At 64.4% G+C, this 54,538-nt stretch carries 58 protein-coding genes (1 of these 58 cut by a window edge); 20 read left to right on the top strand and 38 right to left on the bottom strand.

Going from position 1 to position 54,538, the window contains the following annotated elements:
- A protein-coding gene (locus Q0105_RS06640; RefSeq protein ID WP_298209997.1) for a carboxymuconolactone decarboxylase family protein crosses the window boundary here: on the bottom strand, nt 1-194 show its beginning. It extends 400 nt beyond the left edge of the window; the window shows 194 of its 594 coding nt (coding positions 1-194); it begins with the start codon at nt 192-194; its stop codon lies beyond the left edge, outside the window.
- Nucleotides 195-382: 188 nt separating this feature from the next.
- On the opposite strand from Q0105_RS06640, the gene Q0105_RS06635 reads away from it, so the two are divergent.
- Nucleotides 383-1,333: a peptidoglycan DD-metalloendopeptidase family protein gene (locus tag Q0105_RS06635; protein ID WP_298209995.1), complete on the top strand. Its 951-nt coding sequence runs from the start codon at nt 383-385 to the stop codon at nt 1,331-1,333.
- Between the two features lie 7 nt (nt 1,334-1,340).
- Here the strand turns inward: Q0105_RS06635 and gltS are convergent, their stop codons facing one another.
- Nucleotides 1,341-2,537 carry a sodium/glutamate symporter gene (gltS, locus tag Q0105_RS06630; protein ID WP_298209993.1) on the bottom strand — a complete coding sequence of 399 codons (1,197 nt, stop codon included), beginning with the start codon at nt 2,535-2,537 and terminating at the stop codon, nt 1,341-1,343.
- A 217-nt stretch (nt 2,538-2,754) separates the two neighbouring features.
- Between gltS and Q0105_RS06625 the strand changes: the two genes are divergently transcribed.
- Nucleotides 2,755-3,291: a pseudouridine synthase gene (locus Q0105_RS06625; protein WP_298209991.1), complete on the top strand. Its 537-nt coding sequence runs from the start codon at nt 2,755-2,757 to the stop codon at nt 3,289-3,291.
- A gap of 116 nt (nt 3,292-3,407) precedes the next feature.
- On the opposite strand, the gene Q0105_RS06620 is transcribed toward Q0105_RS06625, so the two are convergent.
- Nucleotides 3,408-3,980 carry a DUF2242 domain-containing protein gene (locus Q0105_RS06620; protein ID WP_298209989.1) on the bottom strand — a complete coding sequence of 191 codons (573 nt, stop codon included), beginning with the start codon at nt 3,978-3,980 and terminating at the stop codon, nt 3,408-3,410.
- Nucleotides 3,981-4,254: 274 nt separating this feature from the next.
- Here Q0105_RS06620 and Q0105_RS06615 point away from each other — a divergent pair, with 274 nt between their 5' ends.
- Entirely contained in the window at nt 4,255-4,692 is a 438-nt protein-coding gene (locus tag Q0105_RS06615; RefSeq protein WP_298209987.1) for a thermonuclease family protein, read from the top strand.
- A 38-nt stretch (nt 4,693-4,730) separates the two neighbouring features.
- Here Q0105_RS06615 and Q0105_RS06610 read toward each other — a convergent pair whose 3' ends face one another.
- The gene (locus Q0105_RS06610) at nt 4,731-6,434 is read right to left on the bottom strand and encodes a flagellinolysin (RefSeq protein WP_298209985.1); all 1,704 of its coding nucleotides are present in this window, start codon (nt 6,432-6,434) and stop codon (nt 4,731-4,733) included.
- A 231-nt stretch (nt 6,435-6,665) separates the two neighbouring features.
- On the opposite strand from Q0105_RS06610, the gene Q0105_RS06605 reads away from it, so the two are divergent.
- The gene (locus tag Q0105_RS06605) at nt 6,666-7,934 is read left to right on the top strand and encodes an MFS transporter (RefSeq protein WP_298209983.1); all 1,269 of its coding nucleotides are present in this window, start codon (nt 6,666-6,668) and stop codon (nt 7,932-7,934) included.
- 19 nt (nt 7,935-7,953) lie between these two features.
- Here Q0105_RS06605 and Q0105_RS06600 read toward each other — a convergent pair whose 3' ends face one another.
- A complete protein-coding gene (locus tag Q0105_RS06600) occupies nt 7,954-8,889 on the bottom strand; it encodes a DHHA1 domain-containing protein (RefSeq protein WP_298209981.1) in 936 nt (311 codons plus the stop codon).
- A gap of 146 nt (nt 8,890-9,035) precedes the next feature.
- On the opposite strand from Q0105_RS06600, the gene Q0105_RS06595 reads away from it, so the two are divergent.
- The 3 genes from Q0105_RS06595 to Q0105_RS06585 all read left to right on the top strand — a co-directional run bounded on the left by Q0105_RS06595 (nt 9,036) and on the right by Q0105_RS06585 (nt 11,421).
- Nucleotides 9,036-9,500, top strand: a complete 465-nt coding sequence (locus Q0105_RS06595) for a TerB family tellurite resistance protein (protein ID WP_298209979.1) — start codon at nt 9,036-9,038, stop codon at nt 9,498-9,500.
- Nucleotides 9,501-9,646: 146 nt separating this feature from the next.
- Entirely contained in the window at nt 9,647-10,468 is an 822-nt protein-coding gene (locus tag Q0105_RS06590) for a pseudouridine synthase (protein WP_298209977.1), read from the top strand.
- A gap of 50 nt (nt 10,469-10,518) precedes the next feature.
- A complete protein-coding gene (locus tag Q0105_RS06585; protein ID WP_298209975.1) occupies nt 10,519-11,421 on the top strand; it encodes a DMT family transporter in 903 nt (300 codons plus the stop codon).
- Nucleotides 11,422-11,478: 57 nt separating this feature from the next.
- Here Q0105_RS06585 and Q0105_RS06580 read toward each other — a convergent pair whose 3' ends face one another.
- Nucleotides 11,479-12,414, bottom strand: a complete 936-nt coding sequence (locus tag Q0105_RS06580; protein ID WP_298209973.1) for a succinylglutamate desuccinylase/aspartoacylase family protein — start codon at nt 12,412-12,414, stop codon at nt 11,479-11,481.
- Between the two features lie 119 nt (nt 12,415-12,533).
- Here Q0105_RS06580 and Q0105_RS06575 point away from each other — a divergent pair, with 119 nt between their 5' ends.
- Both Q0105_RS06575 and Q0105_RS06570 read left to right on the top strand, forming a co-directional pair.
- The gene (locus Q0105_RS06575; protein ID WP_298209972.1) at nt 12,534-13,457 is read left to right on the top strand and encodes a hypothetical protein; all 924 of its coding nucleotides are present in this window, start codon (nt 12,534-12,536) and stop codon (nt 13,455-13,457) included.
- Between the two features lie 330 nt (nt 13,458-13,787).
- Entirely contained in the window at nt 13,788-14,237 is a 450-nt protein-coding gene (locus Q0105_RS06570) for a hypothetical protein (RefSeq protein ID WP_298209971.1), read from the top strand.
- A gap of 179 nt (nt 14,238-14,416) precedes the next feature.
- Here the strand turns inward: Q0105_RS06570 and Q0105_RS06565 are convergent, their stop codons facing one another.
- Nucleotides 14,417-15,439 carry an OmpA family protein gene (locus Q0105_RS06565; RefSeq protein WP_298209970.1) on the bottom strand — a complete coding sequence of 341 codons (1,023 nt, stop codon included), beginning with the start codon at nt 15,437-15,439 and terminating at the stop codon, nt 14,417-14,419.
- A gap of 220 nt (nt 15,440-15,659) precedes the next feature.
- Between Q0105_RS06565 and Q0105_RS06560 the strand changes: the two genes are divergently transcribed.
- Nucleotides 15,660-15,803: a hypothetical protein gene (locus Q0105_RS06560; protein WP_298209969.1), complete on the top strand. Its 144-nt coding sequence runs from the start codon at nt 15,660-15,662 to the stop codon at nt 15,801-15,803.
- 110 nt (nt 15,804-15,913) lie between these two features.
- On the opposite strand, the gene Q0105_RS06555 is transcribed toward Q0105_RS06560, so the two are convergent.
- Both Q0105_RS06555 and ylqF read right to left on the bottom strand, forming a co-directional pair.
- Entirely contained in the window at nt 15,914-18,217 is a 2,304-nt protein-coding gene (locus tag Q0105_RS06555; RefSeq protein ID WP_298209968.1) for an EAL domain-containing protein, read from the bottom strand.
- Between the two features lie 201 nt (nt 18,218-18,418).
- Nucleotides 18,419-19,393: a ribosome biogenesis GTPase YlqF gene (ylqF, locus tag Q0105_RS06550; RefSeq protein ID WP_298209967.1), complete on the bottom strand. Its 975-nt coding sequence runs from the start codon at nt 19,391-19,393 to the stop codon at nt 18,419-18,421.
- A 93-nt stretch (nt 19,394-19,486) separates the two neighbouring features.
- Between ylqF and Q0105_RS06545 the strand changes: the two genes are divergently transcribed.
- A complete protein-coding gene (locus Q0105_RS06545) occupies nt 19,487-19,738 on the top strand; it encodes a hypothetical protein (RefSeq protein ID WP_298209966.1) in 252 nt (83 codons plus the stop codon).
- 47 nt (nt 19,739-19,785) lie between these two features.
- Entirely contained in the window at nt 19,786-19,956 is a 171-nt protein-coding gene (locus tag Q0105_RS06540; RefSeq protein ID WP_298210096.1) for an oxidoreductase-like domain-containing protein, read from the top strand.
- 570 nt (nt 19,957-20,526) lie between these two features.
- Here Q0105_RS06540 and gshA read toward each other — a convergent pair.
- From gshA to Q0105_RS06525, 3 genes are all read right to left on the bottom strand, one after another.
- Complete coding sequence (gene gshA / locus Q0105_RS06535) at nt 20,527-22,056, bottom strand: glutamate--cysteine ligase (RefSeq protein ID WP_298209965.1); 1,530 nt, start codon at nt 22,054-22,056, stop codon at nt 20,527-20,529.
- Nucleotides 22,057-22,131: 75 nt separating this feature from the next.
- Nucleotides 22,132-23,040, bottom strand: a complete 909-nt coding sequence (locus Q0105_RS06530; RefSeq protein WP_298209964.1) for an SDR family NAD(P)-dependent oxidoreductase — start codon at nt 23,038-23,040, stop codon at nt 22,132-22,134.
- Between the two features lie 152 nt (nt 23,041-23,192).
- Nucleotides 23,193-24,098, bottom strand: a complete 906-nt coding sequence (locus Q0105_RS06525; protein ID WP_298209963.1) for an aminotransferase class IV — start codon at nt 24,096-24,098, stop codon at nt 23,193-23,195.
- 316 nt (nt 24,099-24,414) lie between these two features.
- On the opposite strand from Q0105_RS06525, the gene lysS reads away from it, so the two are divergent.
- The 3 genes from lysS to Q0105_RS06510 all read left to right on the top strand — a co-directional run bounded on the left by lysS (nt 24,415) and on the right by Q0105_RS06510 (nt 27,843).
- On the top strand, nt 24,415-25,965 hold the full coding sequence (gene lysS / locus Q0105_RS06520) for a lysine--tRNA ligase (protein ID WP_298209962.1): 1,551 nt from the start codon (nt 24,415-24,417) through the stop codon (nt 25,963-25,965).
- A gap of 82 nt (nt 25,966-26,047) precedes the next feature.
- A complete protein-coding gene (locus Q0105_RS06515; RefSeq protein ID WP_298209961.1) occupies nt 26,048-27,082 on the top strand; it encodes a diguanylate cyclase in 1,035 nt (344 codons plus the stop codon).
- Between the two features lie 62 nt (nt 27,083-27,144).
- Nucleotides 27,145-27,843: a mechanosensitive ion channel family protein gene (locus Q0105_RS06510; RefSeq protein ID WP_298210094.1), complete on the top strand. Its 699-nt coding sequence runs from the start codon at nt 27,145-27,147 to the stop codon at nt 27,841-27,843.
- Between the two features lie 34 nt (nt 27,844-27,877).
- On the opposite strand, the gene nagZ is transcribed toward Q0105_RS06510, so the two are convergent.
- From nagZ to lepA, 9 genes are all read right to left on the bottom strand, one after another.
- The gene (nagZ, locus tag Q0105_RS06505) at nt 27,878-28,969 is read right to left on the bottom strand and encodes a beta-N-acetylhexosaminidase (RefSeq protein ID WP_298209960.1); all 1,092 of its coding nucleotides are present in this window, start codon (nt 28,967-28,969) and stop codon (nt 27,878-27,880) included.
- Between the two features lie 52 nt (nt 28,970-29,021).
- Entirely contained in the window at nt 29,022-29,438 is a 417-nt protein-coding gene (acpS, locus tag Q0105_RS06500; protein WP_298209959.1) for a holo-ACP synthase, read from the bottom strand.
- A 61-nt stretch (nt 29,439-29,499) separates the two neighbouring features.
- Entirely contained in the window at nt 29,500-30,273 is a 774-nt protein-coding gene (locus Q0105_RS06495) for a pyridoxine 5'-phosphate synthase (protein WP_298209958.1), read from the bottom strand.
- On the bottom strand, nt 30,270-31,037 hold the full coding sequence (gene recO / locus Q0105_RS06490) for a DNA repair protein RecO (RefSeq protein WP_298209957.1): 768 nt from the start codon (nt 31,035-31,037) through the stop codon (nt 30,270-30,272). The genes Q0105_RS06495 and recO overlap by 4 nt, the downstream gene beginning before the upstream one ends.
- Nucleotides 31,038-31,049: 12 nt before the next feature.
- The gene (gene era, locus Q0105_RS06485) at nt 31,050-32,054 is read right to left on the bottom strand and encodes a GTPase Era (RefSeq protein WP_298209956.1); all 1,005 of its coding nucleotides are present in this window, start codon (nt 32,052-32,054) and stop codon (nt 31,050-31,052) included.
- The gene (rnc, locus tag Q0105_RS06480) at nt 32,051-32,734 is read right to left on the bottom strand and encodes a ribonuclease III (protein WP_298209955.1); all 684 of its coding nucleotides are present in this window, start codon (nt 32,732-32,734) and stop codon (nt 32,051-32,053) included. The genes era and rnc overlap by 4 nt, the downstream gene beginning before the upstream one ends.
- A complete protein-coding gene (locus tag Q0105_RS06475) occupies nt 32,735-33,097 on the bottom strand; it encodes a DUF4845 domain-containing protein (protein WP_298209954.1) in 363 nt (120 codons plus the stop codon).
- Nucleotides 33,098-33,133: 36 nt separating this feature from the next.
- Nucleotides 33,134-34,108 carry a signal peptidase I gene (gene lepB / locus Q0105_RS06470; RefSeq protein WP_298209953.1) on the bottom strand — a complete coding sequence of 325 codons (975 nt, stop codon included), beginning with the start codon at nt 34,106-34,108 and terminating at the stop codon, nt 33,134-33,136.
- Complete coding sequence (gene lepA / locus Q0105_RS06465) at nt 34,108-35,916, bottom strand: translation elongation factor 4 (protein ID WP_298209952.1); 1,809 nt, start codon at nt 35,914-35,916, stop codon at nt 34,108-34,110. Before lepA ends, lepB begins: the two co-directional genes overlap by 1 nt.
- Between lepA and Q0105_RS06460 the strand changes: the two genes are divergently transcribed.
- On the top strand, nt 35,906-36,271 hold the full coding sequence (locus Q0105_RS06460) for a hypothetical protein (RefSeq protein WP_298209951.1): 366 nt from the start codon (nt 35,906-35,908) through the stop codon (nt 36,269-36,271). The two genes, lepA and Q0105_RS06460, sit on opposite strands and share 11 nt — an antisense overlap.
- A gap of 159 nt (nt 36,272-36,430) precedes the next feature.
- Here the strand turns inward: Q0105_RS06460 and Q0105_RS06455 are convergent, their stop codons facing one another.
- From Q0105_RS06455 to Q0105_RS06395, 13 genes are all read right to left on the bottom strand, one after another.
- The gene (locus Q0105_RS06455) at nt 36,431-37,900 is read right to left on the bottom strand and encodes a Do family serine endopeptidase (protein WP_298209949.1); all 1,470 of its coding nucleotides are present in this window, start codon (nt 37,898-37,900) and stop codon (nt 36,431-36,433) included.
- 117 nt (nt 37,901-38,017) lie between these two features.
- Entirely contained in the window at nt 38,018-39,100 is a 1,083-nt protein-coding gene (locus tag Q0105_RS06450) for a MucB/RseB C-terminal domain-containing protein (protein WP_298209947.1), read from the bottom strand.
- Between the two features lie 45 nt (nt 39,101-39,145).
- Nucleotides 39,146-39,814 carry a sigma-E factor negative regulatory protein gene (locus Q0105_RS06445; protein WP_298209945.1) on the bottom strand — a complete coding sequence of 223 codons (669 nt, stop codon included), beginning with the start codon at nt 39,812-39,814 and terminating at the stop codon, nt 39,146-39,148.
- Between the two features lie 9 nt (nt 39,815-39,823).
- On the bottom strand, nt 39,824-40,450 hold the full coding sequence (gene rpoE / locus Q0105_RS06440; protein WP_298209943.1) for an RNA polymerase sigma factor RpoE: 627 nt from the start codon (nt 40,448-40,450) through the stop codon (nt 39,824-39,826).
- 13 nt (nt 40,451-40,463) lie between these two features.
- On the bottom strand, nt 40,464-40,964 hold the full coding sequence (locus Q0105_RS06435) for a hypothetical protein (RefSeq protein WP_298209941.1): 501 nt from the start codon (nt 40,962-40,964) through the stop codon (nt 40,464-40,466).
- A 69-nt stretch (nt 40,965-41,033) separates the two neighbouring features.
- Entirely contained in the window at nt 41,034-42,278 is a 1,245-nt protein-coding gene (fabF, locus tag Q0105_RS06430; protein ID WP_298209939.1) for a beta-ketoacyl-ACP synthase II, read from the bottom strand.
- 52 nt (nt 42,279-42,330) lie between these two features.
- Nucleotides 42,331-42,570 carry an acyl carrier protein gene (acpP, locus tag Q0105_RS06425; RefSeq protein WP_003058049.1) on the bottom strand — a complete coding sequence of 80 codons (240 nt, stop codon included), beginning with the start codon at nt 42,568-42,570 and terminating at the stop codon, nt 42,331-42,333.
- A gap of 103 nt (nt 42,571-42,673) precedes the next feature.
- The gene (gene fabG, locus Q0105_RS06420) at nt 42,674-43,429 is read right to left on the bottom strand and encodes a 3-oxoacyl-ACP reductase FabG (RefSeq protein ID WP_298209937.1); all 756 of its coding nucleotides are present in this window, start codon (nt 43,427-43,429) and stop codon (nt 42,674-42,676) included.
- A complete protein-coding gene (fabD, locus tag Q0105_RS06415) occupies nt 43,426-44,376 on the bottom strand; it encodes an ACP S-malonyltransferase (RefSeq protein ID WP_298209935.1) in 951 nt (316 codons plus the stop codon). Before fabD ends, fabG begins: the two co-directional genes overlap by 4 nt.
- A gap of 64 nt (nt 44,377-44,440) precedes the next feature.
- Nucleotides 44,441-45,418, bottom strand: a complete 978-nt coding sequence (locus Q0105_RS06410) for a beta-ketoacyl-ACP synthase III (RefSeq protein ID WP_298209933.1) — start codon at nt 45,416-45,418, stop codon at nt 44,441-44,443.
- A complete protein-coding gene (gene plsX / locus Q0105_RS06405; protein ID WP_298209931.1) occupies nt 45,418-46,479 on the bottom strand; it encodes a phosphate acyltransferase PlsX in 1,062 nt (353 codons plus the stop codon). The genes Q0105_RS06410 and plsX overlap by 1 nt, the downstream gene beginning before the upstream one ends.
- Nucleotides 46,480-46,586: 107 nt before the next feature.
- On the bottom strand, nt 46,587-46,769 hold the full coding sequence (gene rpmF / locus Q0105_RS06400) for a 50S ribosomal protein L32 (protein ID WP_005794249.1): 183 nt from the start codon (nt 46,767-46,769) through the stop codon (nt 46,587-46,589).
- A 110-nt stretch (nt 46,770-46,879) separates the two neighbouring features.
- On the bottom strand, nt 46,880-47,431 hold the full coding sequence (locus Q0105_RS06395; RefSeq protein WP_298209929.1) for a YceD family protein: 552 nt from the start codon (nt 47,429-47,431) through the stop codon (nt 46,880-46,882).
- A 25-nt stretch (nt 47,432-47,456) separates the two neighbouring features.
- Here Q0105_RS06395 and Q0105_RS06390 point away from each other — a divergent pair, with 25 nt between their 5' ends.
- From Q0105_RS06390 to Q0105_RS06380, 3 genes are all read left to right on the top strand, one after another.
- A complete protein-coding gene (locus Q0105_RS06390; protein WP_298209927.1) occupies nt 47,457-48,056 on the top strand; it encodes a Maf family nucleotide pyrophosphatase in 600 nt (199 codons plus the stop codon).
- Nucleotides 48,053-48,832: an SAM-dependent methyltransferase gene (locus Q0105_RS06385; RefSeq protein WP_298209925.1), complete on the top strand. Its 780-nt coding sequence runs from the start codon at nt 48,053-48,055 to the stop codon at nt 48,830-48,832. The genes Q0105_RS06390 and Q0105_RS06385 overlap by 4 nt, the downstream gene beginning before the upstream one ends.
- Nucleotides 48,833-48,912: 80 nt before the next feature.
- Nucleotides 48,913-50,019: a hypothetical protein gene (locus Q0105_RS06380; protein ID WP_298209923.1), complete on the top strand. Its 1,107-nt coding sequence runs from the start codon at nt 48,913-48,915 to the stop codon at nt 50,017-50,019.
- 149 nt (nt 50,020-50,168) lie between these two features.
- On the opposite strand, the gene Q0105_RS06375 is transcribed toward Q0105_RS06380, so the two are convergent.
- From Q0105_RS06375 to Q0105_RS06360, 4 genes are read right to left on the bottom strand one after another with little or no spacing between them, the layout of a single operon-like run.
- Nucleotides 50,169-51,215: a S49 family peptidase gene (locus Q0105_RS06375; RefSeq protein ID WP_298209921.1), complete on the bottom strand. Its 1,047-nt coding sequence runs from the start codon at nt 51,213-51,215 to the stop codon at nt 50,169-50,171.
- A 60-nt stretch (nt 51,216-51,275) separates the two neighbouring features.
- Entirely contained in the window at nt 51,276-51,653 is a 378-nt protein-coding gene (locus Q0105_RS06370) for a Rieske 2Fe-2S domain-containing protein (protein ID WP_298209919.1), read from the bottom strand.
- Nucleotides 51,654-51,683: 30 nt separating this feature from the next.
- The gene (locus Q0105_RS06365) at nt 51,684-52,355 is read right to left on the bottom strand and encodes an HAD-IA family hydrolase (RefSeq protein WP_298209917.1); all 672 of its coding nucleotides are present in this window, start codon (nt 52,353-52,355) and stop codon (nt 51,684-51,686) included.
- Nucleotides 52,356-52,368: 13 nt separating this feature from the next.
- Nucleotides 52,369-53,379, bottom strand: coding sequence for an RluA family pseudouridine synthase (locus tag Q0105_RS06360; protein WP_298209915.1), 1,011 nt, complete (start codon nt 53,377-53,379; stop codon nt 52,369-52,371).
- A 599-nt stretch (nt 53,380-53,978) separates the two neighbouring features.
- On the opposite strand from Q0105_RS06360, the gene Q0105_RS06355 reads away from it, so the two are divergent.
- Nucleotides 53,979-54,538 (top strand): ribonuclease E/G (locus tag Q0105_RS06355; protein WP_298209912.1); only part of this gene is annotated, 560 nt, incomplete at its 3' end.

Here is a 54,538-nt window from a genome sequence, read left to right as displayed (position 1 = left end):
CGAAAGCCGAGATCCACCTCGCCATCAGGGTCCATCACCGCACCGTTCAGTTGGGCAAACGCCTGCACCAGTTTGGGCTTGCGCTGCATCGTCAGCACGCTGTTGGGGGTAAAACCCAGCGTGCCGAGGAAGAAGTCGAAGTGTTCCTTCAGCGCAGGTGTGGTTTCAGGGGGCAGTGGCGACAGACGGGGCATGAACAGAATCTCCAAGACAACAACAATCGAATCGGCCGAAGGATGGAAGAAGAGAACTCCTCCATCAACAAGAAGGCAAGCATAGCGATGAAACCGCTGACGCTGCGGGGGCGCAAAATCGAGGGGTACATTCGTTGGCCTCATCACCCGCCACGTTTCGCCGTTGTTGTTGCTGTTACCGTTCTGCCGTGCCTGAATCCTCTCTCCCCCTCGTTCCCGCCCCTTCTGCGCTCCCTCTTTCCCGCCGCCGCGCCTTGATGATGGTGATGGGCGCGGGCAGTTGGTTGGCGCTGCCGCCCCTGGGGTTGTTGCACGCAAAGCCTTTGCCCCCGGCGCCTGCCGTATGGCCGCAAGCCCTGCAAGTGCCTGGCGGCGTGGCGCGTTTGTCGCTGGGCCCGGCAGCCGCGCGGCCACGGGCCAAGTTGCGCCAGGGCGATGCGGATGTGCCTGTGCTGGTGGTGGGCGACGCGATTGAATGGACGGCGGTGGTGGGCATAACGCTGGCGGCAACGCCGGGCGATGCGCACATCAGCGTGGCGCAGCATGCCGATGGCGGCGGCCTGCGACAGGTGAAATACGCGGTGGCGCCCAAGCAGTACAAGGAGCAGCACCTCAAGGTGTCGCCGCGCACGGTGGACTTGTCGCCCGAGGACCAGGCCCGCTACGAGCGCGAGCGCGACCACCAGGCGCTGGTGATGGCGACCTTCAGCGACCAACCCGCAGGCCACGCGCTGCCCTCGCTGCGCATGCAAGTGCCGGTGCCGGGGCGGCGGTCCAGCTCGTTCGGGCTGCGGCGCGTGTTCAACGGCCAGCCGCGCAACCCGCACAGCGGCATGGACATCGCCGCGCCCACGGGCACGCCCGTCGTGGCGCCGCTGGCGGGCAAGGTGATCGATGTGGGCGACTACTTCTTCAACGGCGGCACGGTGTGGCTGGACCACGGACAGGGCCTGCTCACGATGTACTGCCACCTGAGCAGCATGGATGTGCGTGTGGGCGACGTGGTGCAGGCAGGCGAGGCCTTCTGCAAGGTGGGTGCCACGGGCCGCGTGACGGGGCCGCACCTGCACTGGGGTGTGATGCTCAACCGCGCCATGGTGGACCCGGCGCTGTTTCTGCCCGGCAACGTGGCGGCCTAAAACCCGCTTACTTCAGGTAATTCATGAACGCGGTGATGATCACCGCGTTGAAGAAGTCGATGAACAGCGAGCCCACCAGCGGGATCACGAAAAACGCCTTCACCGACGGGCCGTTGGTGGCCGTGAAGGCCTGCATATTGGCCATGGCGTTAGGCGTAGCCCCCATGCCAAAGCCGCAATGGCCGGCGGCAATGACAGCCGCGTCGTAGTCGCCGCCCATGACGCGGAAGGTGACCCAGTAGGCATAGGCGAACATCACCGCCGTCTGCGCCAGCAAGATAACCAGCAGCGGACCGGCCACCTGGGCCAGCTCCCACAGCTTCATCGACATCAGCGCCATGGTCAGGAAAAAAGCCAGCGAGACATTGCCCACCACCTCGAACTGGCGCATCGGCAGATGCCAGTTGCGCCAGTCGATCACGTTGCGCACCAGCGCCGCCACCAGCATGGGCCCCAGGTAGGCCGGCAGGGTCAGGCCCATGCCCTTGAGCCAATTCACCAGCAAGGTGCCAGCGCCAATGGCCACGGTGATCAGAATGGTGGCGTACATCACGGTGTCGCTCGTCGTGTCGCCAGCGTCGGGTGCACTTTGGGGCAGCGGCGCCGCGCCGACAGCCTCGCCGGTCGGGCCGTGCAGGCCATTGCGCCGCATCAGCAGCGTGCCCACCGGCCCGCCGATCAGGCAGCCCGCCACCAGCCCATAGGTGGCGGCGGCAATGGCGGCAGGCAGCGCGCCCACGGCACCGGCCTGCTCCAGCAGCGGGCCGAACGCGGCCGAGGTGCCATGCCCGCCGGTGAGCGAGACCGAGCCCGCCGCCACGCCGATCAGCGGGTGCACGCCCAAAACGCTGGCCAGCGCCGCGCCCATCGTGTTCTGGATCAGCACCAGGCCCACAGCCGCCGCCAGGAACAGCGCCACGCCCAAGCCGCCTTTTTTGAGCAGCTCGAAGCTGGCCGAAAACCCGATGGTGGTGAAGAACACCAGCAGCAGAAAGGCACGCATGTTGTCGTAGAACACAAAGCTGAAGCTGCCGGTCTGGTGGCCAACCAGCGCCACCAGCGAGAACAGCACGCCGCCGATGATCGGTCCAGGGATGAAATAGCGCGAAAGCAGGCTGACGCGCTTTTTGATGAATTCGCCCAGCACCAGCAACACGGCGGCAATACCAACGGTTTGGGCGATATCGAGTTCGACGGTGAGCATGGCGGTGTCTCCTAAAGGGGGGCAGGCAACACGGCCCAGTTTCAAGTGCTATCGAATAAATAGCTGCTTACTCAATGGCGAGTAGCGGTAGGTGCTGATTTTACCTCTACAGGGAAAACCCCAACTCTGCAAAAACCCGTGCAACCCCTTCCCGGCCGCCAGCCTCTGGCTGCGGCTATGCTCTGCAGCCCGCCCCCAAGATGCCGCCGCCCCGCCCATGACCTCGCGCCTGATCCGCTTCAACAAACCCTATGGTGTGCTCAGCCAGTTCACCGCCGAGGGCAAGTGGCAGGGCCTTGCGGACTACATCGATCTGCCCGGCGTGTACGTGGCCGGGCGGCTGGACGCCGACAGCGAGGGGCTGCTGCTGCTCACCAACGACGGCAAGCTGCAGGCCCGCATCGCCGACCCGCGCTTCAAGATGGAAAAAACCTACTGGGTGCAGGTGGAGGGCATCCCGAATGACGCCGCGCTGGCCGCGCTGCGCCAGGGCGTGGTGCTGAACGACGGCCCCACCCTGCCCGCCCGCGCACGCCTGATGGAACCCGCCCCCGAGGTGTGGCCGCGCAACCCGCCCATCCGCGAGCGCAAGGCCATCCCCACGGCCTGGGTTGAACTCATCATCCGCGAGGGCCGCAACCGGCAGGTGCGCCGCATGACGGCGGCCGTGGGCCACCCCACGCTGCGGCTGATCCGCGCAGCGATCGGGCCGCACACGCTGGAAGGACTGGCGCCAGGCACCTGGCAGGGGTGATGCCAGGGTTGGCGCCCGCTCTCGGCCCACCAGATCGATAGGCATTCAAAAAAACAGACACCAAACCGTTCACGCTGAGCGCGAACGGTTGGGATGAGGCGCCGAGCGAACCCGAATCAATCCACCGCCTGGTCCATCATCAGATAGCGTTTGACCAGGTCGAAATAGCTTTCGTAGAACGCGTCCGTAGAGATGGTTTCGCTGCCCACCTTGACCAGCGACTCGCTGCTGGACGAAAACGGCAGCGACACCGAACCGATGGCACCCACGCCCACACTGGCCGAGTTGTTGGTCTTGCGCAGGGCGTAGGTGTCCTGCGTGGCGGTCACGAAGCCCAGGCTCACTTTGCCGCCATTGGCCTCGGGCACACACACCACGCGCACCACCATCTGCAGGTGCGATTCGGGTTCAGGCTGAAAACTCTTGTTGCCCTCCACCATGTCGGCGGCGTTGGACGAGATGACATAGCCCTGGCTCAGCAACGCGCGGCGCGACGCCTCGCAGGTCTGTGCGGGCGTGGCGTCGAACAGGCGCGAGTAGGTGGTGACGGACCCAAAGTTCTCCTGCACCCCGAAGGTCTTGACCGTGGTGCCCACACACCCCGCCAGCAGCAGTGCCGATGCGCACAACAGGGCGGCCAGGGACGGCGCTGGCGCGGTCTGCGCAGGGTTTGGCAATGGGTTCTCCATTTTTTTCTCGGTCGGGGTCATGTTTTTTTCTCAACGCTGCGGGCCTGGGTGCTCTGACGGCGCAGGCTGCGCGCGGTTCCGTGGATTCTATGAATCTATGCCATGGCAACACCACGCAAAGCCCTCGCCCACGGCCGCTGACGATGCCCAGCGGCGCCATACATGCGCACCGCGAATGCTACACTATTGATAGCTTTTAGCGCTTATCCATCAAGCGCTAGGGGCAAAAAACGCTGATTAAACGCCCCCTCACCGCCTCTTTGCCTGCCCGCCCGTGCCCCTTGCCTCCCTGCTCTGCCTGGTCGTCGCCATCAGCGACGGCGACACCCTCACCGTGCGCTGCGGCACGCCCGGCGCCTACCAGCAGGTCAAGGTGCGCGTGGCCGCCATCGATGCGCCCGAGTCTCGCCAGGCCTTCGGCCAGAAGTCGCGGCAGAACCTGGCGCGGCTGTGCTTCAGGCAGCAGACCACCTTGCAGCCGGTGGACAAGGACAGCTATGGCCGCACCGTGGCCAATGTGCGCTGCGGCGGCACCGATGTGGCCACGGCCCAGGTGCGCGCCGGGCTCGCCTGGGTGTACACACCCTACGCCAGCGCACACCCGCACTTGGCGCCGCTACAGCAGCAGGCGCGCAACAACGGCACAGGCCTGTGGTCGCAGCGGCGCCCGCTGGCGCCGTGGGATTACCGGCACCGGCGCAGCAAGCAATAGGCGCGCAACGCTGGTTGTTCGTGTGGGGAGGGTATCGATCAGGTGCGCAACAAGGCCAGCACGCCCTGGGGCATCTGGTTGGCCTGCACCACCATCGCATTGCCCGCCTGTTGCAGGATCTGCTGGCGGGCAAGGGATGCGGTTTCCACCGCAAAGTCGGCATCGGTGATGCGCGAGCGGCTGGCCGAGAGGTTCTCGCTGCCGACCTGCAGGTTGGCGATGGCGGATTCCAGGCGCGAGGACTGGGCGCCGATGACGGCGCGCTGGCTGTTCACGTAGTCGAGCGCACGGTCCACCGACACGATGGCCTGCGCGGCTGACACCGTCACATCCAGCGTGTTGCGCAGCCCCATGGCGCCGATGCCGATGGCACCTACGCGGGTCTCCAGCGTCTGGTTGGCGTTGGCGCCCACCTGGAACACCTTGGTGCTGAGCGCGCCGCCCGAGGACGCAATGGTCTCGTACGTCTCGGTGAAGCCCTGCAGCACGTCCTTGCCCGAGCGGCTGCCCTGGTTGGGGATGGCGGCCTTGGCATCGCGCACCATGCCGCTGTCCACGTCGGCGCCGCCAATGGCGCCGGTGTCGGCATTGTTGAAGTCGAACGTGCCGATAAAGGCCGCGCCGTTGGCCGCGAACTGTGTCTGCACGTCGGCTGCGCTGGTAAAGGCCCCTGCCGATGCTGCGCCGATGGCGGCATCGAGCGTGGCGCCGGGGTTGTTGCTCATGTACGTGAGCACGTCCTTGATGCCCGTGCCGCCCGCGGCCTTGATGCGGTCGTGCATGTAGCGCACCGCCGAATAGCTGGCCGAGTAGAACTCGCTGGTATTGCTGGGCCCGCCGATGGCCGCCACCACACCTGCCGCGCCCAGGTTGGCCACGTCGGCGCGCACCCGCTCGTCTGCGCCCTGGATAAATTCGGCCGTGCCCTCGGCAAACCACAGGTGGTTGCTGGTGATGTCCTGCCAGTTCGTGGATCGCGCCATCACCGCGTGCACCATCTCGTGGCCGATGATGCGGTCGTTGTAGTACGGCGCGGTGCCGCCGTTGGGCATGTTGGGCGGCACAAAGTCGGCCATGTCCACCTGCAGCGTGAGGTTGGTGCCCCGCCCCTGCCCATCAAAACCCGTGGCCTGCACATAGGCGGCCACGCCGCCCGCGCCATCGGTGTAGCCGGTGTAGCGAATGTTCAACGCCGCCCCGTCGGCCTGCAGGCCATAGTAGGTGCGGATGAGGTTTTCGCTGCTCTCCAGCCAACTGCCTGCGCTGGTCAGGCCGTCAAACACGCCCAGCAGGTTTTCGTCGCCCACCACGCTGGCATTGGAGCGGTCGAACACGTCCATGCCGTTGAACTGCGTGGCCATCCCGGTGCGGTCGATCTCTTGCGCCAGGCGCGAAACTTCAGCCTGAATCGCCTGCCGGTCGGTCGCGCTGTTGGTGTCGTTGGCGGCCTGCACGGCCAGCTCGCGGATGCGCTGCAGGCTGGCGGTGACGCTCTGCAACGCACCCTCGGCCGTCTGCATGAGCGACAGGCCGTCGTTGGCATTGCGTACCGCCTGGTTCAGCCCGCGTATCTGGGCGGTGAAGCGTTCGGAAATGGCCAGACCCGCCGCGTCGTCCTTGGCGCTGTTGATGCGCAGGCCCGACGACAGGCGCTGCACGGTCGTGAGCATGTCGTTCTGCGCCCCGCCAAGCCGGCGTTGCGCATTCAGCGACATCACGTTGGTGTTGATCGTCAACCCCATAACAGCCCCGTGCACTCCTGGCGAGAGATGAATGAACAAACAGCTTCCGGAGCCCCCACGCCATGGCATAGAGACCAGGAAAACCCGCTTCTTGTCTTCATATCGGCAGGTCACCGCAAAACCTGATGCTCCATTTCTGCGGGTTTTTGCCCAGGCGTCCAGCGCAAAAGCGGGGTAACCGCTAGCATCCTGGGGGCTTTTCCCGGCTCCCCAGCCCTGCGCCTCGTTGTCATGACCACCCCCCATTCCTCTCCTGCGGCGCCTGGCGCCGAATCGGCCAGCGTCTATCGCCATGCCGGCTTTCTCTCCTTTCTGATCGCCCGCGTGGTGGCCGTGGTCGCCACCCAAGTGCAGGCCGTGGTGGTGGCCTGGCAGGTGTATGACCTCACGCGCGAGCCGATGGCGCTGGCCTATGTGGGCCTGGCGCAGTTTTTGCCCATGCTGTGCCTGCTGCTCCCGGCGGGTGATTTGATCGACCGGTTTGACCGCAGGCGCATCCTGGCGCTCGCCTGGTCGGTGGGCGCCGTGTGCAGCGCGCTGCTGTGGTGGCTGGCGGGCCATGGGGCCAGCGGCGTGGCGGGCATCTACGCGGTGCTGGTGCTGTATGGCTGCGCACGCGCGTTTTCAGGCCCGGCCATGCAAAGCCTGTTGCCCCAGATCGTGCCGCGCAGCCAGTTGGCGCAGGCCATTGCCGCCAACAGCATGCTCATGCGGGCAGCGAGCATTGGCGGGCCTTTACTGGGCGGGCTGCTGTATGCGCTAGGCGGCGGCGAGCTGACCTATGCCGTGTGCTGCGCGTGTTTTGTGCTGGGCGTGGTGCTGCTTTTGCGCGTGGTGGTGGCTTATGCCAGCGCGCCGGGGCCAACGCAGGGAACCATGTTCCAGCGTTTTGGCGCGGGCATTGCGTTCATCCGCTCGCGGCCCATCATTTTGGGCACCATTTCGCTGGACCTGTTCGCCGTGCTGCTCGGCGGCGTGGTGGCCTTGCTGCCCATCTATGCGCAAGAGGTGCTGCACGTGGGCCCGGCGGGCCTGGGCGCCCTGCGCAGCGCCATGGCGGTGGGTGAGGTGGGCGCGGGGCTGTACCTCAGCATGCGGCCCTTCAACCGCCGCGTGGGGCGCACCATGTTCATCGCGGTGGCGGTGTTTGGCGCAGCCAATCTGGTGTTCGCGCTTTCCACGTGGTTCTGGCTGTCGTTCGCAGCGCTGATGGTGGCGGGCGCGGCCGACATGGTGAGCGTGTACATCCGGGGGGCGCTGGTGCAGTTCTCCACGCCCGACACCATGCGCGGGCGGGTGAACGCGGTGAACATGTTGTTCATCGGCTCGTCCAACGAGTTGGGTGAGTTCCGCGCAGGCACCAGCGCATCGTGGCTGGGCGTGGTGCCCGCCGCCGTGGTGGGCGGCCTGTGCACGCTGGGTGTGGTGGGCGGCTGGATGCTGGCTTTTCAGTCGCTGCGCAAGGTGGACCGCTTTGAAGAGGCCGCCAACGCCCATTGAGCCTTGCGAGCCCCCCGCTTCAGCCCGGCTGTTGCTGCGCCGCGTTGAAGGTGCCGCTCAGCAATTCGGGCAGGCGCTCCACCTTCATCTTGAAGCCGCAGGCCTGTGCATGGCCGCCGCCGCCCATGCTTTCGGCCAGCGCGATGCAGTCAAAGTTGCGCTGCGCGCGCAAACCCACCTTCACGCCCTTGGCGCCCGCGCTCCACATCAATGCGAAGGTGCCGGTCTTTGCAGAGAGGATGTCGCCCACCAGGCTGTGGAACATGCCGGGCGCGTTCACCATCAGCCCCTCGATGCCGTTGAACACCAGGGGCTGCGCGCCTTCGGCGATGTCGGCGCAGAGTTTTTTGTACTTCTCGTCCATGGCCGCGCCGCGTGCCATGAACTGCGCAAGCTGCTCGGGCGCGAAGGCCGCGATCTCGCTCCAGCGCGCGAAATCCTGTGTCTCCATGTCGAGTGCAGAAAGAAACGCGCCGCTGTCGGCAAACTCCCATTTCCAGATGTCGCGGTCCTCCACATATTGGAGCAGCGCCGGGACAGGCGTGTCCGGGTGAAAAAACTCCCATGCCAGGCGCGCGCCCGACTTGCTCATGTCAAAGTGCACCACGCCGCAGCGGCAGGCAAAGCCGGTGAGCTTTTCGGCGGCGCTCTTGTGGTGGTCCAGCATCACGAGCTTGGCCGCGCGCTCGTCGATGGCGGCCATCACCTCGGTGGAAAACGAGAAGTCCAGGATATAGACCGCACGGCCTTGCAGGGGCGGCAGGTCGTCCACGGTGGTGACATCGCCGTGGTCCAGCCCCACGTACTCGGCGCTGTCGCCGTAGTACAGCCAGGCGGCCAACGCGGCGCCAAAGCCGTCGGGGCAATTGCGCCCGTGGTACAGAATCAGCGGTGCTGGGTCGTTTTCGTCGGGGGCAACCAGCAGTTGCAGGGGGAGAATGGTTTTTTTCGTCATCATCACCCCCGATTGTCGCGCGCCCCATTGCGGGCAGCGAGCGGAATATGGCCAAGCCCGGCCTGAGCCCGCCAGCGGGAACCAAGGCCGCCCGTTCTGCATCCACCCCTGCCGAGAACCTGACAACACGAAAGCACCCACCCACCATGTTCCAGACCCTCAAAGACCTGCTCGACAGCCTGATGCAGCCCGCAGCGGCCCCATCCGCCCAGGAGCGCACCCACGCCGTGCAGTTGGCCGCCGCCGTGCTGCTGGTGGAAGTGGTGCGGTTCGATGTCTCCATGGACCCCGCCGAGCGCACCACCATGGTCACTGCGCTGCGCAGCAAGTTCGCGCTGAGCGACGACGAGCTGGACCGCCTGCTGGAGCTGGCCGTCACCACGTCGAAAACCGCCTACGACTACCAGCGCTTTACCAGCAGCCTCAACGAGCACTTCACGCAAGAGCAGAAGGTGCTGCTGGTGGAAGCCATGTGGCAGGTGGCCTATGCCGATGCCCGCGTCGACGCGAACGAGAACCACACCATCAGCAAGGTGGCCGGGCTGCTGCACGTGACGCATGGCGAGTACATCGCCGCCAAGATGCGCGCGAAGGAAATAAGCCCCCCCTGAGTCGCCTTCGGCGCCTTCCCCCCGAGGGGGGACGCCGCCCCTGCGGCGGGGCGGCCCTTGCACGGCGGCCGCTGGCCTGGGCAGTGTAGACCGCACAGCCTGCGGCACAATGCGCGCCTTCCCTACCCAGACCTGCTCGCCCCTCCATGCACCCACTGCACATCCTCTGGCGCGACGAGCACCTGGTGGCCGTCTACAAGCCCGCAGGCTGGCTGGTGCACCGCACGGGCCTGGACGCAGGCGAGACACGCTTCGTGATGCAGACCCTGCGCGACCAGTTGGGCCAGCATGTGTACCCCGTGCACCGGCTCGACAAGGGCACCTGCGGCGTGCTGGTGATGGCGCTGCACAGCGACGCAGCACGTGCGCTGTCGCAAGCCTTTGAGCACGGCGCCGCACACAAACGCTACCTGGCCATGGTGCGTGGCTGGGCGCCCGGCGCCATCGAGGTGGACCATGCGCTCAAGCCTGACGACGCCCCGGCCGACGCCGCCGTGCAAGACGCCCACACCCGCTTTCGGCGCCTGGCGCAGCTCACGCTGCCCGAGGCCAGCGATGCGCGTTTTGCCACCACCCGCGCCTCGCTGGTTGAGGCCGTGCCCACCACCGGGCGGCGCCACCAGATCCGCCGCCACCTGAAGCACCTGGCCCACCCCATCATTGGCGACGCCACACACGGCAAGGGCCCCCTCAACCGCTGGTGGGCCGAGCGCCTGGGGCAACAAAGGCTGTGGCTGCACGCCTGGCAGCTCACGGTGCCACACCCGGTGACGGGCGCTGCCATGGTGTTCGACAGCGGACTGGCCTGGCCACAGGTGCTGGGCAGCGAACCGAACGGGCCCATGGAAGATGCAATGGATGCCAGCCCCGCAGCGGACTGGCAGCGGCTGCTGGCACGGCTGCCGTGGGAGGCCGCCGAATGCAGCAACGGCGCCCAACAATCAAGCCCCTTGCGCTACACTTTTTGACCCCGCGCACGTGCTGCGCCTCCCTTTGCGCAGTCTCTTTTTTCCCCCTCATGCAGCAGCCATCTTCTTCTCTGGGCTCGCCATCGTCCGGCAACCTGCGCGGCATCGTGGCCATGGTGGCGGCCGTGGGGTTTTTCTCGCTGATGGACGCCCTGCTCAAAACCCTCACAGCGCATTACCCGGCCATGCAGGTGGCGGCCTTGCGCGGCTGGGCCGCGCTGCCGCTGGTGGCACTGTATGTGCTGTGGCGCGGCGAGGCGACCCGGCTGCTCAAGGTGCGCTGGCCGCTGCACCTGCTGCGCGGCGGGCTCAACGTGGCCATGTTGTCGCTGTTTGCTTTTGCCATCCGCGAGCTGGCTCTGGCCGAGGCCTACACGCTGTTCTTCATTGCGCCCTTGCTCATCACGGCACTCTCTACCGTGGTGCTGCGCGAGCGGGTGCGCGCCGCCCACTGGGTGGCGATTGCGCTGGGCATGGTGGGCGTGCTGGTGGCGCTGCGCCCCAACCAGGAGGCGTTCTTCACCCTCGGAGCGCTGGCGGTGCTGGCGGCGGCCGGTTGTTATGCCGTGTCAGCCGTCACGGGCCGGCTGCTCACACGCACCGACTCCAGCGCCAGCCTGGTCTTCTGGACGACCACCCTGCTGGCGCTGGGCGCGGGCACTCTGGCCTGGCCGCAGTGGGTGGGTGTGGACCAGGCGCACTGGTTGCTGGTGGCAGGGCTGGCTGTTACCGGGTTTGGCGGCCAGCTCGCGATCACCGAGGCTTTCCGCCACGGGCAGGCTTCGGTGGTGGCCCCGTTCGAATACACCGCCCTCGCCTGGGGCATGGGCCTGGACTGGGTGCTGTGGCAGACCGTTCCGGGCTACAGCACCTTGCTGGGCGGGGCCATCATCATCGGCAGCGGCCTGTACCTGGTGCGCCAGGAGCGCATGCAGGCCGTGGTCCCGCCCTGAACAATGCCCATTTGAAGACCGTATCAACAGCCTCTAGGGGCCGCCCGCCCGTGCGGCTCAAAGGGGGCGTGTCAGATACACCGCCTCGCGCCCCACGATGGGGTCGCGCGTGGGCATGAGCACGGTGCAGTCGTCGCACAGCGCGCGGATCTCATGCGGGCCATCGGTGGCGATGAGATCGCCCTTGGCAAACACCTCAAAGCCCCGCACGGGCTGCGCAAAGCGGAACTCCGGCGTGCGCACCATGCAGGTCTCCAGCAACTCGTAGCGGTGCTGCACACCCGGTGCGGGCCGATCAGCGGCGGGAGCAATCAGCCCAAAATGCGCCAAAAAGTCCAGCGTCGCCACCGTGGCCACGTCGGCCGCCGCCTGGCGGAAATGCTGGCCGCATTCCACCACCAGCGCCACTCCCGTGCCATCGGCCTGCCCATGGCGGCCATGCTGGATGAGCGGCGTGCCCGAACCCAGCCCGCTGGGCATCACCAGGTGCACGGGCGGGCGGCCCAGGGCCAGCGCGGCCTCGGCGTTGCGCGGGTAGCCGGGGTACACCCAGAACGGCTGCACGTCCTGGCTGGTGGAGTGGATGTCCAGGATGTGATCGGCGGCCGCCACCACCGGGCGCAGGGCGCGGGCGCGCCGCAGCTCGGGGCTGTCTTCGCTGCCGTCAAGCTCAGCGGCAGACCATACGCGGTTGAGGTTGTGCACCAGTTGGCGGCTCTCGAACGGACGGCTTTGGTCAAACGACTCGTAGGCGGCCACGTTGGCAAAGCTCACGGTCAGCGTGCCCACCAGGGGACGTACCCCCGTGTCGAGCAGGTGCGTGGCAGCCACCATGCCACAAATCTCGTTGCCGTGGGTGAGAGCATTGATGAGCACATGCGGGCCGGGTTTGCCAGACTCGAAGCGGTGCACATAGTCGATCCCGACGTTGCCCTGGCGGTAGGCCGAAAGGTCGCGGGGGAGGACTTCAAAAACGGGAGGGTTCTGGGTCATGGTGGCGAGGGCATGCCGTCATTAATAAGAGAACACATCATTGTCCGCTCAAAACCCGCCGCGTGCTGGCCGGGGTGTACGATGCCCGCGGGTTTTGCTCTACCACCCCGCTGCCGCCCATGCCCACCGCCCACCTTTGCCCGCTGGCCGACGACCTGTGCCCCGACGGCGCCATCAGCATCGAGAACATCCTGGCCGTGCTGCGCACGCCGGTGATTGCGCACAAGGAATACACCGCCGACGGCTGGTTCGATCAGACCGATTTCTCGCTGTGCCGACGGCATGTGGACGATGAAGGCGACCTGCGCGACGACAGCATATTCATCACCGTCTGGAAAGCCTGGGACTTCTACCTGGGGGTCGAACAGGTGCCCGCCCCCAGCAACTGGTGGCAGCGGCTGGCCGCCACCGTGCTGCGCAGCGCCGTACCCACCACCCCGCAGCTCGCGCTGCTGTATCGCCGCTACAGCCAAGGCAAAGCGGGTGAATGGCAGGCGCTGGTGCCCAATGCCGATCCCGAGGCCTGGCAGGCATGCCAGCAGGCTTGGCGCGGCGTGCTCGACTACGCGCGCAAGGCCGTAGGCCAGCACCGCGCCCGCTACCCGCTCTACCAGCACCTGCTGGCCACGCTGACGGCCGAACACATCGAAGCCTTCACCAGCCTGCCGGTGTTCACCGAGCGGTACAACGACTGGTGGAACAGCGACCGCAACGGTTATTGGGAAGGCGACATCTGGGTAGGCGCACGCCAACCCTGCATGCACAAGGGCGAGCCCTGGGGCCGCGCGCTCAAGTTCAGTTGGAAGAACGGCGAAGACGCGCCGGGCGACGACGAAGACAACGCCCACAGCGCCTACCTGATCCATGTGGACGAAGCCCGTGAAGGCCCCGCCGTGGTCGAGTTCACCTACACACAGCGCCAAAGCAGCAGCCGCGAGCCCCTGCCCCGCTACGCGGCCGACCACATCGTGCGCCTTTTGCAGTTCTACGCCGTGGTCGAGGCTCGCATTCGCGCCCAGGCCGAGCGGGACGTGGCCCACTAGGCCGGGGGCCGCCGTATCGGCTTGGCGCGAAGGGGGCTGTGGGGTACGCCAGTCCACCCGCTCTCCCGCGATAGTCTGCGCGATACAGATTTTTTGGGTTTTGCGGAATTTTTATACTTGGCTGTTTGAGCCGTGCAGCGACTGCACGCCCAATCTGCAAGCCGCTTTCAGGAGAAATCTGTGCCCAAAATATCTCGCATCAGCCAGTTGATCCCGCAGGTATCTGCGGGATACATTGCGCCAGGCATCAGGACTCCGGGACCACGCATAGTCGCCCGCCATCGAGCAACCGAGGTACCATGGCTGCGCTCATTCATATGCTTTGACACCATGATCAAAATCAGAAGTTTTCTCGTCATGGCTCTGACTGCCATGACCACATTGACCGCATCCGCTGGCCCAGACGCCGACTCGCTGGGACACTGCCTTACAGACAATACGTCAGGCAAGGATCGGAAAGCGCTGGCACGCTGGATGTTCGTGGGAATCTCGACACATGCCGAGATTAAGAATCTGTCTTCCGCGACACCGGAAGATCTTGATCAGTCCTCGAAAGTTGTTGGTGTTCTTGTCACAAAACTACTTAGCGAGAGTTGCCCCTCGGAAGCGCGGAGAGCAATACAAACTGAAGGAGCCCAGTCGATGCAAGCCGCTTTCGATATCCTTGGTCGGGGCGCGATGCAGGAGCTGATGGCGGATCCAAACGTCGCCCGCGCAATGTCATCTTTTGAGCGACACATTGACCGTAAAAAAGTAGAGTCAGCGCTTGCCGCAAGGTGAGGCCTAACCCCCCGTTCATTCAACCGGACACCAACGTGCTTCGCTCGTTGTCACCGCTTAACGTAGGCGCTGAGGCTCCGTTTGTCCCTGCCGCCACAAACCCCTTCGAACACAGGTAGTACCTGCCGCCCGCGCACCCACCTACGGCACGGCCATCCGGCAATCCGTCATCCTTTGGCCTACTGCGGCACCAACTCCACCCGCCGGTTTTTCGCCCGGCCCTCATCGCTGATGTTGCTCGCCACGGGCGCAAGCGACGCCACACCGTTGCCCACCAGGCGGTTGGCGGCAATGCCGTAGTCCTTGGCCAACACGGCCACCACCGCATCGGCCCGGCGCTTGGACAGCGCCATGTTGCTGTCAAAGCCGCCCACGCCGTCGGTGTGCCCAACCACATGCAGCTTCACTCCTGGCTCGGCTTTCAGAAAGGCGGCGATCTGGTCGAGCGAGGGTTTGGATTCGGGCTTGACGTCGGCCTTGCCGGTGTCAAACAGGATGCCGTAGATGGCGACTTTGCCATTGGTTGTGATGGACTTGCTGATGTCCGAGGCACTGACCACCACCATGTTCTGCTCCATGGCTTTTGTCTCCATCACGTCCACGGCCATGTAGGCGCCTTCGCGGGACTTGTAGGATTTGTCGCTCTTGGGCCAGTCGATCGCCAGCAGGCGCACCGTGGTGTTGTCTTTCTGGAACGTGCCGGTGCGAATGCTGCCGACGCTGGCCGCGTACATCACGAACTCGGTGCGGCTGTTCTTGATGTAGTCCTTCTTGCCCTTGCTGAAGGTGGCCATGAAGTTGTTCCAGCGGCGCACGGCCGTGTCGCCCGTGGAGTCGTACAGCGGCTGAAAACCGGCCGCTACCAGCTCATTCACGTAGTTGCGGTAGATCTCCAGCGAACGGGTCTCGCCGGGCGCCTCGTACCACAGGCGCGTGAGCTTGCCTTCCAGCTTCAGCGGTGGCTGTACATAACGGCGAGCGCTGGCCGCAAGGTCGTATTCCTTGAACGTGGAGGTCTGGAATTCGATCTCATCGAAGTTGCGGACTTCGTAGCCCACGATGGAACTGCCCCCGAAGCGCTTGACGGCCGGATGGTCCTTGCTGCCCGCCATGTCCTGCGCCCATGCAGCCCCCCCGAACGCCAGGGCCACGAAGCCCGCACAGAAAACGCTCCCCCACCGACGAAAGCTCAGCATTGCCATGGTGTTTGTCCCTTGAATCAGAAAATGAAGAATCGCTGCGGCACAAATGCGTGCACTGGCTTTTGGGCGCAGGCCATCATAGGCGGGGGGTCAAAAGTTACGGCGCCAAGAAAATCACGAAATGGCCGCAAAAGGCAGACACCGCCCCGCTGAAAAACACCCGATTTGTGACGTACCATCCGGCACGCGGTCCCATCCCGAGACCTTTTAAGGAGGCCCTATGGCCAAAGGCGAACAACGCAGCAACAAGATGGCAAAGAAACCCAAGAAGGACACTTCGCCCCCCAAGGAACACAGTGGCTCCGACCGCCCCATGGCGCCAATCACCGCCGTGATCCCCAGGGGCAAAGACAAGAACAAGTAAGTAGCCTGCGTGGCACGTGCCCCGGTCGCACGGCATAGCGCATTCGCTATCAAATACATAGCTGCTAGCGCTTACAAATAAAGCGCCAGCAGCCAATTTCTTTCAAAAAATTAGCCGCCAGCTGCGTGTTGCTGTGGACGCACCGTGGACGCCAGGCGGTCCAGCCACTGCACATCGGGTTCGGGCCTGCCGAACAGATAGCCCTGGTAGACGATGTCCGGGGCACGCTGGCTCAGAAAATCGGCCTGGGCCTGGGTTTCGACCCCTTCGGCCACCACGCGCAGGCCAAAGTGGCGGGCCACCGACAGGATGCCCTCCACCAGCACACCATCGTCGGCATTGGTGGGCGCATCGTGCACAAAGGAGCGGTCGATCTTGAGCTCCTGAATGGGCAGGCGCTTAAGGTAGGCCAGCGACGAGTACCCGGTGCCAAAGTCGTCGAGCGAGATGTCCACGCCCAACATCGCCAGCTCTCGCATCTTGGCCACGGCGTCGTCGAAATCATCGATCACCAATCCCTCGGTCACCTCCAGCGTGAGCAGCCGGGGGTCTGCGCCCGTGGACGCGAGCAGCGCCCGCAGTTGCGGCACAAAACCCGGCTGCCTGAACTGCCGCGCGCTGATGTTGACCGACAGCCGCAATTGCCGCTCGCCGAACACAGGCTGGGCAAGCAGGGTGCAGGCATGCGCCAGCACCCACTCACCCAGGCTCACGATAAGGTCTGACTCTTCTGCAATCGGAATAAAAACGCTGGGAGGCACCAGGCCGTCGAGCGGGTGCTGCCAGCGCACCAGCACCTCGGCCCCCGTGATCTCGCCTTGTGCGTCCACCTGCGACTGCAGGTGCAGCCGCAGCTCCCCCGCGCCAATCGCATGGCGCAACTCGCGCTCCACACGAAAACGCTGCTCCGCCGCTTCGCCCATGCCCTGCTCGAAGAACGCGGCACGCCCGCCGCCCGCCTGCTTGACCCTGTGCAGGGCCATGCCCGCGCGCCGCAGTGCGTCATGCGCGCCGTCGCCAGCACTTTGCGGGTAGAGGGTGATCCCCACACTGGCACCCAGTTGGGCATCCTGCACATCGCCCTCCAGTCGCAGGGGGCGCAGCAAGACGGTCTGCAGCTCCTCGGCAAAGGCCAGCGCATGGCGGCCGGCCAGCGAAACATCCACACCCAGCCCATGCAGCACCACGCCAAATTCGTCGCCCGCCACACGCACCAGCAGGCCCTGGGCGGGCAGCATCTCGGACAGGCGCAGCGCCACCGCGCACAGCAGGCGGTCGCCCATCTCGCTGCCCCGCGCGTCGTTGAAGGTGGTGAACCGGTCCAGGTCCAGCAGCAACAGGGCATGCTGCATGGAAGGCGCGTGGCCCGCGCGCTCGCGCAGCGCATGCAGGCGCTCCACCAGCGTGGAGCGGTTGGGCAGGCTGGTGAGGCTGTCGAAATGTGCAAGGCGATGGATTTCATCGGCCGCGCGCTTGCGTTCGGTGATGTCCTGCTTGAGCTCCACATAGTGGCTCACGCGGCCATCGGGCTGACGGATGGGCGCCACCACCACCGATTCCGTCAGCGCCTGTCCGTCCTTGCGGTAGTTGACCTGTTCGCCCGCCCAGCTCTCGCCCCGCGCCAGGGTCGCGCGCAGGCCTTCGCGCTGCGTCACCAGCAGGCCATTGCTCGAATAGCTGGCCGATGTCCCGCCGATCACCTCCTCGCGCGCGAAGCCCGTGCGGTGTACGAAGGCCTCGTTCACATACTCGATGTTTTCCTCCAGGTCGGTGATGACAATGCTCTCGGGGCTTTGCTCCACGGCCCGCAGCAGCTTGTGCAGCGCCACCTCGCTGGTGGCCAGGTGGGCGGCGGTCTGCAGCGCCTCTTGCACCCTGCCCATGTAGTTGTGGCGAGAGAGCAGCGTGGCTATCCCCGTGAGTATCAGAATTCCTCCCAGGAACACCCCCTCTGTCATGCGGCTGACAGCCCGCGGCGGCGCGATCAGACCCAGCGCATCTGCCCCGATGAACCCCAGGAACAACAGTGCCGTGAACCCCAGCAGGACCAGCGTGGCCCGCACCCCAAGCAGCCAGCCAGCGAGCACGATGATCACGGGGTAGCTGAGCATATTGGGCCCGTTGACACCGCCGTTGAGCGCCGCCACCACCGATACCACCACCCACGCACCCAACACCAGCACGTAGGCAGCCGCGGTCCAGCACTTCAGGCGCGCCAGCAGCAGCGCCGCGCCGCCAGCCAGGCCCCCTGCAAGATTGAGGGCCACCATCGTGGGCAGCAGGGGCTCCTCAAAAATCAGCAGCACACCGATGGTGCAGCCAATCAGCATCACAGCCCAGCCCGCCACCCACACCAGATGGCGCGTGGTGGCATCTTCGTGGTCAGGCAACGATACAACAGAGGTTTCGGCCATGGGATGGGTTAGCAAACGAAAAATTATCGTAACCGCAGCGCAGCCAAATACCTACTCACAAAATGCGCACTGCCGCAGGCCTACAACAGCAACGCCTATCCGCGCAGCGCCACGCGCAAACATATTTTTACAAAATGACACAACCCTTCGGCACCAGCCTGAGAAGCTTTTGCCAACTGAGCACGAATGGGTGTCAATCCATCAGTCCGCGTTGTCGCTGCCCGGCGCGGGCTCGCGCACGCCGGAGCCCTTGCCTTTGGCCTTGGCGCGTGCGTCCTTTTTGGCCTGGCGCTTGGCGTCCTCGGCCAGGCCGGCGGCGCGCCAGGCCTCGAACTCAGCGGGCGTCTCCAGCGTGATGCGGCCCAGGATGGCGGAGCGGAAGTCCGTCATCACGATTTCGGCCGTTTTTTGCAAGTTCACCCGGCCGCCGCCCAGCATGGCGCCACGCTTTCTGCCAATGGCTTCGAGCAGTTCTTCGTCGTGCATGCTGGCCATGGCACCGGCGGGCAGGCCGAGCTTGTAGCGCGCCTCCAGCAGCGGGGCGTAGTTCTGCTGAAGGCGGCGCAGCAGCTCCAGCGCCACCAGTTCTTCATCGTAGGCGTTGCGGCCCACGGCGCCGCTGGCGGCCAGGTTGTAGCCGGTTTCGGGCACCACGATGCGCGGCCACAGCATGCCGGGCGTGTCCCACAGGTAAAAATCGTCGGCCAGCGTGATGCGCTGCTCCAGCTTGGTGATGCCCGCCTCGTCGCCGGTCTTGGCCTGGCGCTTGTTGCTGAGCGTATTGATCAGCGTGGACTTGCCCACGTTGGGCACGCCGCAGATCAGCACCCGCATGGGCTTGGCCATGCCGCCCCGGTTGGGCGACAGCAGGTGGCAGGCGTCGATGAGCTTGCGCGCGGGCGCGGGGTCGGACGCATCGAGCGGCACGGCGCGCGTGTCGCTCTGGGCGTTGTACCAGTCCACCCACAGCGCCGTGCGCTCGGGATCGGCCACGTCCTGCTTGTTGAGCACCTTGAGCGTGGGCTTGTGGCCCGTGATCTCGGCCAACAGCGGGTTGGCGCTGGAGCCGGGCAGGCGCGCGTCCAGCACCTCGATCACCACGTCGATGTCCTTGATGCGTTCGGTGATCGCTTTGCGGGTCAGGTGCATGTGACCGGGGAACCACTGGATGGCCATGCGGGGGTACTTTCTTCTGTTTTCTAGACGATCTGAGGGTGGCAAGGATAATCGCGGTCTTCCCTGCTCCGCACCACAGCGTTTTTTGCCCTCATGCCCACCCCCATCGACACCCCGCGCAAAACAGCCGCCAGCAAGGCCGACAAGGAGCTGCTGTTCAAGGGCGTGACCTGCGCCCTGATCGGCCTGGTCATCCTGCTGGCGCCCTATGTGGCCCGCTCTGCCAGCGTGCGCGAACTGATGGCCCAGGCGGCGCTGGTGGGCTGGTTTGCGCTGGTGCTGGGCATTGCGTTCGGGGTGCAATACGGCGTGCGCCGCGCCAAGGCCGGGCGCAGCCAGCCGTGACAACGGCATCCGAGGTCCGCGCCGTGGACGGCGCCTCGGCCCAGTCCATGTTCCAGGCCCTGCAGCAGCGCGCGGCCGATGCGGGCATCCCCCTGCGCAAGCCGCCGCCCGAACCCACCACCTGCTGCGGACGCGGCTGCAATGGCTGCGTGTGGGAGGGGTTTCTGGACGCCGCCGAATACTGGCGGCAGGAAGCGCTGCTGCAGCTTCAGGGCTGATCTTCTAGCAATTTGGGCTGTAGCGCTTATTTATCAAGCGCTATTAATTGTGCAGCAAAACTTCTACACCTACCGTTCGGGCTGAGCTTGTCGAAACCGTGCGCTCATCAAGCCACATGCCTGGGCTGAGGACGGGAGCCGGGGTGTGCGCCCGGCGGCGCAGCGCGTGGCGCTTGCGCCAGCGAGATGGGGGCCGAGCGCAGCGATGGCCCGTGTGGTTGTTTGGATGTTCGGCTGTCCACCCCATCTGGCTGCGCCTGCGGCGGGGCGGTTGTGGGGTGAGCATGCGCGCTAGTGCGCGCATGCCTCGTCATCTGACTCGCCGTGGTTGTCCGAGCGGCGCGCGCAGCGCACAGCGAGTTCCACGGCGCACCCCGCAACCGCCCCGAACCCAGGCATACATCCAAATCAGCCAACAAACCCAGGCTTCGACGAGCTCAGCCCGAACGGGTGGGGGAATACCCAAGCTTCAACACGCTCAGCCCGAACAGTGGGCGCAGAAGTGATTCCAGATAAAAACAGCCTCTAGCGCTTGATAGACAATCGCCAATAGCTACCAATTCAATAGCATCAACCCAGCTCTTTCACCGCCATGTACTGCTCGCGCCACTCCTCGAAAGGCAGCGTATCGGCAGCTTCGATGGCTTTTTGCGCGGCAATCGACTCGTCAGCCATGGCCAGGTAACGCGCCTGCTGCTCAGCCATCCAGGGCAGTCCCAGCAGTGCATCGCGGGCGGCCATGGATTGCTGGCGGGCAAAGACCTCAAAGTTGTGGTGGTGCTCGCGCGCCATGCGGTCGAGTACACGGGCCGATGGCGTGCGCTCGGGGGCGGCCAGGAGTGCTTGAGCGTCGCGCAGCGCGGCGCTGTAGTCATCCGTGCCGTGGGTGGCGTCGAGCGCCGCCGCCAAGGGCGCGCACTCGGCCAGCACCTCGGCGCCCCATTCGGTCAGCAGCACGCTCTGGCCGTTGCGCGTCAGGTGCAGGCCCGGCTCGCGGCCCCGCTCTGCCGTGAGGTGCTGGTTGTGCTTGAGTTCGGCGATCTCCGCGGGTGTGTCGGGCGGGCTGTCAGACAACAGGCAGTGCAGCAAAAACACGTCAAGCAAACGCATAGTGGGCGCCGTGATGCCCACTGGCACGAACGGGTCCAGGTCCATCAGCCGCACTTCGACGTATTCCACCCCGCGCTCGCGCAAGGCGTGCAGCGGGCGCTCGCCCGTGCGCACGGTGCGTTTGGGGCGGATGGTGCCGTAGAACTCGTTTTCGATCTGCAGCAGGCTGGTGCCAAGCTGGTTGTAGTCACCGCCAGGGTTGCGCACGCCCACGGCTTCATAGGCTGGATAGGGCTTGGTCAGTGCCTCGTGCAGCGAGTTGGCGTAGCCCGTGAGGCCGTTGTAGCTCACGGCCAGCGTGGCCTGCGCGTCGCTCTGGTAGCCCAGGCGCCCCATGCGCAGCGAGGTGGCGTGTGGCAGGTACAGCGCCTCGCCGCCCTCCATCGATTGCAGGCCGTGCTGGCGCCCCTCTACAAAACACGAACACAGCGCGGGCGAGGCCCCAAACAGGTACAGCAGCACGAACGCATGGCGGCGGAAGTTGCGGATGAGCGAAAAATACTGCTCGCTCGTCACGCCCGGGAGCGACCAGTTGTAGTGGATGCCCGAGATGGTCTGCATGCGCCGCCCGTAACGGTAGCCCAGGCCCATGCGGTACACACTTTTGGCGCGGCCCACGTTGGAGCTGCCATACCGGCCAATCGGAATCGTCTCGTCCGTGGGCAGGCCGCAGGGCATGCTGGAGGCCCAGAGCAGCTCGCCGCCGCTGTCCTTGAGCGTGCGCTGCACGAACTGGTGCACCTCGGTCAGCTCATTGAGGCAGGCCAACACGCCCTTGTGGGCGCCGGTGATGAGTTCAAGCTGCGATTCGCTGTAGTCGGTGGTGATCAGCGGGTGCGTGAGCGCCGAGCCCAGCGCCAGCGGGTGCGGCGTGAGGGCGAGGCCGCCCTTGGGCAGCACCCGAAGGCCTTCTTTTTCGATGCCGCGGCGGATCCCTGCCAGGGCATCCACCGGGTAGGCGGCGGCCAGTCTCTCTTGCAATGTGCTCATGTCTTTGTACCGATCCAACGTCCTTCTATCGGCCCGGAACTTAGCACGGAGCAGGCTGGCGTGTGTGGACCTGGCTTAAACCCTGGCCGCCATGGCCTTTCCGACCTCGTTGGTTCCCTGGGCTGCACCACTTTGTGGTACTTGCTCGCCCGCACGCTCGGTCACCTCGGCCAGGCGGGCCGCCAGTTGCTCGGGCACATCGGCGCCAACACCCAGGTGGATGCCCTGGGTGAGCGTGATGTGGGCGGCCTCGAAGGTGCCCGCGCCCGCGCACAGGATGGTGCGGCTGGGGGCGCTTTCGTGCGCCAATACCAGCATGGCGGGCACCACGGCCTCGGGCCTCAAGGCGTCCAGCACCTCTTGTGGCATCAGGCCTTCGGTCATGCGGGTGGCGGCCGTGGGTGCCAGGGCGTTCACATGGATGTTGTACTTGGCGCCTTCGATGGCCAGCGTCTGCATCAGCCCCACCTGGGCCAGCTTTGCCGCACCGTAGTTGGCTTGGCCAAAGTTGCCGTACAGGCCGGTGGAGGAGGTCGTCATCACGATGCGGCCGTATTGCTGGGCCACCATGTGCGGCCACACGGCCTTGCAGCAGTTGGCAGCGCCCATCAGGTGCACATCCACCACCAGGCGGAAATCTGCCATGTCCATCTTGGAAAACGACTTGTCGCGCAGGATGCCCGCGTTATTGACCAGAATGTCCACACGGCCCCAGGCGTCGATCGCCTGTTGCACCATGGCCTCGACGGCCGCGAAATCGGTGACGGACGCGCCATTGGCCAACGCCTCGCCGCCCGCCGCGCGGATCTCATCGACCACGGCCTGCGCCGCGACCGCGGTGCCGCCGCTGCCGTCCACCGCGCCGCCCAGGTCATTGACCAGCACCTTGGCGCCCCGCGCCGCCAGCGCCAGTGCATGCTGGCGGCCCAGGCCACCGCCTGCGCCCGTCACGATGGCCACGCGGCCTTGGAAGTCGATACCCATGGATGCTTCTCCTGTTGATTGGTGAGTTAATTGGTTGTGTTTGAGAAATGGACGAGGGAAAAAAACCTGCGCGTGGCACTGTAAGCCACCCGCCGCGTAACGACGGTTGCGCGCGCGACTGCGCCGCGCCGCCACCAGGCGCCCACCCGTGGTCAGTACCGCACCGGCTGGCTGTAGCGCGGGTCGCGGTGCCAATCCCAATAGGTCTGCACCAGTTGGCGCACCACCGGGCCCACGGCGCCGTTACCCACGGCCTGGCCGTCCACCCGCGTCACCGGCAGCACACCACCGCCCGAGGTGGACAAGAACACCTCGCGCGCACCCCGCAGTTCGTCCGCAGGCAGCGCGCGCAGATCCAGTGGCAGGCCCAGCGCGGCGGCCATCTCGATCACCGTGCGCCGCGTCACGCCCTCCAGCACGCCCTCCGCGGGCGTGACGATGCGGCCTTGCGCATTCACGCAAAACACATTGAAGCCCGGCCCCTCCACCACGTTGCCCGCCGCATCACGCAATACCACCGTGTCGCCCCCGGCATCGAGCGCGCCCAGGAGCCCCATGGTGAGGTCGTTCCAGTGGTAGTTTTTGGCGCGCGGGTCCACGCTGCTGGCCGGGATGCGCTGCACATCGCTGACGATGAGGTTCAGCCCCTGCGCGCGCTGCGCCTCGTTGGCGATCCACACATAGGGCACAGCAAAAGCGTAGAACTGGTTGACGGCCTGGCGCGGATCACGCGAGCCCCAGGGCGGCTGGCCGCGCGTGACGATCATCTCCACATACGAACTGCGCAGGCCCGACAGGCGTACGCACTGCTCCAACACCGCCGCGATCTCGGCAGCCGTGCGCCCCGGATCAAGGCGAAAACGCGCGCAACTGGCCAAAAAACGCTCCATGTGCGCATCGAGCCGAAAGAACGCGCCGTCCCACACCGTGACCACGTCATAGGTCGCGTCGGACCGCAGAAAACCCCAATCGGTGATCGGTATCGCGGCCTCGCCAATGGGCACATACTGGCCCCGCACATAGGCGACGCCCTGGGAGTAATCGGGTAAGGTGCTCATGCCCCTATTCTGACGTGCGCCGCGTGAAGCGGCTGCGGAGGCAACGCAGCCCCTAATGCTGCGACCTTGCTTCTGGAATTCAGTCCCTACAACTGAGCCAAAAATTGGCTCGCACGGCCAAAACAGCAGGCTGTTTTTCTCAAATCGTATCGAACCATGACAGACACACTCAATGATTCGATGGATTGCAAAACGAAGATCTGCTGCTGCGCCAAAGCAGCCCTGGTGACACCCCCTCTCAACAAGGCCGTTCATAAAAACTAGAATTGAGGGTTTTGGCCTTCCATATTGCCCCCCAAAACCGGCCGCGACATCCATGTCAGACACATCCCAACCCCTACCCGCCCCTTCCCAAGACGACAACCAACTCATCGCCGAGCGTCGCGAAAAGCTCCGTGCCTTGCGCGAAGTGCAAGCCAGCGGCGGCGGTGTGGCCTTCCCTAACAACTTCAAACCCGCGCACAAGGCGGCGCAGCTGCACCTGGATCACGGTGAAACCGCCAATGAAACGCTGGAAGCCACACCCGTCAGCGTCAGCGTGGCCGGCCGCATGATGCTCAAGCGTGTGATGGGCAAGGCCAGCTTTGCCACGGTGCAGGATGGTTCGCTGGGTGACGTGGGCGGACGCATTCAGCTCTATGTGACGCGCGATGCCGTGGGCGAAGATCTGTATGCCGCCTTCAAGCACTGGGACTTGGGCGACATCGTGGGTGCTGAGGGCACGCTGATGAAGACCAAGACGGGTGAGCTGTCGATCAAGGTAACCTCCCTGCGCCTGCTCACCAAGAGCCTGCGCCCGCTGCCTGACAAGTTCCACGGCATGGCCGACCAGGAGCAGAAGTACCGCCAGCGCTATGTGGACCTGATCACCGACGAGCAGGCGCGCAAGCGCTTCATGGCGCGCAGCAAGGCGGTGAGCGGCCTGCGCGAGTTCATGGTGAGCCACGGCTTCCTCGAAGTCGAGACGCCCATGCTGCACCCGATCCCTGGCGGGGCCAATGCCAAGCCGTTCGTGACGCACCACAACGCGCTGGAACAGGAGATGTACCTGCGCATTGCGCCCGAGCTGTATTTGAAGCGCCTGATCGTGGGCGGATTCGAGCGGGTGTTCGAAATCAACCGCAGCTACCGCAACGAAGGTATCTCGGTGCGCCATAACCCCGAGTTCACCATGATGGAGTTCTACGCGGCATACTGGAACTACCTGGACCTGATGGACTTCACCGAGACGCTGATCCGCGAGGTGGCTTTGAAGGCCACGGGATCGCTGCAGCTGACCTACCAAGGCCGCGCGGTAGACCTGTCGCAGCCCTTTGCCCGGCTGACCATCCGCGAAGCAATCTTCCAGTACACCGAGGCCGGCGCCCATGTGGACGATGCCGCCTGGCTCATCAGCGCGCTCAAGAAGCTGGGGATGACGGAAGAGAAGGACAAGCTCTCGGCCCGCACCCTGGCCAGCCTGCAAGTGCTGTACTTTGAGGAAACGGTGGAGGACAAGCTATGGATGCCCACCTTCATCATGGAGCACCCCACCGAGATCTCGCCCCTGGCGCGTGCCAACGACACCCGCCCCGAGGTCACAGAGCGTTTCGAGCTTTACATCACGGGCCGAGAGTTCGGCAACGGTTTCAGCGAGCTGAACGATGCCGAGGACCAGGCCGCGCGCTTTCACGCCCAGGTGGCCGCCAAGGACAGCGGGGACGACGAAGCCATGTTCTACGACCACGACTTTGTGCGCGCGCTCGAATACGGCATGCCGCCCACGGGGGGTTGCGGTATTGGCATCGATCGCCTCATGATGCTGTTGACCGACAGCCCCAGCATTCGCGACGTGATCCTGTTCCCGGCTCTGCGCCGCGAATCCTGAGGCCTATGGGGCCAGTTGCCGGGGACGATGCCCTCCCCGGTGCCTCAGCCCCCGCCTTTTGACGGCCCCAAGGAGACACACCGTGCCATTCACACCCACCAACACGCCCACCCCGCCCTCCGAGCCCCTGCCTCCGGGCAGTGCTTTCTCGGTACTGGTGGTCGAGGACCAGCGCTCCGTGCGCGCTGCGCTGGTGGCCGAGTTGCGGCGGGCCGGGGTGTCCGACGTTTTTGAGGCATCCGAGGGCATCACCGCACTGGAGCTGTTCAAGACCCATCGCCCGGACCTGGTGCTGCTGGACATCCGGCTGCCCGGCCAGGACGGCTACTGGGTGGCCCAACAGATGCGCGAGAGCGAGGCCGGGGACTGGACTCCCATCATCTTCCTGTCGGGCCTGGACAACGAACTGGACGTGTGGCGCGGCATTGAAGTGGGTGGCGATGACTATCTCGTCAAGCCCGTCAAGCCCATCGTCATGATGGCCAAGCTGCGCGCCATGCAGCGCCTGCGGGACATGCGCCGCAGACTGGTGCAGATGTCTGCCGAGTTGCACACGGCCAACCAGCGACTCAATGAGATGGTGGAGATCGACGCCCTCACGGGGCTCATCAACCGCCGTGGTTTTGACCGCATTCTGCACAACGAGATCCTGGCCGCGCGCCGCGAGGGCATGCCGCTCACGCTGATGCTGTGCGACCTGGACCATTTCAAGCTTTTCAACGATTCCGCCGGGCACTTGAAGGGCGATGCCTGCCTTCGGGATGTGGGCCGCCTGTTGCGTGATGTGTGCGTGCGGCCCCGCGATGTGTCGACGCGCTACGGCGGCGAGGAATTCGCACTGATTTTGCCCAACACGCCGCGCTCGGGCGCCATGACCTTTGCCCGGGCCCTGGGGCAGCTGCTGAAGGTGCGCTCCATTGAGCACCCCAATTCGCCGCTGGGCAGGCTGCTGACGCTGTCGGGGGGGATCACCACCTGCGTGCCCGACGACAACACCAATGCTGAAAGCATGATCATGCGTGCCGACCAGGCGCTGTATGCCGCCAAGGCGCAGGGCCGCAATCGCTTTTTCAGCTTTGAAATGCAAATGGACACCTTGGAGCAATTGCGCAATTGAGTTTTCTGCAATTTTTATCATTCGACGCCACGGAGCGCAGCGCCCGCACCGCCGCGTACCGCATGCAAGCCCTCAAAGCCCGCCTGCCCGACTGGGTTCAGGACTGGCTGGAAGTCATCGTCCCAGGCGCACAGATCCTGCTGATCCTGTTTGTGGCCTGGCTGCTGCAAAAGTTGCTGCGCCGCATCGTGCGCCGCGCAAGCGTGCACTACCAGTTGCCCGACGAGATGCTGGCGCCCATCAATGGCCTGATCCGCTGGATCATCGTCGCCAGTGCCTTGCTGCTGGTGCTGGAACGGATGGGGGTGTCAGCCACGGTGCTGTGGACGGCGTTCACCGGCTTTGCCACGGTGGGCGCGGTGGCGTTCTTTGCGGCCTGGAGCGTGCTCTCCAACCTGTTTTGCGCGCTGCTGATCTTTACCGTGCGGCCTTTCCGCCTGGGGGAATACATAGAGGTGCTGGACACCGCCGACAAAGTGGGCGCCATGGGGCGCGTGGTGGACATCAACCTGCTCTACACCACGCTGGAAGACCGGACGTCCGAGCATGGCCACGCCTGGCTGCAGATTCCGAATACGCTGATGTTCCAGCGGGTGGTGCGCAGGTTCCAGGGGGTGCCAACCCCTCCGGCTCCTCCTGCAGCACCCACCGCACCAAACTCCCCTGCCAGCCCGGCGGACGCCGCACAAAGTGCTCCGGCCGCCCTGCCGCCAACCACCGGTTCGGGGATAGCGGCGACCCCTACACCACCTCAGCCATAGGGGAGGAGCGCGGCGTGGTGGCTGCGCTTTCCGCTCACGGCAGCAAATCCAGCGCCTGCAGATAGGCGGGCTGGTACATCAGGTCGTCCCAGGCCTGGGGCAGCGTCTCGGGCAGCAGCGCCACGCGGCGGGATTCGCTGTCCACACTGGGCTGCCAGCGGCCTTGCTGGCGGGCTTTTTCCAGGCCTTCGATCAACTCGTCCACCGCCCGGCCATCGCCCAGGCTTTGGTTGCACAGCAGCACCAGGTCGCAGCCCGCGTCCAGCGCGGCCACGGCGGCGTCGGTGTAGCTGACCACTTGGCCTTCGAGGCGGCGCGCGCCTTCCATGCTGAGGTCGTCGCTAAAAATGGCACCGTCAAAACGCATCTGGCGGCGCAGGATATCTTGCAGCCAGCGCTGCGAGAAACCCGCGGGGCGGCTGTCCACCTTGGGGTAGATCACATGGGCGGGCATCACGCTGGTGAGCGTGCTGCTGAGCCAGGGGTATGGCGCGGCATCGTCGGCCAGGATGGCCTTGAGGCTGCGTTTGTCCACCGGCACCTCGGTGTGCGAATCGGCTTTGACAAAACCATGGCCGGGGAAGTGCTTGCCACAATTGGCCATGCCCGCTTGCAGCAGGCCATGCATAAGGCTCTTGGCCAGCAGCGCGACCACACGCGGGTCGCGGTGAAAGGAGCGGTCGCGGATCACGCCGCTTTCGCCCCAATCAAGGTCCAGCACGGGCGTGAAGCTGAAATCCACACCACAGGCGCGCAGCTCGGCGCCCAGCACATAGCCCGCGGCCGTGGCCGCGTTGGTGGCGCGCAGCGCACCGCTGCCCGGCACAGCCTTGGCGCCCTTGCCGTCATCCATCCACATCTCGCCCAACGCGCGCATGGGCGGCAGGTGCGTGAAGCCATCGGTGCGAAAGCGCTGCACGCGGCCGCCCTCGTGATCCACGCAGATCAAGAGATCGTCGCGCACGGCTTTGATGCTGCAGGTGAGCTGCAGCAACTGCGCGCGGTTCTCCCAGTTGCGGGCAAACAGGATGACGCCGCCAGTCAGCGGGTGCGCCAGGCGGCGGCGGTCGGCGGCAGTCAGCGTGGTGCCAGCCACGTCAAGGATCAGGGGTGCGTGTTCGATCATGGGTTTCAACAATGAAATTACTATAAAAACAATAGCGCCTTGCGCTTATCCATCAAGCGCCAGAGGCCAATTTCGCTTCAATTTTCTCAACCACGCAGAAGCTGGCGGCGTAATCGGTCTCGTCGGTCACGCTCAGGTGCACCGTGAGGCCACGGGCCTCGAACCAATCTTTGAGATCGCCATGCAGCACGATCACTGGCTGGCCTGTGGGCAGCTTGGCCACTTCGCAGTGGCGCCAGGTCATGGGCATGCGCATACCCAGGCCAATGGCCTTGCTGAAGGCCTCCTTGGCGGAAAAGCGGGTGGCCAGGTAACGCAGGCCCCGGTCAGGCCAGCGCGCACTGCGTTCGCGCCAGGTGGCCAACTCGCCATCGGCCAGCACCTTATGGGCAAAACGCTCGCCATGGCGCTCCAGGCTGGCGGCAATGCGGCGCACGTCGCAGATGTCGGTACCAATGCCGTAGATCATGGTGAATTTTGAATGAAATTGGCCTCTAGCGCTTATCTATCAAGCGCTAGCAGCTATCAAATCAGGAGCTACTGACCTTGCCTGCAAACCCCGCCTCGATGCAGCCCAGGTAGGCCTGCACTGTGGCGGCATAGCCCAGCTCCAGCGCATCGGCGATCAGGGCATGGCCGATCGAGACCTCCAGCACACCAGGCACGCCGCGCACAAAGGCCGCCAGGTTGTCGCGGTTGAGGTCATGGCCTGCGTTCACCCCCAGGCCCGCGTCCAGCGCGGCCTGCGCTGCGGCCGCATAGTGCGCGAGCTCGATGGCGTGCTGGGGCGTGCCCCAGGCGGCGGCGTAGGGCTCGGTGTACAGCTCAACCCGGTCGGCGCCCACGGCCTTGGCGGCAGCCATCTGCTCGGGCACCGGGTCCATGAACAGGCTCACGCGCACGCCCAGGCTGCGGCATTCGGCGACCAGAGGCGCCAGGCGCTCGGCATCCTGCGGAAAACTCCAGCCGTGGTCGCTGGTGAACTGGTCTTCGCTGTCGGGCACAAAGGTGGCCTGGTGGGGGCGCACCTGGCGGATGAAATCCATCAGGTTCTGCGACGGATTGCCCTCGATGTTGTATTCGCGGTCGGGCCAGGCCTTCATCAGCGCAGCCAAATCGAACACGTCCTGGCTGCGGATGTGGCGCTCGTCGGGCCGGGGGTGCACGGTGATGCCCTGCGCGCCCGCCTGCAGGCACAACTCGGCCGCGCGGGTGACGCTGGGGATGCCCAGGTGGCGCGTGTTGCGCAGCAGGGCGACCTTGTTGACGTTGACGGACAAAGCGGTGCGTGGATGTGGGTTCATAGGGCCTGCAGGTCGATCATGAGCTGGCGGGTGCGCAGCGTAGGGCTGCCGCAATGGTATTGCAGCACAGCACGCAGTTGGGGCTTGAGTTCGGCGGCCACGGGTGCGCAGGCGCGCAGTGTGGCGGTGTAGCTTTCGGCATCGTCATCCAGCGCACACTGCAGGGCCTGCCACTGGCTGCCCGGCAACGCGGCCCGATCAGCGGACGAAGCCACACGCAGGCCGCCCTCGGGCACCAGCACGTAGCGTGTGCCGGGCTCCAGCGGGGCCAGCGTCATGGTCTGTGCGTCCAGGCTGGGCAAGAGGCCAATCTCGCGCAGCAGCAGCAGCTCGAAGCTGCGCAGCACGGGCTCCAGCGCATCGCCATGCTCGCTGGCCAGCACGCGCACCACGCCCGCATAGGCATCGAACAGCGCGGTGTGGGCGTCGGCCCGCGCCAGCAGGCGCAGCAGCAGCTCGTTGAGGTACATGCCCGACAACAGGGCATCGCCCGTGGGCATTACATGGCCACCCACCCACTCTGCCCCCTTGAGGGTGTGAATATCGGCATTGCCATCACCTGCCAGGGTGTAGGTGAGGTGCAAGGGCTGCAGCGGCAGCAGCACGGGGCGGAAGTTGGAGGTGGGCTTTTTGGCACCCTTGGCCACCAGCGCCACCCTGCCCTGGCGGCGGCAGAACACCTCCAGGATCAGGCTGGACTCGCTCCAGTCGTAGCTGTGCAGCACAAAGGCCGGTTCATCGGAAATGCGCTTGGCGGCAGCCACGGAAGCTCAGGTTTATTCGTAGCCGAAGGAGCGCACGCGTGCCTCGTCGTCGGCCCAGCCGGAGCGCACCTTGACCCACAGTTCAAGGAACACCTTGGCATCCATGAGCTTTTCCAGCTCCTGGCGGGCCTCGGTGCCAATGCGCTTCAAGCGCTCGCCCTTGTCGCCGATCACCATCATTTTGTGGTTGTCACGCTCGACCACGATGGTGGCAGCGATTTTCACCAGGCGCTTGTGCTGCTTGCTCTTTTCCTCATCGAACTTGTCGATGACCACGGTGGAGGTGTAGGGCAGCTCATCGCCCGTGAAGCGAAACAGCTTTTCACGCACGGTCTCGCTGGCCAAAAACTTCTCGCTGCGGTCGGTGAGCTCGTCTTCGGCATACCACCAGCCCTGCTCAGGCAGGTATTTGGCGCAGATGCCAAACAGGCGCTCGATGTCGCCCTTGTTCTTGGCCGACATGGGCACGAACTCGGCGAACGGGTGGCGCTCTTGCATGCTCTTGAGCCAGGGCGCCAGCTCGGCGCGGCGGTGCACCATATCAAGCTTGTTGGCCACCAGCAGCGTGGGGATGCCGGGCTTGAACAACGAGAGCACCTTGGCATCGGCCAGCGTGAAGTTGCCCGCCTCGACCACGAACAGGATCAGGTCCACATCGCCAATCGCGCCCATCACGGTTTTGTTCAGCGACTTGTTGAGCGCCGTGGCGTGGCGGGTCTGAAAGCCCGGCGTATCGACAAAAATGAACTGCGTCTGTTCCAGCGTGCGGATGCCGGTGATGCGATGGCGCGTGGTCTGCGCTTTGCGCGAGGTGATGCTGATCTTCTGGCCCACCAGGGCGTTGAGCAGCGTGGATTTGCCCACGTTGGGCTTGCCCACGATGGCGATCACGCCACAACGCTGGCCCGGAACCGCCGCGGGCACCGCAGCTGCGGCCAGCATGGCTTCGAGGTCATTTTGCACGGAGGTGCTTTCTGCGCCACCGTCACCAGCTACATTTTTAGTAGCATCATTCATAAATTCTTTGCTTTCAATGTGGCCAGCATGGCTGCCGCAGCCGCCTGCTCGCCCGCCCGGCGCGAGCCACCGATACCGCGTTCGGTCAGGCTCAGTTCGGGAATATCGCACTCGACATCAAAGGTCTGGCGGTGGGCCGCGCCCACGGTCGCCACCACTTTGTACTGCGGCAGCTTCATTTTGCGGCCCTGGAGCCACTCCTGCAACGCGGTTTTCGCGTCCTTGGACGCCGCCTGCATCTGGGGGTTGATTTCTACGCTTTCAAACAGGCGGTGCACCAGTGCTTCAGCGCTGGCATAGCCCGCGTCCAGATACACGGCGCCAATCAGAGCCTCCAGCGCGTCGGCCAGGATGGACGGGCGCTGCTGCCCGCCGGACTTGGCCTCTCCCTCACCCAAGCGCAGCACCTCGGAGACTTTGATCCGCAGGGCGAGCTGGTGCAAGGTGTCCTGCTTGACGAGATTGGCGCGCACCCGCGAAAGGTCGCCTTCCGGCAAGGCGGACAGCCGCTGGTACAGCAGGCTGGCCACCGCCAGGTTCAGGACAGAGTCGCCCAGAAATTCAAGCCGCTCGTTGTGGTCCGCAGAAAAACTGCGGTGCGTGGTGGCACGCTGGAGCAGCGAAGGATCGGAAAAAACATGCTGCAGGCGGCCCTGCAACGCAATAAGGCCGGGCTGCACCTAGTTGGTCTGCGCTTCAAAGCGGTAAACCAGATAGGCCGGGCCCGCCAAAGGGATTTCGCGCGAATACTTGAACGACACCACCACCTTGTCGCCACGTTTCGTCACTTCCAGATCCTTGCCCTGGATGGACCGGATGTCATCAATCGCCGCCGCGCGGTCGAACGCTGCACGCACGCCCGGCACCGTGGTCTCCACCTTGGCTTTTTCAATGGCCTTCTTCGCGGAGGTGTACTCCAGGAAGATGGGGACGGACTGCCCGCCGATGGCGAATGCGGCCACCGCAATCAGACCGATAAAGATCAAGCCGATAAAAGACAGCCCGCGCTGGCGCGAGCGGCTTGCGGTGCGATACATCTTCATAAATTACCCCTCAGTGTTGTGTGCAGCGGCCACGGCTCAATGGAACGAGCCGATGCGCTTGAGATTACCGAAATTCATCCAGACAAAAAAGGCCTTGCCGACGATATTGCCCTCTGGCACAAAACCCCAATAGCGGGAGTCCAGCGAGTTGTCGCGGTTGTCGCCCATCATGAAGTAGTGACCTTCAGGGACCTTGCAAGCGACCCCTTCCACACTGTAGCGGCAGTTTTCGCGATAGGCAAAATTGCTGGCACCTTGCACAAAAGCGGGCACGTCGGGGTTGTTCAGCAAACGGTGGGGCTTGTCGCCCAGTTGCTCCTCGAACTGCTTGAAGTAGCGCATCACGTCTTCTTCAAAAAAGTCCGGCACAGCCTTGGTATCGATGGCCTTGCCATTGATGGTGAGGCGCTTGTTGATGTAGGCCACCTCGTCGCCAGGCACGCCCACCACACGCTTGATGTAGTCCAGGTTGGGCTGGGGCGGGTAGCGGAACACCATAACATCGCCGCGCTCGGGCTTGTTGCCGTCGATGACCTTGGTGTTGATGACCGGCAGCCGAACGCCATAGGTGAATTTGTTCACCAGAATCAAGTCGCCCACCAGCAAGGTCGGAATCATGGAGCCCGACGGAATCTTGAAGGGCTCGAACAGGAACGAGCGCAGGAAGAACACCGCCGCGATCACCGGGAACAGCCCGGCGGTCCAGTCCAGCCACCAGGGCTGCATGAGGATCTGGCCCTTGGCCTCCTGCACATCCACATCAACCTTCTGAATGCCCATGCGATCGAGTTCTGCGCGGCGCGCCACGGCGGCATCTTCAATCGCTTGCGCCGCACGGCGGCGGCGCGGCAGGAAATAAAACCGCTCTCCCAGCCAGTAGGCGCCGGTGATCACCGTGGCCAGGAACAGCAGCAACGCAAAGTTGCCCTCGATGGCGCCAAAGTACCAGGCGCCCACATAGCCAGCGAACCCGGCCAGCACCAACGACGTGAGAATTTGCATGAACTGCATCAATCTTCCACCTGCAAAATGGCCAGGAACGCCTCCTGGGGCACCTCGACCGAACCGATCTGCTTCATCCGCTTCTTGCCCGCCTTCTGCTTTTCGAGCAGCTTGCGCTTGCGGGTAATGTCACCGCCATAACACTTGGCCAGCACGTTCTTGCGCAGGGCCTTGATGGTCTCGCGCGCGATGATGTTGGCACCAATGGCCGCCTGGATGGCCACGTCGTACATCTGGCGGCTGATGATCTCGCGCATCTTGGCCACCACCGCACGGCCCCGGTACTGCGACTGCGAGCGGTGCACGATGATCGACAGCGCGTCTACCTTTTCGCCGTTGAGCAGGATGTCCACCTTGACCACGTCGGAGGCACGGTACTCCTTGAACTCGTAGTCCATGGAGGCATAGCCGCGCGAGACGGATTTGAGCTTGTCGAAGAAATCGAGCACGATCTCGCCGAGCGGCATTTCATACGTCAGCATCACCTGGCGGCCGTGGTAAGCCATGTTCATCTGCACACCACGCTTTTGGTTGGCCAGCGTCATCACCGGGCCCACATAGTCCTGGGGCATGTACAGGTGCACCGTGACGATGGGTTCGCGGATTTCCTCCAGGCGGCCCTGGTCGGGCATCTTGGAGGGGTTTTCGACCATGATGACTTCACCATCGGCCTTGACCACCTGGTAGACCACGCTGGGCGCGGTGGTGATCAGGTCCTGGTCGAACTCGCGCTCCAGGCGCTCCTGCACGATCTCCATGTGCAACAGGCCCAGGAAGCCGCAGCGGAAACCAAAACCCAGCGCCTGGCTGACCTCGGGTTCGTAGTGCAGCGACGCATCGTTGAGCTTGAGCTTTTCCAGCGCATCGCGCAGCGAGTCGTACTCGCTGGCTTCTGTCGGGTACAGGCCCGCGAACACCTGGGGCTGGATTTCCTTGAAGCCAGGCAGCGCCTCGGCCGCTGGACCCGCGTTGTTGGGCAGCTTCTTTTCAAGCGTGATGGTGTCGCCGACCTTGGCGGCCTGCAGCTCTTTAATGCCAGCGATGATGTAGCCCACCTGTCCCGCATCGAGCGAATTGCGTGGCTCGTTGGCCGGGGTGAACACACCGAGGTTGTCGGCGTTGTACACAGCCCCGCTGGCCATCATCTTGATGCGCTCGCCCTTGAGCAGCCGGCCGTCGACCACACGCACCAGCATCACCACACCCACGTAGCTGTCGAACCAGCTGTCGATGATCATCGCGCGCAGCGGGCCACTGGCATTGCCGCGCGGCGCAGGCACCTTGGCCACGATGGCTTCGAGAATCTCGTCGATGCCCATGCCAGTCTTGGCCGAGCAGGGAATGGCATCCGTCGCGTCGATACCGATCACATCCTCAACTTCGGCCTTCGCGTTGTCCGGATCGGCATTGGGTAGATCCATCTTGTTGAGCACGGGCAGCACTTCCACACCGAGGTCCAGCGCCGTGTAGCAGTTGGCCACGGTCTGTGCTTCCACGCCCTGCGAGGCATCGACGACAAGCAGCGCGCCTTCGCATGCAGACAGCGAACGGCTCACCTCATACGAGAAGTCCACATGCCCTGGCGTGTCGATCAAATTGAGGTTGTAGATCTGCCCATCCTGGGCCTTGTACTGCAGCGCCGCGGTCTGCGCCTTGATGGTTATCCCACGCTCTTTTTCGATGTCCATCGAGTCCAGAACCTGGGCCTCCATCTCGCGCTCTGCAAGCCCGCCACATCGCTGGATCAGGCGGTCGGCCAACGTCGACTTGCCATGGTCGATGTGCGCAATGATGGAAAAATTTCTGATGTTGTTCATCAACGGAAAGCGTCAAGTGATTGAATTAAAACGGCGCCCACAAGAAAAAAGGGCGCGTCGAGTGGCGACGCGCCCTGAACCAACAATCATTGGCAACTGCGATAGTTGGAACTTCATTGTAGGCAAAAAGGCTGCCGGGGAAAGCCCGCTCGACTGCATCCAAAGAGAGTTGTTGGTCTGCAACGAGGATTTTATGCACAGTTTATTCACAGTTGACACAACAACAACGCTGGACAACTTGTGGGTGAGCTGTGGATCGGCTGTGCATTGCACAACAACATCCCGCATCGTGAACCCGACGCCAGTCAATATGCAGATAAGCGTTGAACGGAAGCCTCTATTCTATCGAATCTGATTGATAGAGGTCCAAAAAGTTAGCAAAAGCTAACATCTAGACTTTGCGTCAGGACGCTGGCAAAACCCCACAAAAAAAAGTCCCCACCAAAAGACCCAGCCAAATCAGGGGCATCGGCCACTTGGCGGCCCATCCCCTTGGCACAGAACAACCGCGTCTTCAGCGGCTTGAACGGATCAGCGCGTACTGCGCCCACTCTCCGCGCCGGTACAGCACGTTGATGGACTTGCTCTTGTCTGCCTTGGCCAGCACAGACTCGAAATCCTTCACGCCTGTGATCTCGGTGTTGGCAATGGACAGGATGATGTCCCCTTCACGCAGCCCCGCACGGGCCGCTGCCTCGGTGGCGGCAGCCACCAGCACCCCGCCCTTGACCTTGAACTCCTTCTTCTGCGCTTCCGTCAGCTCCGTCACAGACAAACCGACCTGCTGCCCTGCAGCCGAGACTTTGGGCTTTTCTTCCCGCTCGGCTACTTTGGTCGCTGGCTTGTCCGGCTCGATCTCTGCGATGGTGATGCCCAGGTCGCGCGAGGTGCCGCGGCGGAACACGGTCACCGTGCTCTTGCTGCCCGGCTTGGTGTTGCCCACCAGGCGCGGCAGGTCTGCCACTTTCTCGATGGGTTTACCGTCAAAACGCGTGATGATGTCGCCGGCCTCCACGCCCGCCTTGTCGGCAGGCGACCCGCCCTCCACGCCCGTCACCAACGCGCCCAGCGCCTTGCCCAGGCCAATCGATTCCGCCACATCCTTGGTGACCGCACCGATTTGTACGCCGATGCGGCCGCGCGTCACGCGCCCCGATGCGCGCAACTGCTCGCTCACTCGCATCGCTTCGTCCATGGGGATGGCAAACGAGATGCCCATGAAGCCGCCCGAGCGGGAGTAGATCTGGCTGTTGATGCCCACCACCTCGCCGCGCATGTTGATGAGCGGGCCACCCGAATTGCCGGGGTTGATAGCCACGTCCGTCTGGATGAAAGGCAGGTAGTCGCCCGTGTCGCGCTGCTTGGCGCTCACGATGCCTGCCGTAACCGTGTTCTCCAACCCAAAGGGCGAGCCGATTGCCATCACCCATTCACCCACGCGCAGGCGGCCCACGTCGCCCACCTTCACGGCAGGCAGGCCCGTGGCTTCGATCTTGACCACTGCCACATCGGTGCGCTTGTCCGCGCCAACGATCTTGGCTTTGAACTCGCGCTTGTCCGGCAGTGTGACGATGACTTCGTCAGCACCGTCCACCACATGGGCGTTGGTCATGACAAAACCGTCTGCCGTCAGGATGAACCCGGAGCCGACGCCGCGTGGTTGTGGTTCTTCTTCCTGCTGCGGCCTTTGGGGGCGCTGCTGGCGAGGCAGGTTGGGGATGGGCACGCCAAACCGGCGAAAGAACTCCAGCATCTCTTCGTCCATGCCATTGGCATTGGAGCGGCCTGCGGCTTTTTCGACCGTGCGGATATTGACCACCGAGGGGCCCACCTGGTCCACCAGGTCCGTGAAGTCCGGCAAGCCACGGACGGCTGCCGCAGGCTGGGCCGACACCGCGTGGGGTACGACCATGACGCTGGCAACCCCGGTAAACATGCACGCCAACGCTATGGAGCGCAGCTTATTCCCATCAAACTTCGGCATCATCGACCTTTCGTGAATTGTGTCGAACGCTGTCAATCAACTGTGTGTAACTGTGAAGAGTGTGCCGTCAATTGGTTCCCACAGCAGCGCGCGAGTTTCTGCGCCACCCCCGCCTTCTCAGCGCGGGCGCTCCAACTGCCCCGCAAAGAGGCGCAGCGTCTGCAGCGGCACCTCACCCACCGCCGTGAGCCAGGCGTCTGGCGGTACGCGCTGGGCCAGCAACTGTGTGGCCCCCATGCCGGAGACCTGGGTCTGCGCCGGGTGGCGCTGCGGATCAAAGGATTCCAGAAACAGCGACACGGACGCCAGGCCATCGGAATAGAGGCACTGCAAAACGCTTTGCGCATCCTCCGCCGCCGACACCGCCCGCCGGTGGCAACTGACCGGAACAAACCCCGCCACCGGCTGGCGCAGCGTCCAGCCTTCGGCCTGAGCATTTGTCTTCTCCACCGCCGGGGCCACCATCTTGTAGCCAGCCGTGGCCTCCATCAAGCGGGCGAGTTGCTCCACCCGCACCGGCGCATTCAGATCGAGTTCGGAAAAAGCCGCCTGCTCCAGCACCCGGCCGTCCGATGCCAGCGTTTGCAGCTTCACCACCAGTCCCGTTTCACGCTCGACCCACAGGCGGTAGCCAAATCGCAGCGTGTCCAGCGGCTTGAACAACACAACATCGGCCACGAACCCCGCCACCCGCTCCTGCCCCGCCAGATGGGCACCGTAGAACTGGGCAATGGATGTACCGCTCACCAAGGGGACGCGGGGGAAAAGCCCCGCAGCATCGCGGCGGTCCGTGCGCACAATGCGTGCCTGCGGCAGGAAAGTGCGCACCTCGTCATTGCGCCGGAACACGGTGCGCGGCGTGCCGCTGAGGGACTCCACCCGCTCCACCTGCTGCTGTCCATCGCAAGCGTGCCAGATCTTCGAGCTGGACATCGCCCCATTGGCGGACATCACCACGAACACCCCTGCATACGACCGCCTGCAAGGCGCACTGTGCATGCGCTCGACCCACTGCGCCACATCACGCTCAGCGGGCGCGGAAACCACCTCGGCAGACGATGAAGCCGTAGAAGCGGCGCCACCCGGCGGCGCTCCCATGGCCAGGGAAGCACCCAAACCACACACGGCGGCCATCAGCACGGCAATGAGCCGTCGATGACAAAGGATTCCGGCTACGCCCCCCAAACCCAATGTGTTCATCACGCGATCTCAATGCCAGAAACGGGCATCATCCCCATCTTCCACTCAGCGGCTGGGGCCTTCAAACGTTGCATTGCGCAGGAAGCCCGCAGGCATCTGCAATGCCGACGTGCTGCCAAACTGCTTGTGGGCCGCCAGCAATTCATCCAGGCGGGGGTCGCGGATCATGACCTGCTGCCCATCGGCATCGGCCACCGCAACAACGGGCGCCCGCTGGGCGGGGGCGCGTTCGGGCGCTGCGGCCAGTTGTGCGCCAGCGCCAACACCCGACGGCCCGGCGCCCTGCAGGCTGGCAAGAGATGTCCAGCCGATGGCCGCCACGGCAGCCAGCGATGCAAATCCGGCCACCATCTTCCAGCGGAAGACGGATGCATTGGCGGCCTCTGGCATCTGCGCAGCAACCACTGCCACTTGCACTGGAACGGTGGGGCGCTCCGGCGGCGCCTCCTGGGCCAGTTGCTCACGCAAGCGGGACATGAACGCAGGATGGGCAGGCTGGGCCAGGTCCGTGGAACGCAGCACATCACCCACCAGGTGATAAAGCTGCCAGGTCTTGCCCCCGTCTTCATCCTCGCAGGCAAAAGCCAGCGCAGCCGCGAGTTCCTCGCCCTCAAGCTGGCCGTCGGCCAGGGCGGACAATCGCTCTCGATGGTTCACATCATTCGCCATGGGGTCACCTGCCAATCCGTTGATACCTGTTGCAGCCTTGTTCATTTCATCACCTCACCACCGTTTGCCCGACTGGTTTTCAAGCAAGGGGCGCACCTTGGCTGATATGGCTTCGCGCGCCCGAAAGATCCGCGACCGCACCGTACCGATGGGGCACCCCATGGCGGTCGCGATCTCTTCGTAACTCAGACCCTCGATCTCGCGCAGCGTCACCGCCTGGCGCAAATCGTCAGGCAACGCTTCCATCGCCGCGTTCACGACCTGCGCGATCTCACGGGCGGCCAGCACGGTTTCGGGGGTCTCGTCGCTGGTTAGTTCATGTCCGAGCCTGGAAGTTTCATCCTCGTCTTCACTGCCCCGGAACGCGTTCTCTGAAATGACCGGATTGCGCTTCATGTCCATCAGCGCTTTTTTGGCGGTATTGACGGCAATGCGGTACAGCCAGGTGTAGAACTGCGCGTCGCCCCGGAACTGATGGAGCGCCCGGTAGGCCCGGATGAAGGTCTCCTGGGCGATGTCCTGGACGAGATCGGTGTCACGCACCATGCGCCCGATCAGGCGCTCGATGCGGCGCTGGTACTTGATGACCAGTAATTCATAGGCGCGCTGATCGCCCGCCACCGTGCGCTCCACCAATTGGAGATCGCTGTCTTCGGAAGGGGAAGGCGAAATTACAGTCATGGATACTCAGGATTCACACCCCACGGCTGCTGGCCGGGGCGGTGTCGTCAGCGTTGTCAGCGCCCGGTTTGGCGCGCGAATATACCGCACGGCGCATGTCCATCCAGCGCTCGGGCTGGCTTGAACGCTGCAGCCAAAGCCAAGTGCGATGCTGCCCCAGGGGGAATACACACACCCAAAGATGGGATTGCAGGTCGAGAATGACTTCTGGCGGACGGGAAAGTGCCCAGAATAGTTGCCCCTTGGGGCCACCTTCCAGCACCCAGCCCTGCCCATCCCAGCGCAACACACCCACAAACTGCCGCAGCCAGAAGTGCAATGCGCATGCCGCAGCGGCCAACCACAGGCAAGCTGCAGCAACCCCGGCAACCCCAGGGGATCTCACGCCCCAAGCCACCCAGGCCACCAACACACCAGCCCCCGCCAGCAAAAGACTGACCAAAACCACGCCCAGGGCACGGCTGCGCCGCAGAAGGTACTGCACCGCAGGCGGGCGCCGTGCAAGCCGGGTCATCGGATCACAACATCCCGACCAAGAAGGCCAACAGGACGGGCCGCAAAGGAAACAGTGCGGTCAGCGGGATCAGACGCGCTTGAAAACCAGCGTCCCGTTGGTGCCGCCAAAACCAAAGTTGTTTTTGACAGCCACATCGATCTTCATGTCACGCGCCGTGTTGGCGCAGTAGTCCAGATCGCACTCCGGGTCCTGGTTGAACAGGTTGATGGTGGGCGGCGCCTTCTGCTCGTGCAAGGCCAGCACGGTGAACACGCTCTCGATGCCACCGGCGCCACCGAGCAAATGGCCCGTCATGGATTTGGTGGAACTGACCACAGTCTTGTAAGCGTGCTCGCCCAGGGCCGCCTTGATCGCATTGGTCTCGTTGAGGTCACCCAACGGGGTGGATGTGCCGTGGGCATTCAGGTAATCGACCTGGTCGGCATTGATACCCGCGTTGCGCAAGGCGCTGAGCATGGCACGGCGCGGGCCGTCCATGTTGGGTGCCGTCATGTGGCCGGCATCCGCGCTCATGCCAAAGCCACTGAGCTCGGCATAAATCTTGGCGCCACGGGCCTTGGCGTGTTCGTACTCTTCGAGCACCATCACGCCAGCACCTTCGCCCAGCACAAAACCGTCACGGTCTTTGTCCCAGGGGCGCGAGGCGGTTTGGGGGTCGTCGTTGCGGGTGGACAGGGCGCGCATGGCCGCAAAGCCACCAATGCCCAAAGGCGAGACGGTGGATTCCGTACCACCAGCCACCACCACGTCCGCATCGCCGTATTCGATCATGCGGCCCGCCTCGCCAATGCAGTGCAAGCCCGTGGTACAGGCGGTCACGACAGCAAGGTTCGGCCCCTTGAAGCCGAAACGCATGGACACATGGCCCGCCACCATGTTGATGATGGACGCAGGCACAAAAAACGGCGTGATGCGCCGTGGTCCACGGCTCACCAGTTCCGCATGGGTGTTTTCGATCAGCGGGAGACCGCCGATGCCAGAGCCGATCACGCAGGCGATGCGCGTGGCGAACTCTTCGCTGAGCGCCTCGCCCGTGGGCAGACCCGCATCCTGCACAGCCTGCGCGGCGGCGGCAATGCCGAAATGGATGAAGGTATCCATCGCGCGCGCATCCTTGGCGCTGATGTACGACTCCAGGTCCAGGCCTTTGACCTCTCCTGCGATCTTGCAGGCGAAGTTCGACGCATCGAACTTGGTGATGAGATCAATACCGGACTTTCCGGCAAGGATGTTGGCCCAGGATTCGGCCACCGTGTTACCCACGGGGCTGACGCAACCCAGGCCGGTCACGACAACGCGACGACGGCTCATGCGTAAAAAACCTTCTGCTTGGAAATCGCTTGAGTCAGGCGCAGGGCGCCGCTCAGGCCTTCTGGTGGGTGTTGGCGTAGTCGATGGCGTTTTGCACCGTGGTGATCTTCTCGGCGTCTTCGTCCGGGATCTCGATGCCGAATTCGTCTTCCAGAGCCATCACCAGTTCCACCGTGTCGAGCGAGTCGGCACCGAGGTCTGCCACGAAGGCTTTTTCATTGGTGACTTGGGACTCTTCCACACCGAGTTGTTCGGCAATGATTTTTTTGACGCGTGCTTCGATATCGCTCATGGTTTCCCTCTGGGGGTTGTGAATGAATCCGCGATTCTAGCTGCTTAAGGAGAATCCCCTCAGCAACCCGCCGTCCGGATGAACCGGCGTTATCTTTCAACAATTACATGTACATGCCGCCATTGACGTGCAACTCCTGCCCCGTCACATAGCCTGCCTCGCGCGAAGCCAGATAAGCCACCGCATGTGCGATGTCTTCGGGCTTGCCCATGTGGCCCAATGGGATCTGCGCATTGAGCGCTTTTTGCTGGTCTTCGGGTAGCCCGGAGGTCATGTCGGTCTCAATGAAACCCGGCGCCACGCAGTTCACGGTGATACTGCGGCTGCCCAGCTCGCGCGCCAGCGCGCGCGTCATGCCCGCCACACCCGCCTTGGCCGCCGCATAGTTGGCCTGGCCCGGATTGCCCGATGCACCCACCACGCTGGTGATGCTGATGATGCGCCCATAGCGCTGCTTCATCATCGGACGGATCGCGGCGCGGCTCACGCGGAACACGGCCTTGAGGTTGGTGTCCAGCACCGCATCCCAGTCTTCGTCCTTCATGCGCATGGCCAGGGTATCGCGGGTGATGCCCGCATTGTTCACCACCACATGCAGGCCGCCTTGCTGTTTGACGATGGCGTCCATCAGCGCCTCGACCGCCGCAGCGTCGTTCACGTTCAGGTTGGCGCCCCGGCAGCCAGGGTAGGCCGACAAGGCCTGGCTGATGCGCTCGGCGCCTTCGTCCGTGGTGGCAGTGCCCACCACCTGGTAGCCGCGCGTCGCCAGTTCCAGGGCGATCGCCGCGCCAATGCCGCGCGATGCGCCGGTGACCAGCGCCACTTGCGCCGTCTGCGCGGCCGATGAAGATTGCGTCATGCCAACAACTCCCGGGTTTCGGCCAGCGTGGCCGGATCAAACAATGCAGCGCCGACCAGTTCGGGGTCGATGCGCTTGGTCAGGCCCGCCAGCACCTTGCCGGGGCCACATTCAACAATATGGGTGACTCCACGGCCTTTCAGCGCGTGCACGCACTCCACCCAGCGCACCGGGCCAAAGGCCTGGCGGTACAGCGCATCGCGGATGGCGTCGGCATCCTGCTGCACGGCCACGTCCACGTTGTTCAGCACCGGAATCTGGGGCGCCGCCAGCGCCACGTCGGCCAAGGCCACGCGCAGCTTTTCGGCGGCGGGCTTCATCAGGCTGGAGTGGAAAGGCGCCGACACCGGCAATGGCAGGGCGCGTTTGGCGCCCGCGGCCTTGAGCATTTCGCAGGCCTTGTCCACCCCGGCCTTGGTCCCGGCGATCACGGTCTGGATGGGGTCGTTGAAGTTGACGGCCTCGACCACCTCGGCCGTGCCGGGGCCAAACGAAGCCACGGCCTCGGCGCAGCCTGCGATGACCTTGGCGGCGTCCATGCCCAGGATGGCCGCCATGGCGCCCGTGCCCACAGGCACTGCCTCTTGCATGGCCGCAGCGCGCAGGCGCACCAGCGGCGCGGCCTGCGCCAGTGTCAGTACACCCGCAGCCACCAGGGCCGAATATTCACCGAGCGAGTGGCCAGCCACCGCCACCGGGGCGGCGCCACCTTCGGCACGCCAGACGCGCCAGGCGGCCACTCCGGCCACCAACATCACCGGCTGGGTGTTGGTGGTCAGGGCCAGCGCCTCCTTGGGGCCTTGCTTGATCAGCAGGCCTACGTCTTCACCCAGGGCATCCGAGGCTTCCTGCAGGGTCTGCGCCACCACGGGGTGGTCACCCCAACCGTCGAGCATGCCCACGGACTGCGATCCCTGGCCGGGAAAGACAAATGCAAAAGACGTCATGAATTCATCATCCAGAAATTTGATCGAAATATCGCCCTAGCGCTTATCTATCAAGCGCAAGCAGCTATAACTTCAGGAGCGCCGCACCCCAGGTGAAGCCACCGCCCACGCCTTCCAGCAGCAGGGTCTCGCCTTTTTGGACCTGACCGGAGCGCACCGCATGGTCGAGCGCCAGGGGGATAGATGCCGCCGACGTGTTGCCATGCTGGTCCACGGTGACCACCACCTTGTCCATGGACATCTTCAGCTTGCGGGCCGTGCCCTGCATGATGCGGATGTTGGCCTGGTGCGGAATCAGCCAGTCGATGTCCGCCTCGGTCAGCCCGGCCTTGGCCAGGGCGGCATGGGCGGCCTTCTCCAGCACCCCCACAGCCAACTTGAAGACGGCCTGGCCGTCCATCTTGAGGAGCGGATCGCCCAGCACCTGGCCGCCCGCCACGTTGCCGGGCACACACAGGATACCCACGTGCTTGCCGTCGGCATGGAGGTCGCTCGACAGGATGCCGGGGGTTTCGGACGCTTCCAGCACCACGGCGCCAGCGCCATCACCAAACAGCACGCAGGTGGTGCGGTCGTTGAAGTCCAGGATGCGGCTGAAAACCTCTGCGCCGATCACCAACGCGCGGTTGGCCGCCCCCGTCTGGATCATCGCATCGGCCACCGACAGCGCATACACAAAGCCGCTGCATACCGCCTGCACATCAAACGCCGGGCAGCCATTGGCCCCGAGCTTGTTTTGCAGAATGCAGGCCACCGAAGGAAACACCATGTCCGGCGTGGACGTGGCCACGATGATCAGGTCGATGTCCGTCGGCAGCAAGCCAGCCGCCTGCAAGGCATTGCGCGCAGCCTCCACGCCCAGGTCGCTGGCGGCCACGTCGGGGGCCGCAAAGTGGCGTGCCCGGATGCCCGTGCGCTCCACAATCCAGTCGTCGGAAGTCTCGATGCCGCGCTGGCCCAGTTCGGCCACCAGATCAGCGTTGGTCAACCGGCGAGGGGGCAAATAGCTGCCGGTGCCGGTAATGCGGGAGTAGCGTCTCATCAATGTGTCGTCGCCGCAACGCCAGGCTGGGGCTGGGCATCTGCAGGCACCAGGAGAGGCGCCGCATGCGCAATCCGGGTCCGGACACGGTCGAGCAGGTTGTTGCGGGCTGCATCATACGCCCGGTTCAAAGCCTGCTCGAACGCCACGGCATCCGCCGACCCATGGCTCTTGAACACCAGCCCGCGCAGGCCCAGAAGTGCCGCGCCGTTGTAACGGCGGTAATCCATGCGCTTCATGAGCGCTTTTAGGATCGGATAGGCAACGATCGCCGCCATTTTGGTGAAGATGTTGCGTGAGAACTCAGCCTTGAGCGTGCCAACAATCATTGCAGCGACACCTTCGCTGGCCTTCAGTGCCACATTGCCCACAAATCCGTCACACACCACGATGTCCACGGTGCCTTTGAAAATGTCATTGCCTTCGACATTGCCAAAGAAATTCAAATCGCCAGAACTGGCCGCAGATCGCAACAGTTCACCCGCTTTTTTGATGACTTCGCTGCCTTTGATGACTTCTTCACCAATATTGAGCAAACCGACGGTGGGCTCGCCGCCCTCACCCGTCTCCTGAAGGGCCGACACCAGGGCAGAGCCCATCACGGCGAACTGCAGCAGGTGCTCCGCCGAGCAGTCCACATTGGCACCCAGGTCCAGCACCGTGGTGGCGCCGCCTGTGGCATTGGGCAATTGGGTGGCGATGGCCGGGCGGTCGATGCCCTCCAGCGTCTTGAGGAGATAGCGGGCAATCGCCATCAGCGCGCCGGTGTTACCGGCAGAGACAGCAGCCGACGCGGCGCCGTCCTTGACCTGCTGAATGGCCACACGCATCGAAGAATCCTTCTTCTTGCGCAAAGCCACCTCCACCGGGTCGTCCATGGCCACCACTTCGGAGGCGGGAACGATGGTGGCGCGGTCGTGGGAGAACGATTGCAACTCACCCGCTAGGCCGACGAGCAGCAAGCGGGCATCAGGGTGGTGTTCGAGAAACTGGCGGCACGCCGCGAGCGTGACGCGGGGGCCGTGGTCGCCCCCCATGCAGTCAACAGCCAGTGTGATCATGGGCGACTTGTCCGGCCGGCCAAACAGGCCGAAAGATAAATACGACGGTCAAAACAAAGGCCCGCGCTACATTTATCGTAGCAACGGGCCTTTGGATGGGGCGAAAGTCAGGCTTCAGACTTGTTCTTCAGCACCTGGCGGCCACGGTAGAAACCGTTGGGGCTGATGTGGTGACGCAGGTGCGTTTCACCGGTGGTGGGTTCCACAGCAATGCCTGGCACGTTCAGGGCATTGTGCGAGCGGTGCATGCCGCGCTTGGAAGGGGACTTTTTGTTTTGCTGAACGGCCATGATGGCTCCTGATCTTGAATAGGTTGGTAAAAACGCGATCAGCCCATAAGACACGATGGGATTCGCGTGAAGCCCACGATTATAACCCAAATGATTTTTGGACTACCCAATCACTTCTTCTTGTCATCCTTGCGCAACGCGGCCAGCGCGGCAAAGGGGTTGGGCTTTTCGGTGTTGGCTTCCTCGAAATCGTCATCCGACGAAGCCAGCGGCACGGCCGTGGGGCACTCGTCATGCTTTGGCACCACGGGCAGGGCCATCAGCAGCTCGTCTTCGATGAGCTCGTGCAGGTCGAACTCGCGGCTCATGGCCAGCAGGTCTTCCTCGCTATCGTCATCCAGTGCCTCGGCCGTGGCCTCGTCCGCCACAAAACGAAACTCGCGGTCCACCTCCAGCGGCACATCCACGGGAGTCAGGCAGCGCTGGCACACCATGGGGAAGCTGGCCCGCACCTTGAGGTGCAGCCACACCTGCCCCATGCCGCCAAGCGCCGTGCGCATCTCGCCCGTGGCTTCCCAGTCCACCAGGAGGTCCGGGTGCAGGCCCTTGGCCTCTTGCGCCAGGCGTTTGTACTTGAGCAGCGAGTCGTGGCCCGACAGCCGTCCGCCCGCCTGAGCGAAGGCTTTCACGTCCAGGCGCTGCGGGGAGAATTCCTTGGTCATGGCGGCAGTGTAAGAGAATCGGCGCATGCTTCAATCCCCCTCCCAGCAACGCCCTCTGGTATTGGGCTCCACCTCGCGTTACCGGCGCGAATTGCTCCAGCGGCTGAACCTGCCTTTTGACGTCGCCGCCCCCGACGTGGACGAATCCCCGCTGCCCGGCGAAGCCCCCCGCGCACTGGCCCTGCGGCTGGCGCTGGCCAAGGCGCACGCCGTGGCCCGGCAACACCCCGAAGCGGTGGTGATCGGCTCGGACCAGGTCGCCGACCTTGCAGGCGAGCCGCTGGGCAAGCCAGGCCACCATGAGCGTGCGGTGCAGCAACTGCGCCAGATGCGCGGCCAGACTGTGATTTTCCAAACCGCCGTGGCCGTGGTCTGCCGCGCCACCGGCTTCGAGCAAGTGGAACTGGCCCCCGTAGAAGTGTTATTTCGCGATCTGTCCGACGCCGAAATCGAGCGCTACCTGCGCGCAGAGCAGCCCTACGACTGCGCGGGCAGCGCCAAAAGCGAGGGCCTGGGCATCGCCCTGCTGGACGCCATCCACAGCGACGACCCCACCGCCCTCATCGGCCTGCCACTGATCCGCACCTGCCGCATGCTGCGCGCAGCGGGCCTGGTGTTGCCATGAGCACCGTCACCCTCGGCACGCTGTACCTGGTGCCCGCGCCCCTCGATTTCGGCTGCGACACACAGGCCCCGCTGCAGGACGCCCTGCCCACCAGCACGCTGCAAACCGCCGCCCGCCTGACGCATTGGGTGTGCGAGAACGCTAAGAGCACACGCGCCTACCTCAAGCGCATCGACGCCCTGCACCCCCTGGCCGCGCCCCTGCAGCAGCAGCAGATCACCGAACTGCCGCGCGAGGTGCACAAAAAAGGCGACCACGGCGACAAAGGCTCGGCCCCATTCGACGCACGTCCGCTGCTGGCGGCCGCGCTGGTAGGCCACCACATCGGCCTGGTGAGCGAGGCGGGCATGCCCGCCGTGGCCGACCCCGGCTCGTCGGTGGTGCGCGCAGCGCACGACCTGGGCCTGCGCGTGGTGCCCCTGGTGGGGCCGGTATCGCTGCTGCTGGCCCTGGCGGCCAGTGGCCTCAACGGGCAGAACTTCGCCTTCGTGGGCTACCTTCCGCAAGACGCACAGGAACGCACCCAGCGCATCAAGGAACTGGAGAGCATCGCGCTGCGCACAGGCCAGACCCAGCTCTTCATCGAAACCCCCTACCGCAACGCCGCCCTGTGGCAGGCACTGGTGCAGACGCTGCAGCCCCACACCCGCCTGGCGCTGGCCAGCGGGCTGACGCTGCCCGAGGCGCGCACAGAGAGCCAGTTGGTGCGCCAATGGCGCCAGCAGCCCGCAGCACCAGACAACCGCACGCCCGTGGTTTTTGCATTAGGCCGCTGATCATGAATCACCCATTAGCTATATTTTTAATAGCAATAAGCGCTTATGGATCAAGCGCTGAGGCCATTATTCGTTGTGAATTGAATGGCAAATCCGTCAATACCAACAACGGTGCCGAAACCGCTGGCCAGTCTGGGCTGGTGCGCTGCCGCGAAGAAGACACCGGGCACCTCCAGCGCGAGCAGGAACTGCGCGGCGGCAAGTTCGTGGGCCTGGAGCGCAGGTTCGACCGCGAAGGCCGCCTGCAGCACGAGCGCACAGTCAACGAACGCGGCAACAGCCACGGCCGGGTGGCCGAGTTCTGGCCCAACGGCCAGGTGCGGAGCGAGGAAACCGCAGACAACGGCCGCACTCAGGGCGCGGCGCGGCGCTTTGACGCCACGGGGCGCATGGAGCGCGTGTCCTTCCATGGCGATGGGCAGGAACTGTTCTCCATGGAAACCAACAGCAAGGGCCAACCCACACGCCTGCGCTGCCCACGCACCAGCGTGCTGCCCGAAGACCGCAAGCTCTGCGGCTTTGACGGTGCCACCGACACCCTGCTCTACGCTGAAAACGGCGCCAAGACCGCACAACTGCGCTACGACCAGGGCCGCCTGCTGAGCGCGACCGAATGGACCAACGATGGCGTTGTCTCCGCCCAGCAGCTTGTGGTGGACGGGCGGCGTGTGCACCGCAGCTTCACCGCCGAGGGCGGCAAGAGCGTGCTGCGCGAGGAACGCATCTTTGCGCCGGACGAACGCACGCTGCGCGATACACGCGGCCCGCTGCTCAGCACCAAGCGCTATGGCGCGTCAGGCCAGCTCATCGAGCAGCGCAGTTTTACCGACGGCCGCGAAGTGCAGGTGGAGCGCTGGTATTTGAACGGATCGGTGCGCGAACGCAGCATCTGGAGCGGCACCGGCGAGCAGGCGCGCCTGCAGCGCGAGACGTACCGCGACGATGGCAAGCTGGCGCGGCGCGAACAGCTCAATGCCGATCAATGGCCCGTGGGCACCCAACAGACCTTTCATGACAACGGGCGGCTGGCCGTAGAGGAACAGTATTCCGCACCCGAGGCCCGTGGACGCGCGCGCCTCACAGCTCGCAAGCAGTGGGACGAGACGGGCAAGCTCCTGGCAGACGACACCATCCTCGAAGACGGCTCGCGCCAGCGCAAGGCCGGGGCTGGCGGGCTGGACAGCTAGAGAATCAATCACCCTCCTGCCAGCCCTCGGGGGGCCGCCGCGGTCAGCCGCATCACGCCACACACGCCCATACGCAAAAATGCCCCGGAAGGAATCTCCACCCGGGGCATCGGTTGTTGTGAATGGCCCGCAGGCCAGGCCGGAGGACGTCAGCGCAACTGAGGCCCCGCCACCGACAGCGACTTCACCGCGCCCACACCCATGGCCGCGCCAAAGCGCTTGACCAAACGCTCGGCCACGTTGTCGCGGCGGGTGTAGTCAATGATGTCTTCAGCCTTCACCACCTCGCGGGCCACGTAGTCGAGGTTGCCCAGCTTGTCGGCCAGGCCCATCTCCACGGCCTGCTGGCCGGTCCAGAACAGGCCGCTGAAGGTGTCGGGCGTGGTCTTGAGGCGATCGCCGCGCCCGGCCTTCACCACGGCGATGAACTGCTGGTGGATCTGGTCGAGCATGGTCTGCGCATAGGCGCGCTGCTTTTCGGTCTGCGGGCTGAAGGGGTCGAGAAAACCCTTGTTCTCGCCAGCGGTGAGCAAGCGGCGCTCCACGCCCAGCTTTTCCATGGTGCCGGTGAAGCCGAAGCCGTCCATCAGCACACCGATGCTGCCCACGATGCTGGCCTTGTCCACGTAGATGTCATCGGCGGCAGCGGCGATGTAATACGCGGCCGATGCGCAGGTCTCCTCGACCACAGCGTAGATCGGCTTGCCGTGTTTGGCCTTGAGGCGAATGATTTCGTCGTTGATGATGCCCGCCTGCACCGGGCTGCCGCCCGGCGAGTTGATGAGCAGCACCAGCGCCTGCGAGCCTTCGTCCTCCAGCGCGCTGCGCATGGCGGCCACGACGAACTCGGCACTCGCCTCGGCGCCGCTGGCGATCTCGCCCTTGATGTCCACCACCGCCGTGTGTGGGGCGCTCGCGCTGGCGCTAGGCGATGCCTGGCGCAAAGCCACGAAGGCAATGGCGGCAATCAGCGCCAGCCAGGCCAGGCGAAAGAAGATCTTCCAGCGCCGGGTGCTGCGTTGTTCATTGAGGGCGGCGAAGGCCAGCTTCTCCAGCGTGGCACGTTCCCAGCCGGGTTCACGCGATGAATCGCTCACGGTTGCTCCTGAATTTGTAGCTGCTTGCGCCCACAGATCGGGCGCGGGATTTGTTTTTGGGTCATAACCCGGAGAGCCGGGCTGCTGGGGGTCTGTCATGTCATGCGTCCTGGGCGCTGCGCCGGGCGTCGGTCAGTCGATCAAATCAGCCTGGGGTTTCTAGAACTCTACGGGCCGCAGATGGGTGGCAGTATGCCAGTGCACCATGCCATCGCTTTCCGACAAGGCGATTTTCACCAGCCCGCCCCGGCACGGGCCGCCCGCGCACTGGCCCGTGTGGGGCAGGTAGGCCGCCCCGTGGGTGGCGCACAGCAGCCACTGGCCGGTGTCGTCAAAAAACCGGCCTTCCTGGTAGTCCATCTCCATCGGCACGTGGGTGCAGCGGTTCAGGTAAGCATGGGGCAGGCCCCGGTAGCGGATGGCAAAGGCCCGGCAGGCCTGGCCCGCGTAATGCACATCAAACCCCACCGCCAGGCCGCCATCGACCAGGTCGGCGCTGCTGCACAGGGGAATCGACTGTTCTGGGAGGTTTTCCATTGTCATGGGGCATTCGCGGGGCAAGCGGCGTCAGGCCTCGCGCAGCAGCCAGTCGTGTAATTCGCGCACCGAGTGGGCCACATGCAAGGGCTTGAGCACATGGAACGCATCGGGCTCGTGGGCGCCGTAGCTCACGCCCACGCTGGCGCAACCGGCGTTGACGGCCATCTGCAGGTCGTGGGTGGTGTCGCCCACCATGAGCAGGCGCTCGGGCACCACGTCGAAGTCGGCCATCAGCTCTTGCAGCATCAGGGGGTGGGGCTTGCCAGCGGTCTGGTCGGCGGTGCGCGAGCCGTCGAACACGCCTTTGAGCGCCACCGTGTGCAGCGCGTCATCCAGCCCGCGCCGGCTTTTGCCGGTGGCCACGGCCAGCAAGTGGCCCCGTTCGCGCAGTTCGTCGAGCATGGGCAACACGCCGTCGAACAGGCTCAGGTCGTCCTGGTGCTGGATGTAGTGAAAGCGGTAGCGGTTGCCCAGTTCGTTGTACTTTTCGGGCGGCACGTCGGGGGCCGCATGGGCCAGGGCCTGCATGAGGCCCATGCCGATCACGTAGGCCGCCTCCTTGTCGGTGGGCACGGTGCCGCCCACGTCGCGCACCGCCGCCTGGATGCAGCGCACGATGATGGCGGTGGAGTCGAACAGGGTGCCATCCCAGTCAAAGGCGATGAGGTCGAAGCGGCGGGGGCGGGACGTGGGGCGCATTGGAGGAAAACACTCAGGCGATGGGAACAAAATCGGCCAGATCGGGCGGCAGCTCGGCATGGAGCGCCACCCGCTCGCCCGAGGCGGGGTGGTTGAACTGTAACCGCCATGCATGCAGGAACATGCGCTTCATCCCTTGCTTTTGCAGGCGCTTGTTCAGGTCGAAGTCGCCATATTTGTCGTCACCCACAATCGCGTGCCCCTGGCTCGCCAGGTGCACACGGATCTGGTGGGTGCGGCCGGTCTTGATGGTCACCTCCAGCAAGGACATCGCGGGCAGGCCCTGTTCCGGCCGGGCCGCCACCGTGCTGCGCACCTTGACCAGGGTGATGGAGCGCATGCCGTCCGGGTCGTCGGCCGTGGTCACGCGCACGCGGCGCTCGCCGTCGGCCTGCAGGTATTTGTGCAGCGGCAGGTCGATGACCTTTTTGTTGGCGGGCCAGGTGCCGGTAACCAGCGCCAGATAGGTCTTGCCTGTCTCGCGTTCACGGAACTGGTCTTGCAAGTGAGTGAGCGCTGACCGCTTCTTGGCCACCAGCAGGATGCCCGAGGTTTCGCGGTCGAGCCGGTGGACCAACTCCAGAAACTTGGCGCCCGGCCGCGCCTGGCGCAATTGTTCGATCACGCCAAAACTCACCCCGCTGCCGCCATGCACGGCCACACCAGCGGGCTTGTCGATGGCGATCAGGTGTTCGTCTTCGAGCAGGGTGGGGAATTCGCGCGCGGGCGCCGGGCGCTCGGCCCTTTCGGCCACCTTGTCGGAAATGCGCACGGGCGGCAGGCGCACCTGGTCGCCCGCCTCCACACGGGTGTCGGCGCTGGCGCGGCCCTTGTTGATGCGCACCTCGCCGCTGCGGATGATGCGGTAGACATGCGTTTTGGGCACGCCTTTCAGGTGGCGTATCAAAAAGTTATCCAACCGCTGGCCTGCAGAGTCTTCGTCGACCTCGACCAGGCGGGCCGCCGGAGGGCTTGCCGCCGTGGTGCGGTCGGATGGTGGTTTGGCCCCTATAATGTGTTTCACCTGCGCGTTGTTATGTAAGTGGTTGATTTGTCTGGAGTTTAGTCCACACAACCCTTGCACTGGCGCAGGAAGGTCGATGCCAGCGGGCGTCGTGCGCGCAGATTGCAGGCCAGATGCCTGTGGTGGCCCGCACGCCGTGCGGCGGGCTGACAGATTGAAACACTGATACGGAATCCCCCAAGCTGGCAGATGGCACCCTACCCGGGAGCAAGCTGCCAGCGGATCAAAGCGAGCATGTGGTTGTTGATGGCATGGATGATGACCTTGTGGCGGAGGCTACGGCCTCCGGCTGCACGCTCAAAATCGCCTTCAGCGCACAGCCAGCAAGCGCAATCAGCTATTAATTTAATAGCAAAACTGCACTCCTACCACTCGCCCCCATCCACGCGCCCCTGCCTCCCGATGCTGCGCTAGAGCGCGGCAGATCATTGGCATCCCCGGCAATTCCCTTCGTTTCGATGCGTCAGTCCAGGCATTCACAGCTCCTGTAGAGCTTGTTGTATTGGTTTGGAAACTGTGGGCAGCAGCCCGCGCAGCCCTCCCTGATGATGGGGTGGGTTGCCCCGCTGCTGTCCGCGAAACACTGAAGGAATCGCATCATGAAGCGGATGCTCATCAACGCCACGCAGCCCGAAGAACGGCGCCTGGCCATCGTCGACGGACAAAAGCTCCTCGACTACGAAATCGAAATCGAGGGGCGCGAACAGCGCAAGGGCAACATCTACAAGGCCGTCGTCACGCGCGTCGAGCCTTCGCTGGAAGCCTGTTTTGTGGACTACGGCGAAGACCGCCACGGCTTCCTGCCGTTCAAGGAAATCTCGCGCAGCTACTTCACCCCCGGCGTCTCGCCCGGCCAGGCGCGCATCAATGAAGTGATCAAGGAAGGCCAGGAACTGCTGGTCCAGGTCGAAAAGGAAGAACGCGGCAACAAGGGCGCGGCCCTGACCACCTTCGTCTCGCTGGCCGGCCGCTACGTGGTGCTGATGCCCAACAACCCCCGTGGCGGTGGCGTTTCGCGCCGAATCGAGGGCGAGGACCGCGCCGAGCTCAAGGAGGCGATGGACCAGCTGGAATACCCCAACGGCATGTCCATCATCGCGCGCACCGCTGGCATTGGCCGCACCGCGCCCGAGCTGCAGTGGGACCTGAACTACCTGCT

Origin of the sequence: Acidovorax sp. (genome assembly GCF_027492855.1) — a bacterium.
Taxonomy (GTDB): Bacteria; Pseudomonadota; Gammaproteobacteria; order Burkholderiales; family Burkholderiaceae_C; genus Acidovorax.
This window is presented reverse-complemented; position numbering and strand designations above follow the sequence as displayed.

Excerpts from the sequence above, each read along its gene's own strand:
- gltS (WP_298209993.1), bottom strand. The coding sequence starts at position 2,537 with ATGCTCACCGTCGAACTCGATATCGCCCAAACCGTTGGTATTGCCGCC.
- Q0105_RS06625 (WP_298209991.1), top strand. The coding sequence starts at position 2,755 with ATGACCTCGCGCCTGATCCGCTTCAACAAACCCTATGGTGTGCTCAGC.
- Q0105_RS06620 (WP_298209989.1), bottom strand. The coding sequence starts at position 3,980 with ATGGAGAACCCATTGCCAAACCCTGCGCAGACCGCGCCAGCGCCGTCC.
- Q0105_RS06610 (WP_298209985.1), bottom strand. The coding sequence starts at position 6,434 with ATGGGGTTGACGATCAACACCAACGTGATGTCGCTGAATGCGCAACGC.
- Q0105_RS06605 (WP_298209983.1), top strand. The coding sequence starts at position 6,666 with ATGACCACCCCCCATTCCTCTCCTGCGGCGCCTGGCGCCGAATCGGCC.
- Q0105_RS06600 (WP_298209981.1), bottom strand. The coding sequence starts at position 8,889 with ATGACGAAAAAAACCATTCTCCCCCTGCAACTGCTGGTTGCCCCCGAC.
- Q0105_RS06595 (WP_298209979.1), top strand. The coding sequence starts at position 9,036 with ATGTTCCAGACCCTCAAAGACCTGCTCGACAGCCTGATGCAGCCCGCA.
- Q0105_RS06590 (WP_298209977.1), top strand. The coding sequence starts at position 9,647 with ATGCACCCACTGCACATCCTCTGGCGCGACGAGCACCTGGTGGCCGTC.
- Q0105_RS06585 (WP_298209975.1), top strand. The coding sequence starts at position 10,519 with ATGCAGCAGCCATCTTCTTCTCTGGGCTCGCCATCGTCCGGCAACCTG.
- Q0105_RS06580 (WP_298209973.1), bottom strand. The coding sequence starts at position 12,414 with ATGACCCAGAACCCTCCCGTTTTTGAAGTCCTCCCCCGCGACCTTTCG.
- Q0105_RS06575 (WP_298209972.1), top strand. The coding sequence starts at position 12,534 with ATGCCCACCGCCCACCTTTGCCCGCTGGCCGACGACCTGTGCCCCGAC.
- Q0105_RS06570 (WP_298209971.1), top strand. The coding sequence starts at position 13,788 with ATGATCAAAATCAGAAGTTTTCTCGTCATGGCTCTGACTGCCATGACC.
- Q0105_RS06565 (WP_298209970.1), bottom strand. The coding sequence starts at position 15,439 with ATGGCAATGCTGAGCTTTCGTCGGTGGGGGAGCGTTTTCTGTGCGGGC.
- Q0105_RS06560 (WP_298209969.1), top strand. The coding sequence starts at position 15,660 with ATGGCCAAAGGCGAACAACGCAGCAACAAGATGGCAAAGAAACCCAAG.
- Q0105_RS06555 (WP_298209968.1), bottom strand. The coding sequence starts at position 18,217 with ATGGCCGAAACCTCTGTTGTATCGTTGCCTGACCACGAAGATGCCACC.
- ylqF (WP_298209967.1), bottom strand. The coding sequence starts at position 19,393 with ATGGCCATCCAGTGGTTCCCCGGTCACATGCACCTGACCCGCAAAGCG.
- Q0105_RS06545 (WP_298209966.1), top strand. The coding sequence starts at position 19,487 with ATGCCCACCCCCATCGACACCCCGCGCAAAACAGCCGCCAGCAAGGCC.
- Q0105_RS06540 (WP_298210096.1), top strand. The coding sequence starts at position 19,786 with ATGTTCCAGGCCCTGCAGCAGCGCGCGGCCGATGCGGGCATCCCCCTG.
- gshA (WP_298209965.1), bottom strand. The coding sequence starts at position 22,056 with ATGAGCACATTGCAAGAGAGACTGGCCGCCGCCTACCCGGTGGATGCC.
- Q0105_RS06530 (WP_298209964.1), bottom strand. The coding sequence starts at position 23,040 with ATGGGTATCGACTTCCAAGGCCGCGTGGCCATCGTGACGGGCGCAGGC.
- Q0105_RS06525 (WP_298209963.1), bottom strand. The coding sequence starts at position 24,098 with ATGAGCACCTTACCCGATTACTCCCAGGGCGTCGCCTATGTGCGGGGC.
- lysS (WP_298209962.1), top strand. The coding sequence starts at position 24,415 with ATGTCAGACACATCCCAACCCCTACCCGCCCCTTCCCAAGACGACAAC.
- Q0105_RS06510 (WP_298210094.1), top strand. The coding sequence starts at position 27,145 with ATGCAAGCCCTCAAAGCCCGCCTGCCCGACTGGGTTCAGGACTGGCTG.
- nagZ (WP_298209960.1), bottom strand. The coding sequence starts at position 28,969 with ATGATCGAACACGCACCCCTGATCCTTGACGTGGCTGGCACCACGCTG.
- acpS (WP_298209959.1), bottom strand. The coding sequence starts at position 29,438 with ATGATCTACGGCATTGGTACCGACATCTGCGACGTGCGCCGCATTGCC.
- Q0105_RS06495 (WP_298209958.1), bottom strand. The coding sequence starts at position 30,273 with ATGAACCCACATCCACGCACCGCTTTGTCCGTCAACGTCAACAAGGTC.
- era (WP_298209956.1), bottom strand. The coding sequence starts at position 32,054 with ATGAATGATGCTACTAAAAATGTAGCTGGTGACGGTGGCGCAGAAAGC.
- Q0105_RS06475 (WP_298209954.1), bottom strand. The coding sequence starts at position 33,097 with ATGAAGATGTATCGCACCGCAAGCCGCTCGCGCCAGCGCGGGCTGTCT.
- lepB (WP_298209953.1), bottom strand. The coding sequence starts at position 34,108 with ATGCAGTTCATGCAAATTCTCACGTCGTTGGTGCTGGCCGGGTTCGCT.
- Q0105_RS06460 (WP_298209951.1), top strand. The coding sequence starts at position 35,906 with ATGTTGTTCATCAACGGAAAGCGTCAAGTGATTGAATTAAAACGGCGC.
- lepA (WP_298209952.1), bottom strand. The coding sequence starts at position 35,916 with ATGAACAACATCAGAAATTTTTCCATCATTGCGCACATCGACCATGGC.
- Q0105_RS06455 (WP_298209949.1), bottom strand. The coding sequence starts at position 37,900 with ATGCCGAAGTTTGATGGGAATAAGCTGCGCTCCATAGCGTTGGCGTGC.
- Q0105_RS06450 (WP_298209947.1), bottom strand. The coding sequence starts at position 39,100 with ATGAACACATTGGGTTTGGGGGGCGTAGCCGGAATCCTTTGTCATCGA.
- Q0105_RS06445 (WP_298209945.1), bottom strand. The coding sequence starts at position 39,814 with ATGAACAAGGCTGCAACAGGTATCAACGGATTGGCAGGTGACCCCATG.
- rpoE (WP_298209943.1), bottom strand. The coding sequence starts at position 40,450 with ATGACTGTAATTTCGCCTTCCCCTTCCGAAGACAGCGATCTCCAATTG.
- Q0105_RS06435 (WP_298209941.1), bottom strand. The coding sequence starts at position 40,964 with ATGACCCGGCTTGCACGGCGCCCGCCTGCGGTGCAGTACCTTCTGCGG.
- fabF (WP_298209939.1), bottom strand. The coding sequence starts at position 42,278 with ATGAGCCGTCGTCGCGTTGTCGTGACCGGCCTGGGTTGCGTCAGCCCC.
- acpP (WP_003058049.1), bottom strand. The coding sequence starts at position 42,570 with ATGAGCGATATCGAAGCACGCGTCAAAAAAATCATTGCCGAACAACTC.
- fabG (WP_298209937.1), bottom strand. The coding sequence starts at position 43,429 with ATGACGCAATCTTCATCGGCCGCGCAGACGGCGCAAGTGGCGCTGGTC.
- fabD (WP_298209935.1), bottom strand. The coding sequence starts at position 44,376 with ATGACGTCTTTTGCATTTGTCTTTCCCGGCCAGGGATCGCAGTCCGTG.
- Q0105_RS06410 (WP_298209933.1), bottom strand. The coding sequence starts at position 45,418 with ATGAGACGCTACTCCCGCATTACCGGCACCGGCAGCTATTTGCCCCCT.
- plsX (WP_298209931.1), bottom strand. The coding sequence starts at position 46,479 with ATGATCACACTGGCTGTTGACTGCATGGGGGGCGACCACGGCCCCCGC.
- rpmF (WP_005794249.1), bottom strand. The coding sequence starts at position 46,769 with ATGGCCGTTCAGCAAAACAAAAAGTCCCCTTCCAAGCGCGGCATGCAC.
- Q0105_RS06395 (WP_298209929.1), bottom strand. The coding sequence starts at position 47,431 with ATGACCAAGGAATTCTCCCCGCAGCGCCTGGACGTGAAAGCCTTCGCT.
- Q0105_RS06390 (WP_298209927.1), top strand. The coding sequence starts at position 47,457 with ATGCTTCAATCCCCCTCCCAGCAACGCCCTCTGGTATTGGGCTCCACC.
- Q0105_RS06385 (WP_298209925.1), top strand. The coding sequence starts at position 48,053 with ATGAGCACCGTCACCCTCGGCACGCTGTACCTGGTGCCCGCGCCCCTC.
- Q0105_RS06375 (WP_298209921.1), bottom strand. The coding sequence starts at position 51,215 with ATGACAGACCCCCAGCAGCCCGGCTCTCCGGGTTATGACCCAAAAACA.
- Q0105_RS06370 (WP_298209919.1), bottom strand. The coding sequence starts at position 51,653 with ATGGAAAACCTCCCAGAACAGTCGATTCCCCTGTGCAGCAGCGCCGAC.
- Q0105_RS06365 (WP_298209917.1), bottom strand. The coding sequence starts at position 52,355 with ATGCGCCCCACGTCCCGCCCCCGCCGCTTCGACCTCATCGCCTTTGAC.